This window comes from Pantoea sp. SJZ147 (assembly GCF_007828605.1).
In the GTDB taxonomy this organism is placed as follows: Bacteria; Pseudomonadota; Gammaproteobacteria; order Enterobacterales; family Enterobacteriaceae; genus Pantoea; species Pantoea allii.
Window position 1 is genome coordinate 93,155 of sequence record NZ_VIVB01000003.1, and the last position, 55,694, is coordinate 148,848.

The following is a 55,694-nucleotide window of genomic DNA, read 5'->3' on the forward strand; positions in this document are numbered from 1 at the left end:
ATGTTTTATGTTTTATGTTTTATGTTTTATGTTTTATGTTTTATGTTTTATGTTTTATGTTTTATGTTTTATGTTTTATGTTTTATGTTTTATGTTTTATGTTTTATGTTTTATGTTGGGTGTTTTTTTATCGCAGGTACCTTAATATTTTTTTTGACTACATCTTCGATAATAAAAAATATAAAACTATATTTTTTAGTTGGTTTTTTGTTTGCGTAGATGCGTAGCGTTAAGTTTTTTTATGCAAGGTTATTAAAGCTTTGGTGGTTTTGTTTCTTTTTATCATGTGAAAGTTTAAATTAATGGCATTTTTAATTTTTTTGTTAATAGGTAGTGAATTTTATTTTGGTGGTGGATTTAAATGAAAGGAGTAGGAAGATGGAGGTTGTGCAATATATCTTCAGTGTGCAATTTCCATCCATGCCGCTTAGCTTACTATACATTGAGTTTTCATATGGTTTAGATTCGGCTACAGTTTTTTATAATGATTTTTCCCTTATGATTTCGCTGTTTTAATATTCACTAAAGAAGGGGGGGTATGAAAATATTTCAAATAACAACCTTGAGTTGAATTATCTATAACCTCTTAAAAAAAACGCTTTAAGGAATGCTTATCAAAAACCATGTCCACGTTAAATGTTCAATACCATCTGGATTCAGCATGAACGCCGAAACTCCTCATTATACAGACATGCTTTTAAAACCTCCCCACCACCCGCTCCCTCAACCACCTATGCCCCAAATCCCGGTGCGATCGCTCATGCCACAGCATCACCAGCTCAAAGCCCGGAATCGCCATCGGCGGTAGCACGGTCATCAACCCCGGCATCATCGCCGCCACTCTCTCCGGCATCAACGCCACCAAATCGCTGGTGCTTAGCACGCTGCCCATCAACAGAAAGTGGGGCACAGAGAGCACCACTTTTCGGCTCAACCCTCTGGCTTCCAGCACGCTATCCGTCACCCCGCGAAAGCCGCCGCCGTCGGGCGATACCACTACATGCTCCAACGCGCAGAGCGCTTCGGCGGTGATATCAGGATGCAGGGCGGGATGACCCTGACGTCCTGCCACCACGTAGCGCTCCTGAAATAGCGGGCGGATATGCAGCCCGTCTGGCACGCCGTCACGCAAATGAAGCACCAGATCGACCGTGCCTTTTTCCAACTGCTGCGCGATCAACGCGGGTTTCATATCCAGAATGGCAAGCCGGGTGCCAGGTGCGTCCTGACGTAATGCAGCCATCAGGGGAACCAGTGCCGTCTGGGCACCGTAATCGGTGGCCGCTACGCGCCACTCCTGAACGGCGTCAGTAGGGATAAACGGGCCTGGCACAGCAACCACCTCATCGATCATGCCGCTCAGTTGCGCCAGCGAAAGGCGTAACGCCTCGGCGCGCGCGGTGGGGCGCATGCCGTGAGATACCGGAATCAGCAGGGGATCGTTAAACCACTCACGCAGGCGCTCAAGCCGGGCACTGACAGAAGGCTGAGAAAGATTAAGCCGCTGCGCAGTCCGGCTCACGCTGTTTTCCTGTAACAGCACATTCAGGGTCATTAACAGGTTGAGATCGGGTTTCATGGTATCAGTCTTGCCTATAGTGAATATCCATTCATTTACTTTTACTGATAGCACATTCGGATGCAGGCTACATCTCAGATTCCCATCAAAGCAGGTGATTTTATGAATGTGTTAATCGTTGTTGCCCATCCTGAACCCAATTCCCTTAACGGCGCGCTGGCGCGTTTCTCCGTCAGCCACCTGGAGCAGTTGGGTCATCAGGTGCGCGTTTCCGATCTCTATGCCATGAACTGGGAGGCGCGCGTATCGCCCGCTGATACGCAGCATCGCCAGAATGTCGAACGGTTTGATCCCTCTTTTGAATCCACCCAAGCTTTTGAAGGCGGCTTCCAGAGTGAAGATATTGTGCAGGAACAGGAAAAGCTGTTGTGGGCCGATGCGGTAATTTTACAGTTTCCGCTCTGGTGGTTTTCCATGCCGGCAATCATGAAAGGCTGGATCGATCGTGTTTACGCCTGCGGCTTTGCCTATGGCGTGGGGGAGCACTCAGATACGCACTGGGGCGACCGCTATGGCGAAGGTACGCTGGCAGGGAAGCGTGCGATGCTGGTTGTCACGATGGGCGGATGGGAGTCCCACTACAGCCCACGCGGCATCAACGGCCATATTGATGACATCCTGTTCCCTATTCAGCACGGCATCTTGTTTTATCCCGGTTTTGACGTCCTGCCGCCTTTCACGCTTTATCGCACCGGCCGCACCGACAGCGCGCGCTTTGCAGCAGTGTGTGCAGAACTTGGCGAGCGGCTGGATAATCTGTTTGTGACCGAACCTGTTGCCTATTATCGGCAAAACGACGGCGATTACACGATACCGTCTCTGACTTTACGTGACGATCTCGCCGCCGGTGAACAGGGGCACCAGGTTCATCTCCGCAAACAGTAACAGCAGACAGTAACAGACGATTGGGTCAGATTCCCGCACGCGGGGCTCGTCTGGCCCGCCTTCATTTTTTTAAAATAAGCCTTGCATGCATCAGCAGGATATGACCTAATGAATCGTCGGTTTGATTAACAGACACTATCAAAGTAAGTAACCAAAGCAGTTCTCATCTCTAAGCCTGTCGCGAGACATTCCTTCTTTTTGAGTCTTCTCTTACGTTCTGATTAAAATCTGTTCTCAGGCCATTACGCCGGAAGGCTCTATTATTAAGGAATTAAACATGTCTAACAAAATCCGCGGTACCGTTAAATGGTTCAACGCAGAGAAAGGCTTCGGTTTCATCTCTCCTCAGGACGGCAGCAAAGATGTATTCGTACATTTCTCTGCAATCCAGGGCACAGATTTCCGTTCATTAGATGAAGGTCAACAAGTTGAGTTTACAGTAGAAAATGGTGCCAAAGGCCCAGCTGCTGCGAACGTTGTTGGTCTCTAAGGACTGAAAATTACGAGTTTTAAATGTCCTCACTGTAGTGGCTCGCAGTACAGAAAATCACATTTCGATGTGACAAGAGCCAACCCGCATGGAGCGAAATGCATTTTTTGCAAAACGATCGTTGTTCAAATCAACACGACCAGGATTGCAGCTCAGAGTCAGCCACAGGCACTCTGAAAAGGCTAAAGAGCTCTATAGCGTTGTTGCATTTACCGTAATAAGAGGCTGCCATTGGCAGCCTTTTTTATTTCCCTTATAACCCCTTTCCCGCTGCTATTTACTAAACCATCAGGGCAAGAACGCCGCCCCAAAACAGCAGACAAAAAACAACAGCCGCAATCCAACTCAACTGACGTGCACGCCCGCGAAACAAGGGCTTACGAGCAACGGGTAGCGCTTCACTATGCATATTTATATTCTCAAGTGGTGGATATCAAGCCTCACTGGGCAGGGGTAAGCTGCCCGTTACGTCTTAGCTCGCGGCTTCCATTGCTTTAAAAATCACGTCAGACAGCTCATTCAGTTCAAACTTAGCGACATAGCCATCGGCACCCACTTTACGCACGTGATCTTCGTTCGCGCTGCCAGAAAGTGATGAGTGAATCACCACCGGAATATGGCGCAGTGTCGTATCGCGCTTGATGTTACGTGTCAGCGTAAAGCCGTCCATCTCCGGCATTTCCAGATCGGTTAACACCAACGCAATCTTGTCATGGATGGATTCGCCCTGCGCCTGAGCCTGCTGGTGCATCTCTTTAATTTTTTCCCATGCTTCAAGGCCGGTATTACACATGATGGCAGGAATGCCCATGCTCTTCAGGCCCTGCTCCAGCAACTGACGGGCAACTTTAGAATCTTCTGCCACAATCGCCACCGAACCCGGCTTCATTTTGAACTGACGCTCTTTAGGCGCTTCAGGCTCAACGCCGCGCACCGAGGGGATGATGTCATACAGAATTTGCTCAACATCCAGCACCATAGCCAGATTGCTTTTTTGTTCATCGTCATCAAGGCAGGCGATACTGGTGATATTACGACCACCGATCCCGGCTTCCGCCGTATGCACCTGGCTCCAGTTAAGGCGCACGATGTTTTCTACTGACTCAACGGCAAACGCCTGGGTGTTACGCGCGTACTCAGTCACCAGCAGCAGGTTCAGCCCCGTTTCTGGAACACAGCCTGCTACGGCAGGTAAATCAATCACCGGAATAAATTGCCCACGAATGCTGGCCATGCCGAGCAACGGTGAACGCATGCCTGCTGCTTTGGTAATCGGCGGCATCGGTACAATTTCACGCAATTTAAATACGTTGATACCAAACAGCTCTGATTTACCTTTTAACTGGTCAGAGCCCAGGCGAAACAGCAGCAGCTCAAATTTGTTCGATAGCGCGAGATTCGCTCTCTCGTCGATCTCTTTCTGAAAATTATCCATTGTTGCCTCAGCATCAGCGCAGCAGGTGAAAAGGGGTGTGATGAAGTTATCGGCAGCAAGTGAAAAAAGGTGAGAGGGGAAAATCCAACAGCAGCATATTATTCTTGTGCCAGGCTTAACAGTGATAACTAAACATGGACACCTTTCCCCTTAAAGGAGTACGAGATGAAGAAAGTGTTACTGGCAACGCTGTTAGTGATGGCCACTTCCGGCGCATATGCAGAACAAGGTGGCTTCAAAGCAGGCGATACGCCGCCGCCACAGAACAAGCAGGATGCGGGTTATAAAGGTTCGGAAGATACAGGGCAAACCCACATCGATCAGATCCGTGACTTCCGTCAGGGCGGTTATGTGACGCTGGAAGGCTATATCGTTAAAAAATTAAAGGGCGATAATTATCAGTTTCGTGACGAAACCGGCCATTTGACCATTATTGCGCCCAAGAAAACGTTCGATGGTAAAACTTATACCGCTGATGACAAGGTTCGAGTGAGCGGTAAGGTTCATGGGAAAGGCGATAAAACGACGCTGCACGTAACGCGGATTGATGAGCCATAAGTCAGAGTAAGGGCGAGAGTGACTCTCGCCCGTTTTTTTAGTCTTTTAACAGCACAGCCCGACAGGTTTTACCTTTAATTTTACCCTGCTTAAGCTTCACCAGCGCGTTTTTAGCCTGAGCCGCTTCTATCGCGACGTAAGCATGGGTAGGGGTGAGATCGATTTTACCGATTTGATCGGCACGATAACCGGCTTCACCCGTCAGCGCGCCGAGAATATCGCCGGGACGAATTTTCGCTTTACGCCCACCATCAATGCACAACGTCATCATGGCGGCGGGTAATGGCTGACTGCTTTTCTTCAGCGAACTGGCGGCAATCCAGGGCAGTTTCTGTTGCAGGAAGTCTTCAAGTGCGTGCGCGCGCGCCATTTCATCTGCGGCAACAAAACTCACGGCAGCGCCTTTTTCGCCAGCGCGTGCGGTGCGGCCGATACGATGCAAGTGCACTTCCGGGTCCCATGCCAGTTGATAGTTTACCACCAGCGACAGTGACTTAATGTCCAGCCCACGAGCTGCAACATCGGTGGCCACCAGTACGCGACCACTACCGTTGGCAAAACGAATCAGCACCCGTTCGCGATCGCGTTGCTCCAGATCGCCATGCAGGGGCAGGGCGCTGATATCGCGCGCATTCAGCGCAGCGGCAATATCGTCGCATTCACGTTTTGTGTTGCAGAACACGACGCAGGAAGAGGGCTGGCGTTCGCTCAGCAGACTGATCAGCAGCGAGAGTTTTTCACCGTGGCTGGCCTCAATAAACTGTTGTTCGATAGCCGGGAGTTCACTCACTTCTTCTGTGACCACGCTCAGCGCTTCACGCTGAAAGCGCTGGCTCAGGGCGGCAATCCCTTCCGGCCAGGTTGCCGAGAACAGCAGCGTCTGACGCGAAGCGGGCGTGGCAGCGATGATGGTTTCCATATCGTCGCGGAAGCCCATTTCCAGCATGCGATCGGCTTCGTCCAGTACAAGCGTACGCAGGCTGTCCAGCTTCAGCGTCTCACGCTTAATGTGGTCCAGAATGCGGCCTGGCGTTCCGACGACGATATGAGGCGCATGCACCAGCGAATCGCGCTGGGCGCTCATTGGCTGGCCGCCACATAAGGTTAAAATTTTAATGTTGCGTGTGAAGCGGGCTAACTGCCGCAGGACGTTACTGACCTGATCGGCCAGCTCCCGGGTGGGGCACAAAATTAACGCCTGCGTCTGAAAAAGAGCGCTGTCGATATGTTGCAGCAAGCCAATGCCAAAGGCGGCCGTTTTACCGCTGCCGGTTTTTGCCTGCGCGCGCACGTCGCGTCCGGCTAAAATAGCGGGCAGCGTTTCGGCCTGAACCGGTGTCATGCTGGTATAGCCCATCTCGCGCAGGTTATCGAGCTGGCTATCGGGAAGAGAATTAAGCGAGGAAAAAGCGGTCACGGGTGCGGCCTCTGCGGCTAAAAGTGGGGGCATCATTGCGTGCGCAAGTCTGTCAGAAAGCGAGCAGAACGGCAACGTTAACTGCCTGAATAAATACTATCCATTTCACCCAGCTTTTTTTTAGGAATAAACTGAAGATTACGTGCGTTAGGTGGATTATTTTAATGAATGGCTGCGGAAAAAAAAGCCAAAAGGGAAGCCTGATAAACGTCTGAGAACGTTAATAAATTCATAATCTTTTGTTTATAAGAGCGAATATTGAGGTTATCGGAGAAGCCCGTTTTTTTCGCATTGAAAATAGCATTAATAATGTAACAGTATGGGCTTAAACCCCTGTAAAAATCATTCATTAACTCCTTTATATTGAGCAACATAGATCGATATAACCACTGGCAGAGGGTTTTTCATTGAATAATATCCCGAAGATATTGCATGAAGACATACTTAAAATCGTTGGTCGTGCTGTCCTGACATTGCATCTTTATGGCGAAAGTTTATCGGCTGATAAGGTTGCCTCCATGATCGAATGTTATGCCGAAGACGATCCCGTTGCCCCTGACGGCGCGCATCTGTATGCGCTGGCCATGGAGTTGATGTCAAAGAAAAGTGAGGCAAGCCGGGTTTAACATCGCTGTGCCTCAGATGTCTGCGCCTCACTTTAGGCAATAGCGTTAAAGTGAGGCGTATCTGCGTTACACCTGCTGTTGCATAAACAGGGGTTTTCCCCGCGAGAAGGTCGCCGTAACGGGCGAAATCCGCGCTACCGCCTCCGCTGAACAACTGGCCTGAACCAGCATCATATCGGCACTGTCTCCGATGCGGGGCCATTGACGTTCGCCACTGGCAGAGAGAGGAAGCTCGTCATTGGTGGCAATCGCCAGGGCGCGACTCAATGAGAACTCATCAGAACCCCCGTACAACTGGGCATAGAGATTGGCCTTTTCCAGCATGCTGCCTGTGCCAAACGGCGACCAGTGATCGATCACGCTGTCGGTGCCGGTCATGACTTTTATCCCTGCCGCCTGCAACTGCGGCACGGGCATAGTCAGCTTGCCGATGGGCAGCGTGGAGGCAATGCTGAACTGCTGCTCCGCCAGGTCGGCAATCAGGTTATCCCGTTCAGCGCCCTGTAAGGTTGCCAGTGCAAAACCATGACTGAGAGTGACTTTACCGCGTAAGGCGGGATTCTCCCGCACGGTTTTAATCATGTAACGGATAGCCTGAACGCCAGCGGCAGAGGTTTCATGCAGGTGGATATCGACGCCACGCTGGTAGTCGAGCGCAATCTGGAACAGGGCATCCAGGGATTTCTCCATCGCACCATCCACATTCGTGGGATCAAGACCGCCGACATAGTGCACGCCACGTTGCATGGCTTCACGCATCAGCCCGTCGACCTGAGAATGCAGCAGTCCATGCTGGGGGAAGGCGACAATCTCACAGGGGAAATCGGGATGCAGTGCCAGCGCAGCCTGTAAATGTTCCAGGCTCTTGAGACCACTGACCGGGTCGATATTACAGTGGCTGCGCGCCCGGGTGGTGCCCCTGGAATTCAGCAGGGCAATAAGCCCTTCGGCCCGCGCCTGAGAAGTGGGCAGCAACTGTGGAATCAGCACCTGCTCACGGGCAATCATGTCCATAATCGTTTTGCCTTTACGCGGGCGAGGTGCCTGCCAGGGGCCCCCATAAAAGGTTTTGTCGAGATGGATGTGCATATCCTGCGTGGACGGCAGCAGCAGGGCACCCTGCGCATCCCAGAACGGCAATGAACGCGCACCTTGCCCGGCCGGGCTGAACTGGTGAAAGTGGCCATCGCGAAGGGTGATGTCGTAGCGCGCTGTTTTCGTTGCAACAATCTCGCTACCTTCGCGTGCGAAGCCTTCTTCGAGTAATACATTGCCTAAAACATAGTGGTTGCTCTGGGGCAGCGCGCCAGGTGAGAGGACGGGCGTTGCGTTAGCGTTGGCGGCAACACCGGAAGCCGCGATCCCGGCGATGATCATACTCATACTGCTGGCGGCGGTCAGGCGAACTCCCTGACGGAGAAAGCGGCGGCGGCTGGTGGAAGAGGCGGTCTGCATCAGCGATTCCTGCGAAAGTAAGTGAAGGCTTAATCTGACAAACCGCGGCTTTCTCTGCTGAGGAGTTTTTCACTGCCTGCTATTTAAAAACTCACTGCCAGCTCAGGCCGGCGAAATCGGCCAGAGCGTCGGCCAACTGGCGCTGAAGGCCATCTTCTGGCTGACGGCAAAACAGCGCCAGCTCAAAGGTATCGATTACCGGCAAGCCCTGTTGGCTGCCGAGCACCCGATGCGAAGGTAAGCGACAACTGGCCGGTAACAGCGTTATCCCTAAGCCCTGCGCGCTGGCGGCGGACAGCGCCACCAGGCTGGCGCTGCTGTAACCAATTCGCCAACTGCGGCCCAGTAAATCCAGTGTCTGGCAGATTTCCTCCCGATACAGCCCCAGTTGCGGAAACAGCACTAAGGGAATGGGGGACTGTTCGAAGCAGGGATGGGCAGCGCTGTCCAGCCACAGTAACGGCTCCGGTCGGGAAGCCAGCGGACGTTCCCCGTAGGGCTGTTTGATCAGCATGATATCCAGCTCTTCCCGTTGCCAGGCACGACGAAGTTCTACCTGTATCCCGCTCATCACATCCAGCCGCAGGTGGGGATGCTCGCGACTGAACAACGCCAGTAGCCCGGCGGTGGGTGCAGCGAAATCCTCCGGTACGCCCAGCCGCAGGACGCCATCGCGCCACTTATCGCTCAGCACATCGTGGGCTTCACCGTTCAGGGCAATAATCCGGCGAGCATAACCCAGCAATTTTTCCCCTTCTTCAGTGATCTGCACCTGATGGGACGAGCGGGCCAGCAAAGGCTTGCCGACCATCTCTTCCAGCCGCCGTACCTGTTGGCTCACGGTCGACTGTGACAGGTGAACCCGTTCAGCGGCGCGCGTAAAGCTGGCGGTTTCGCATACGGCGACAAAGCTCAGCAATTGCTGAGGCGTAAACATGGGCTGGCGATTCATTTTTCCACTGCCTGTCATCCTGATATTTCATTTCCAAATAGTAATGGCTGCTGTCAGGCTGACAATGTTTAATTCCAGGATTGCCCATGAAAAAAGATCACTTATTACTTATTGCCGCCCTGATACTGGCGGGACTGAACATGCGTCCTCTGATGACCTCCGTCAGTCCGCTGCTGGATCAACTGCGTGCAAACATTGGATTATCATCGCTCGCCGCCTCACTTCTGCCAGCTATTCCGATGATGATGATGGGAGCCATCGCATTAGTGAGCGCGCCGCTTCAGCAACGTATCCGGCTGCGTGGGCTGCTCTGTGGCGGGCTGGCGTTGCTGGTGCTGGCGCTGGCCAGCCGGTTTTTTATCTCGCAAGGCCAGTGGCTGGTATGGAGCACGGTCCCCGGTGGTATCGGCATCGGCATTGTACAAATGGCCATGCCGGGTTTGATTCGCCAGCGCTTTGCGCAGCGCAGTGCCACGATCACCGGGCTATGGGCGGCGGCATTAATGGGTGGCGGTGGACTGGGCGCTGCGCTGACGCCATGGATCAGCCTGCATCTGGGCTGGCACGGCGCGCTCAGCAGCTGGTCTGCGCCTGCGCTGCTGGCCGTTATGCTCTGGTGGTGGATTCCGGCGGCGTCTCCGCCACCGCAGACATCGACAGCCATGCCATCAGTCTGGCGCAATACGCGCGCATGGATGCTGGCGCTGAGTTTTGGTTTAGTAAACGGCGGTTATGCTATTTGTGTCGCCTGGTTGCCCGATTTTTATCATCAACTGGGCTGGAGCGCCCAGGCGGGCGGCAGCCTGCTTGGCGTGATGATTGCCTGTCAGGTTGCTGGTGCCCTGGTATTTCCCATGCTGGTAAAGGGAGCGGATCGGCGACCGCTGCTCGTGCTGACGCTGGTATTACAGCTTGGCGGTATGCTCGGTCTGCTGGTGGCACCGCTCTACCATCCCTGGCTGTGGGCAGGGATAGCGGGCATTGGCCTGGGTGGCGCATTCCCTCTGTCCCTGGTGCTGGCGCTGGATCACCTGGCGCATCCGCAGGCCGGTGCGCGTCTGGTGGCATTTATGCAGGGTGCGGGGTTTATCATCGCGGGCAGTATGCCTTTTCTTGCCGGACAACTGCATAACCTGACAGGCCATTTTTCCAGCATCTGGCTGCTACAGGGCAGCGTAACGGTGATCCTGATTGGCCTGAATCTGCGTTTTCACCCCCGAAGCTACCAACAAGCCTTTCCGCAACGCTAATTGGTCCTACCAACCCGGCAAAACGTTTTCAGCGGCTCACATAACGTTAAAAATAGTGCCGCAACTGTTGCCTAGAGTTAACAGCGGGTTAAGTATCTGTAACGAGCAAGCCCTGATCACCTGATTGGTAGGACCAATTGGTGCATCAGAGGTGACAGATGCGCCACCCGCCTTTGCCGATCGCGCATCGCTTTCATCATCCCATGGAGATAATGGCATGCAGGTCTGGCAACAACATTACGATCCGCTCAACAACATCTGGCTCTCCAGCCTGATTGCATTGCTTCCTGTTTTGTTTTTCTTCTTTGCGTTAATCAAGCTAAAGATGAAAGGCTATCAGGCCGCGACCATCACGGTCATCCTTGCGCTGCTTGTGGCGCTGTTGCTGTATAAAATGCCGCTACAGCAAGCGTTGGCATCAGCGGTTTACGGCTTTATGTACGGCCTGTGGCCCATCGCCTGGATCATCGTCGCGGCGGTTTTTGTCTACAGGATCTCGGTTAAGACCGGTCAGTTCGACATTATCCGCGCCTCAATTTTATCGATTACGCCCGATCAACGCTTACAGATGCTGATTGTAGGCTTCTCCTTTGGCGCCTTTTTAGAAGGTGCGGCAGGGTTTGGCGCGCCGGTGGCGATCACGGCCGCGCTACTGGTGGGGCTGGGTTTTAATCCGCTCTATGCCGCGGGCTTGTGTCTGATCGTGAATACCGCGCCAGTGGCGTTTGGCGCGATGGGAATCCCGATTATTGTGGCCGGGCAGGTGACCGGGCTGGACAGCTTCGCTATCGGTCAGATGGCAGGTCGACAGCTTCCGTTTCTGACAATCATCGTGCTGTTCTGGATCATGGCGATTATGGATGGCTGGCGCGGCGTGAAAGAGACCTGGCCCGCCGTGATGGTGGCGGGGGGATCGTTCGCGATCGCCCAGTTCCTCAGTTCGAATTTTCTTAGCCCAGATCTGCCCGATATCATCTCCTCGCTGGTCTCTTTAATGTCGCTGACGCTGTTTTTGCGCGTCTGGCAGCCGGTCCGCATCTTTCGCTTCAGCGAAGCAGAAAGCCAGCAGGACAATCAGCCGCTGACCCGACAAAAATACACTACCGGGCAGGTTGTGCGTGCCTGGATGCCGTTCCTCTTTTTGACCGCGACCGTCACGTTATGGAGCATTCCACCCTTTAAAGCGCTGTTTGCAAAAGGCGGTGCCTTCGCAAACTGGGTTTTCAGCCTTCCCGTGCCGGGGCTGGACGGAGGGATAACACGGATGCCGCCGGTGGTCGCGCAACCCAGCAACTGGCCAGCGATTTTCAAACTCGACCTGCTGTCGGCAACCGGCACGGCAATCCTGGTCGCCGCCATCGTCTCCATCGTTTTTCTGAAGATGAAACCCAAGGCTGCGGCAGTAACCTTTGCAGAAACCCTGAAAGAACTTATGCTTCCCATCTACTCGATCGGGATGGTGCTGGCGTTTGCCTTTATCTCTAACTACTCCGGCCTGTCTGCCACTCTGGCGCTGGCATTGGCGCATACCGGTCATGCGTTTACCTTTTTCTCGCCTTTCCTGGGATGGCTTGGCGTGTTTCTGACTGGCTCGGATACGTCATCCAATGCGCTGTTTGCCGCCTTACAGGCGACGACCGCGCAGCAGATTGGCGTTTCCGATATTCTGCTGGTGGCGGCAAATACCACCGGTGGCGTGACCGGCAAGATGATCTCGCCGCAATCGATAGCCATTGCCTGTGCCGCTGTTGGTCTGGTGGGCAAAGAGTCCGATCTGTTCCGCTTTACCGTCAAGCACAGCCTGATATTTACCTGCCTGGTGGGCATCATTACCACGCTTCAGGCTTACGTTTTCCCCTGGATGATCCCATGAAAACCAGTTTATCGCCGCATGCCGATCCGCTGCGGGTTCGGCTCGAACAGTATATTCGCGAGCATCAGATTGAACCCGGCATGCGTTTGCCTGCCGAGCGCCAGCTCGCCGCCGCGCTTGGCGTCTCCCGTTCATCGCTGCGCGAAGCCATTCAGCAGCTTATCAGCAGCGGGATATTGACGAGCCGACGCGGCGACGGCACCTGGCTGCGTCAACCTCAGGAACCCTGGTCTGAACAGCGCATTGTGGAACCGATTCGTCAGCTGCTGGCCAACGATCCGGATTACCGCTACGACATTCTGGAAGCGCGTTACGCCATTGAAGCCAGCACCGCATGGCATGCCGCACTGCGGGCGACAGAGTCCGATAAAGAACGTCTAAGGTACGCGTTTGACGCCACGCTGGCGTTAAAAGAGAGCGACGATCCCCATCTGGCCGGTCAGGCCGACCTGCGGTTTCACCTCGCTATCGCGGAAGCCTCACATAACGTGGTGCTGTTACAAACCATGCGCGGTTTTTTTGATTTGCTCCAGTCGTCGATGCTGCACAGCCGCAGGCTGATGTACACCAGCCCGATCATTTTTGACCAGCTGACAGATCAACACCGTGCCATGCTTGACGCCATTTTACTCGGCGATGCCGAGGCCGCGCGCTTAGCGACGATGGATCATCTTGGTTTTGTGCATACCACGATGAAAACGCGAGATGAAGACGAAGCCAGACAGGCGCGTATTACACGTTTACCTGGCCATGACCTGCACAATCACAAGGAGACACGCTGATGATTATTTCTGCTGCCAGTGACTACCGCGCCGCCGCGCAACGCATTTTGCCGCCTTTCCTGTTTCACTATCTGGATGGCGGGGCTTATGCGGAGCACACGCTACGCCGCAACGTGACCGATCTCTCGGACGTGGCGCTGCGCCAGCGCATCTTGCGTAATATGTCTGAACTCAGTCTGGAAACCACCCTGTTTAATGAAACGCTGTCGATGCCAGTGGCGCTGGCACCGGTAGGGCTGTGTGGCATGTATGCACGACGAGGCGAAGTGCAGGCCGCCCGCGCGGCGGCAGGGAAAGGCATTCCCTTTACGCTGTCCACCGTCTCCGTGTGCCCCATTGAGGAAGTTGCGCCGCAGATTAACCGCCCCATGTGGTTCCAGCTCTATGTTCTGCGCGATCGTGGCTTTATGCGTAATGCGCTGGAGCGCGCCAAAGCGGCGGGCTGCTCTACGCTGGTGTTTACTGTGGATATGCCTACGCCGGGCGCGCGTTATCGCGATGCGCATTCAGGCATGAGCGGGGAAAATGCGGCGCTGCGGCGCTACTGGCAGGCCATCACGCATCCCAGGTGGGCGCTGGATGTGGGGTTACAGGGAAGGCCGCACGATCTGGGGAATATCTCAACCTATCTCGGCAAGCCTACCGGGCTGGAAGACTATATCGGCTGGCTGGCCAATAATTTTGATCCTTCCATTTCCTGGAAGGATCTGGAGTGGATTCGCGATTTCTGGGATGGCCCGATGGTGATCAAAGGCATTCTGGACCCTGAGGATGCCCGTGACGCGGTGCGCTTTGGTGCTGACGGTATCGTGGTTTCTAACCATGGCGGTCGCCAGCTGGACGGTGTCCTGTCCTCGGCCCGTGCCTTACCTGCGATAGCGGATGCGGTCAAAGGCGATATCACGATCCTTGCTGATAGCGGCATTCGTAACGGACTGGATGTGGTGCGTATGATTGCGCTGGGCGCAGACAGCGTCCTGCTGGGGCGCGCCTTTATCTATGCGCTGGCAACACATGGACAGCGCGGCGTTGAGCATTTACTGACGTTGATTGAAAAAGAGATGAAAGTCGCGATGACCTTAACCGGCGCGAAGCGCATTGCCGATATCACACAGGATTCGCTGGTGCAGGCAAATGCCCTCTTGTAGGAAGCAAACCTGCGCCCGGCATAGTTGCCTGCGGCGAAATCAGAGGTGTTGTCTATACTTACCTTCTTTACCAACAGGAGGAATGACATGACCATTCATAAGAAAGGTTCGGCGCATTGGGAAGGCGACATCAAAGGCAAAGGCACAGTCAGCACCGAAAGTGGTGTACTGAACCAGCAGCCTTACGGCTTTAATACCCGTTTTGAAGGGCAAAAAGGCACTAACCCGGAAGAGCTGATTGGTGCGGCACATGCGGCCTGTTTCTCTATGGCACTGTCGCTAATGCTGGGCAATGCCGGTCATAAAGCGGAAAGCATTGATACCAGCGCAGATGTGTCGCTGGATAAAAAAGGTGAAGGCTTTGCGATCACCAAAATCGCCTTAACCAGCACCGTTTCTCTGCCAGGCATTGATAACGATACCTTTGATGAGATTATCAACAAAGCCAAAGCGGGCTGCCCGGTTTCTCAGGTGTTGAATGCTGAAATTACACTGGATTACACCCTGAACAACTGATTGCGGACCGGCATCACTTTTACGTGATGCTGACGCGAATCTTGCCGTACCCAGATGCGCCTTCGGGCGCATCTTTGCGTTGTGCAGAAGGACGCGGAGATGACAAACGCGTTTCGGCAAACACACACGGAAAATGCGGCTGGTCTTGCTGGAAATCTGTGGCGCACGCGTGCTAATCCGTCAGGCGGCGATGATATGGGCATGAGGTCGTGGCTTTCTCGCCATAAGCCTGGCGTACTGCTGATGGTGGTGTTACTGCGGGCGTTACTCTGTTTGCTGGTTACCGCTTCCTGGTTACCCTGGAACGCGTCTTAAACGTCAGGCGTAAATCTCTTCTGCGCGCTTAGCCCGCACGTCGCTGCGTGCAATCCGATAAGCCTTACCGGGATCGCCCGCCAGAAATTCAAAGGTAGGTGAATAGTAGAACGGGAGCCAGCCGCCATAAGCGCCTTCCCATTCCCAGCGTACCGGGCAGGGCCAGATAATGCCTTCATACAAAATGTAATAAACCCAACGCCCAGTTGGACGGCGGGGACGAGTAGTTTTCATGGGATTCACAACTATGTTGGTGTAAAACAGCTTATATTTTGAACGCTAACCTGCAACCTTGCAATGTTGTATGTGCATTTTTGTGTCCTTGACCTGTTCAGTTATCTGAACGATGCACTTCACCACACATCAGTACCACGTTGGGACGGACCTTGTGGATGCGGTTTGCCATCACTTCGCAGGCGGTTTTCGTTGGGTAAATGCGCTCTGATACCGGCAACGCTTCACAGGCATCATGTCCACAGGCGCTTACCAACAATACAAAACCAATTAACATAACCGACTCCTTCTCCCGTCGCGCACGTCACGAGAGGGGTGAATGTTCCTTTTTATAAAACCAGTATAGCTAATTGCCGGAAGGGACAATCATCACGCTGGGCGGTATCGGATTGCTCTGAGCGATTATACGCCTTCCGGACGCGTACAGCAGTGAAATCTTACCCATCGCTGCAATGGGCAACGCAGCGTTCGCGCTGCATTTCTGACCAGCTACAAGGGCGACTTTTCATTCCTGCCATAACGAATTTTAAAATCGGTAAATTTTCATACCCGTTGACTAGTTTGGCGGTAATCCCTTAAGGCAACGCGTTTTGATATTTCTCACACTTCTGACATGCAAATCTGAAACCGGTTGCAGAAAATCTTTCCCCTGTGTATTCGTTAATTATTCATCACACGGAGGAATGAACCATGCCCAAAATTTTACTGTGCTGTGCCGCCGGAATGTCCACCAGTATGGTGGTGCAAAAAATGGAAAAAGCTGCGAAAGAGCAGGGAATGGATGTAGAGATAAAAGCAGTAGGAATTGAAGAGTTTAGCGAGGCAATTGCCGACTATGACTGCTGCCTGTTGGGGCCGCAAATTAAATACAAGCTGGCCGATTTCGAGCCGATTGCTCAGCAGTACAGTAAATCCGTCGCGGTGATTAACAGCATGGATTACGGAATGATGAATGGCGAAAAGATATTAAGTGCCGCGCTCAAGCTTATTCCTGGCTGATCGCTAAAGAACTGAAAAATATAGCGCAAACCTGCATTCACTTTATGCAGGGTTATTCTCTTTTGCCTGAGCAAGGAGTGACGGGATGAGTCGCTTGAGCGAATCTTTATTCGGTGTCATCGAAAATCGTATTAGTCCGCTGGCTGGCCGCCTTTCCAGCCAGCGCCACGTCATCGCCATCCGTGATGGTTTTATTGCCTCAATGCCGTTCCTGATTGTCGGTTCATTTATGCTGCTGTTTGCCCATCCGCCTTTTTCGGCAGACAGTAGCTGGGCGTTCGCACAGTGGTGGCTCGGCATGATGAAGGCGCATGAAGAACAAATCATGATGCCTTACAACATGACGATGGGCATTATGGCGCTCTATATTGCCAGTGCTATCGCCTACAACCTGGCGAACAGCTACAAAATGAACGGCTTTATGGCCGCCAGCCTGTCGCTAATGGCGTTTCTGGTCGTGGCTGCGCCGCAAACGGGCAAAACGCTGCCGGTAGGTTCGCTGGGGGGGGAGGGGATTTTTACTGCCATCCTGGTGGCGTTATTTGCTACGGAGCTGATGCATTTTCTGCAGAAACACAATATCGGCTTCAAATTACCCGAACAGGTACCGCCGAAAATCCGTCAGTCGTTTGATCTGCTGATCCCGATTATCACCATTTTTATTACCCTGTTTCCGCTCAGTCTGTGGGTACAGGCACAGTTTGGTATGCTGCTGCCGCAGGCCATTATGGCGATCTTTTCCCCGATTATTTCTGCCTCAGATTCTCTGCCTGCCGTATTGATCGCGGTGCTGCTGTGTCATCTGCTGTGGTTCGCCGGTATTCACGGCGCCGTGATTGTCGGCGGCATTTTACAGGCATTCTGGTTGACCAACCTTGGGTTGAATCAGCAGGCGCTGAACGCAGGCGAGCCTGTCAGCCGAGTGTTTATCGAACCCTTTTGGCAATTTTTTATCGTGATTGGTGGCTCCGGTTCCACGATGGGGCTGGTGCTGCTCTATTTGCGGAGTCAGTCTGCCCATCTGCGCTCAATTGGTAAGCTCAGCATTGTGCCCAGCATGTTCAACATCAACGAACCGGTTATTTTTGGCTCGCCCGTGGTGATGAACCCCATTCTGTTTATTCCCTTCGTTCTTGCCCCGCTAGTCAATGCCGTCATTGCCTGGACCGCCACGAAAACCAATCTGATCAATCACGTGATCTCGCTGGCACCCTGGACGACGCCAGCGCCGATTGGGGCAGCCTGGTCAACCGGCTGGGACTGGCGCGTCATCGTGTTGATTGCCCTGCTGGTGACGATTGCCACATTGATTTACTACCCGTTTTTCAAAATGTACGAGCGTCAATTGCTGCAGCAGGAACTGGCCGCAGCGCAACCGGTAAAGGAGTAATGCATGGAAATTGATGAAAGCACGGTCATCGAACTGATTATCCAGGCGGGCGAAGCGCGATCCTGCTCAATGGAAGCCTTGCGCGCGGCCCGCCTGCAAAACTGGGAGCAGGCAGACAGCCTGCTCAGCGCCGCGACTGCGGCGGCAAAGGCGGCGCACCAGACGCAGACCCAGCTTATCGGTGCCGATGAGGGCAGCGGAAAGATCCCGGTCAACCTGATTATGGTACATGCCCAGGATCATCTGATGAACGCGATGCTCTGCCGCGAGCTGGCGGAAGAAATTATTCAACTGCGCCGGGAGTTAGCCGCACGCTAAAAAGGAGGTGTTATGCAACATTCGACAGTGACCGCGTTTCCAGAAGGCTTTCTCTGGGGCGCATCGACCTCGGCTTATCAGGTTGAGGGCGGATGGAATAGCGATGGCAAAGGGCCATCTGTTATCGACAAAGCAACGTTCCATCAGGACATCACGGATTTTACCGTTTGCAGCGACCACTATCACCGCTTCAAAGAAGACATCGCCTTGCTGGCGGAGATGGGACTTAAAACTTACCGCTTTTCCATTGCCTGGAGCCGCCTTTATCCCGACGGCGATGGCTCGGTAAATGAGGCGGGCGTGGCCTTTTATCAGCAGTTGATTGATGAGATCTGCCGACAGGGCATCACGCCACTGGTGACGCTTTATCACTTCGATCTGCCCTGGGCGCTGCAGCAGGCCGGTGGCTGGTCTTCTCGCCGTACGGTGGCGGCTTTTGAGCGTTTTGCCATCACCTGTTTTGAGCGCTATGGCAGCCAGGTCAACTACTGGCTGACCATCAATGAACAGAACATGATGATCCTGAAAGGGGACGTGATTGGTACCTTGCCGCCGGGCACCGCCGATCCGCAGAAAACCCTGTACCAGCAAAACCATCACATGATGCTGGCGCAGGCCAAGGCGATGATTGCCTGCCATGAACGGCTGCCGGAGGCGAAAATTGGCCCGGCACCCAATATCTCTTGCGTATATGCCGCGAGTTCCCGCCCAGAGGATGTGCTGGCAGCTGATAATTTCTCGGCAATCCGTAACTGGCTCTACCTCGATTTGGCCGTTCACGGGCGCTACAACCACGTGGTATGGGCTTTTCTGAAGCAGCGAGGTTGGCTACCCACCATTGAGGCGGAGGATATGGCCATCATCGCCGCCGGTAAGCCTGATTTTATCGCTTTTAACTATTATGCTTCCGCCACGGTAGGCGCTGAAGGAGAGCATAATACGCCCGACAGCAGGCCGCATGCCGATCAACAAATGGCCGGAATTGACCGGTCTGTGTATGTCGGTTGCGATAATCCGCATCTGAAACAAAACCAGTTTGGCTGGTATATCGATCCTGTCGGTTTCCGCATTACCGCACGACAGATTTATGCGCGTTATGCCTTACCGCTCATCGTGACCGAAAATGGTTTAGGGGCTTTTGACAGCCTGGATGCAGAGAATAAAGTGCATGATGATTACCGTATCGACTATTTGCGCGAGCATATCGCTCAGTTGCAGCTGGCGATTGCCGATGGCGTCGAGCTGTTCGGTTATTGCCCGTGGTCGGCAATTGATCTGGTGAGTACCCATCAGGGCATCAGCAAGCGTTACGGTTTTATTTATGTGAACCGCGATGAGAAAGATCTCAAGGATCTGGCGCGCTACCGCAAAAAAAGCTTCTTCTGGTACCAAAAGCTGATTCGCAGTAACGGAGCCACGCTGAACGCGTCAGTGGACTACTGAGGTCGCGCGGCAGGGAGGCCGCGTCTTACTGCTTATAAGGGCCGTCCGTCACCGATGCGCGCGCGATCAGGTGACCGCTAAATGGCGGCAGGGCCGTGACCGCTTCACCTTCCAGCATGGCAACCAGCTGCGCCAGCGTGTGCTGAATCATCTCCGCGACCGGCACATGCACTGTGGTGAGCGGCGGCAGGAAAAATTCAGCCATGCGAATATCATCAAAGCCCAGCAGTGAGACATCTTCTGGCAGCCGTTTTCCCGCCGCATTGAGAGCCAGCGCGGCACCAATCGCCATATCATCGTTACTGGCCATCAGCGCGCTAAAGGTCACTCCCGAATCCAGCAGCTGTTTTGCCGCCGCCATCCCACTGGCTGGCGTCCAGGCGCCCTGCACGATGCAGGCTTTATCTGCGATGCCATGCGCGACCAGCGCCTGCTGATAGCCCGCCAGACGCGCGTCAGCGGTCGGCGAACCGGCCAGTCCACGAATAAAGGCAATCTCGCGGTGGCCGCGTTCAATCAGATAACGCGTGGCGTCAAACGTATTCTGCTGATGCGTGGCCCAAACGCAGTGAGCAGGATGGCGCTTAAGCTGGCGGTTCACCACCATGATGGGAATATCATGCTGTTCAATAATGGCGTCCAGCGCCTCGGTATCCAGAAAGCGGGGATAGATGATGATGGCGTCACAGCGCAGGTCGAGCAAAAACTCAATCGCGGCCCGCTCATCATCAGCGCAGGTTTTGCCATCGGCCAGAATTAACTGCCGACCATAGTTATTGGTCAGCGTGGCCGCCTGAAACAGCAGTTCGCTGAAGTAGGGACCATTAAAGAGTGAATGGGTAACAATGAGGCCAATATTCTGGGATTTTTGGGTCGCCAGGCTTCGCGCCAGCAGATTTGGGCGATAACCGGTTTCGGCGATGGCCTGAAAGACCTTCTGTTGCGTACTCTTACTGACGTAACGATTTCCGGCCAGCACGCGTGAGACGGTGGCTTTAGAGACTCCGGCCTTACGGGCCACATCCAGCATGGTAATCATTGGCTTGCAGACCATCCATCCCTGTGGGTAAAAAACGATACTAGCTGATTTTTCGCAGGTTATTGCAGGACAGGTAATAAAAAAGTGAAGCCTGTCAGGCGAAATACCAGGCGGGCAGGATGGCAATCAGGTTGTTCAACGTATGCAGGAAGACCGGCAGGGCCAGCGTATTGCTGCGCAGGCGCGCGTAGCAGAGCAGCAAAGAGAAAAGCGTCAGCGCCACCACCGTTTCCCAGTGGACATACTGAGTATGCATCAACGCAAACAGCAGGGAAGTGAGTAGCATGCAGGCAAAGCGGCTGTTGGGGGCCCACAGCAGGAAGCCTTGCAACAAAAAGCCGCGAAACATCACTTCTTCAAATACGGGGGCCAGCAACACGGCGGTCAGTAACAGGATAAGCATTGAGCTGCGTCCCTGTTGTGATTGCGCCACCAGCCAGCCTTCGGGCTGTAAATACTGCGTTTGTGCCGCCATTAAAATAAACAGGGCGCCAATAAACAGTAAAGTCTGGCCGGAGCGTAAAAAACCCAGGGGAATATCCGTGCGACGCTGGCAGTAAAAACGATACAGCGGATAGATCACTGCAAACTCAAACAGGCAGAGCACGGGCACCAGCAAACCGTCATTACGCAGGATACCGTAATTAGGGAACAAGGTAATCAGCATGGTAACAAGGTAATAGACAACAAAGCTGCCGACATAAAACAGTGTCAGCGTCACTCTGTCGGAATTGGTGTTCATAGGCGACCCAGCCAGCAACGATAAGCGCATAGTAGCAACGCGTCGGATCGCTGTCGAGAGAACGGACGACACAATATTATGCGTTTATGATCGTTTCAGGTTTGTGCGAATTTTAAGTGAATAATATCAGTTTGTTAACTAATTGCCCTGCGGTGTTGCAACCGGGCGTCAGGCGCTTATTCGCCTGGCCTGAGAATAAGGCCCACAGTCAATCGGGCGTGATGACAGATTAGCGGACGCGGATCGCCGTCAGGGTAATTGACGCGGCAACGCCGATAAAAAAGAGCGGTTTTGTTATTCCCGCAGGAATAATCTGCCGACTGTCTCAGCGGCTTATTATCGTGATTTCAGCCAGCAGCTGTGATTCATCTACAAATAGCGTTATTAGCCAGCATTTAATGCTTAATATTGTGCGGTAAGTTTGATTTTAACGGTTCATACCTGCAGTCAGGCTTGTTACTCTTCGACGTCAGGTTTTACACGTCGATGAGGAGAAAACACGTGAATCACTATGGAAAAGCGCTGATGGCCACCGGTTTCTTACTGCTTACGGCCTGCCAGTCGGCCACGCAACCCGACCAGGCTGCCAGGCTGCCCGACGCGCAAGCGGACAGCTGTGGTGCGTCCCAGTATCAACATTTCGTCGGTAAGCCGCTGTCCGCCATCGATAATCAGCGTTTCACTCAGAAGGTGCGCGCCATCCCGTGGAATTCTGCGGTAACAATGGACTTTAATTTCACCCGCCTGAACTTTATGGCAGACAAAAACGGTAATATTAGCCGCGTCTATTGTGGGTAAGTGTCAAATAAACAACGCATTGTCATAGAGTTGTCATGGCGTCAGGCGAAGATAGCGCCTGTATCCTGTCGGGCCGCGCTAACCGTGATCGGTAGCGTTAAACCAGCAGGGTAAGGATTTCCTCGTCACTTCAATATGCAATGCTCGTCTTGTTTATTCCCGCTCAGGCGGGAATTTTTTTCTGGTTCAGGCCGAAAGAAGGAGCAATGCATGGTACCTCTCCAGCGGATTTCACTGTCAGTTTTACTTCTGGTCAGCCCGCTTGCGCTGGCGTCCAGCCCTGACGCATGGCAACAAAGCCAGCAGGTGATGCGCCAGGCGTGCATCAATGCCAGCACCTTAAGCAAGGTAAAGGTGTTGGGGCAGGCGGTTGAGTATGACGATAGCGTAGGCTATAGCGCGTTACTGCTCGAAGGGCATTATCCACCGCAACAGATGAAAAACCGGCGTGGACGAGAGCTTTGCCTGTTTCAGCGCAGCAGCGGTCGGGCCAGCGTAAGCGAAGCCAATCAGCTCCGATGGGTTAAGTAACCGGAATGCGGCTCACTCACGTGGCCGCGTTTCCATCAGCCGGTCCAGCAGGGCGCGATAGCGTTGCAGTCGCTGCTCATCCCCTTCAAATTCCAGCTTATTGATGACGCGCGCGATAACGGCCTTATTGGTGGTTGGCTGACCGGCTTCCATCAGTTCCCGCATTATCACGGCCAGCAGATCGGACTCGGGCGGAACATTCCAGTCCGGGCTGTTGAAGTAATCGGTGATAGCACGGCTGGCGCTGTTAGGTTGCACTCTCATTCTCCCTCTCCGCGAACAGACAGCCCGCCCGATGAAGAGATGCGCAGCAGGCAGAGTCAACTGAGTTAGTGGCTCCCAAAAAGAACGGTGGCAGTTTTATCGGGAGCATTACGCGGGTCAGAACAGCCCACGTACCGCACGAAACTGGCGGTTTTTTAAACATAGGTCGGTCATCAGGACTTGTCAGTAACAACCTGCAATATTTTTCAAATGTGATGAATGGTTTTTGAATAATGACGACATGTTATGAGAGCGTGTAGGATTTTATTCCTTTGAATAATAAGTTTTTTTAAGCTCATCATCGGTCGTCAAACGCGTGCGTTGAGACGCGCTTCAGGTCAGGTAAATCCGTGGCGGCAAAATGTGTTTTTCGCAATCTCCTGTGCATTGACGGCGTGAGCAGAGTGGGAGCAAGAGAGCATGAAAAGCTGAGGGAGGACTGGCCTCGCGGGGACGTATTATCTGTTTCCTGAAAAACGTTTCGATTATATTTTCGCGTAAAAAGAACCCTAATAGTTGAAGCGGAAATATTGCATCTTTCATATCGGTGTCATCAAAATAAAATAGTCATGCCTTGGGTTTCGAGTAGATAAGCGGTTTCGCGATTCAATAAATGAAATAACATAACATCGCAGCCGGCTGATTATTTTAACCGCCTGATAAACCCAATGAAAAATTCCTTTTTTTTTATTCCGACGGGTGATATTTTTTTCTGCACCTGGCTGAAGGGGCATCGGCATGAAAAATCTCATCGCTGAGTTACTGATTACTCTGGCAGAAAAAGAAGAAGCGTCTAAAGAGCAGGTGGCGCAGATTGAAGCGCTGGAGATCGTCATCACCGCCATGTTGCGCATGATGCCGCCTGAACAGCATCAGTCCATTGTTAATAACATTGAATCGGCCATGGTTCATGCCGGTGTGGATAACCATGAGCAAAATGGTGCCTTGCTAAAACATTATGTCAGTCGCTTACTTAAGCGCCCCTCTGCCTGAATCCCCTTTTTCTACCTGTAAAAGTGCGATCCCTGCCTTATTCCTGGGCAAAAGTGATCAACGTTGCCTGTCGCGTGCCAGACTGAATAGTGTCTTCATCACAATGGAGTAAAGACAATGAAAGGCAGTTTTATGATGATGGTGTTAGCGGGAATGCTGATGAGCAGCAATGTCAGTGCAGCCGATAAAACGCCGCAGCAGCAAAAAATGGCCATGTGTAATCAACATGCCAGTTCGCAAGCGCTAAAAGGCGATGTGCGTAAGCAATTTATGAGCGATTGCCTGAAAAAAGACAGCAAAGTGGCTGACATGTCGCCACAACAGATAAAAATGAAAACCTGTAACCTGCAGGCCGGTGATAAAAAGCTGGCTGGCGATGCGCGTAAAACCTTCATGAGTCAGTGCCTCAAGAAAAGCTAATACGATGTCGGCCATTTCGGTGGCCGCTTCATTCTGTTCCCCGCCCTACATGCCGGTCACACTTTTAATGGCTGATTAAACAGGCCGTTAGCCAAAAAAATCGACATCAGGACCTAAGCCTCTGCGATCCTTTGCCACACTTACTGTTTATAAGGGATTGCGTAGCCTGTGATTATGCGCTGCGCTTTCAACAGTGACGGTCGGAAAAGGAGCCATGTCGTGAACTATCAATTTGTTGTTGCTCTCAAGAATTTACCGCAACGTCAGCCAGTCAAAAAGAAGCTCGGTGAAACGGAGCTGTTACTGATCCGCGAGGGTGACAGCGTCCAGGCTTTTCAGGCCAAATGCCCTCACGCAGGTGCGCCGCTTGAGCAGGGTGCCATCTGTGGCGACAGGCTTATCTGCCCCTGGCATAAAGCGGCATTTGAACTGAGCAGCGGTAAAATGTGTGAGCCGTTGGCGTTGGCTGACCTGAAACAGTATCCCCTGCGAATCGAAAATGACAATGTTCTGGTTAACCCCAAAGCGATGTCACCGGCTTCTCCCATGGGCAGCGGTGCCACAGAACCGGTCTTTGTGGTGCTGGGCGGAGGCGCGGCCGGGAGCGCGGCGCTGTGGCGATTACGTCACGATGGTTTCAAAGGTCGCCTGGTGCTGGTGGAGCGTGAGCCGGAAGCCCCTTACGACCGTACGGCGCTGACGAAATTTGTGCCGTCTGGAAAAATGGATATTGACGATGTACCGTCGCTGCTTGGCAGTGACGTACTGGATCACGTCGAGCGTATTCAGAAGCGGGTTGAGCGGGTCGATAATCAACAGCATCGCCTGGTGTTTGCCGACGGCAATACATTGCAGTTCGACAAATTATTAATCGCCACGGGCGCAGAACCTGTGAAACCTGAACTGGCTGGCGCTGATTTAGCCGGCGTGCATATTCTGCGTAACAAGCAGCACACGGCAGCTTTGCTACAAGCGGTCGATCAAAGCCAGCAGATTGTCATTGTCGGCAACAGCTTTATTGGCATGGAACTGGCCTCATCACTGCGCAACCGTGATGTCGATGTGACCGTTATCGCCCGCAATCCATTACCCTTTGCAAAACAGTTTGGTGAGGCGGTCGGTCGTTATTTTTATGAATTGCATCAGGCGAATGGCGTGAAGTTTGTGGAAGGTGAAGCCGCGTCGCTTCAGGGTGAAAACCACGTCACCAGCGTTCGGCTGAAATCCGGTCAGCAGATTGCCGCCGACGTGGTGCTGTTCGCCACCGGCGTTAAACCGGCCACGTCGTTTATTCACGATCTGCCGTTAGTGGAGGATGGTAGCCTGCAAACCGACGAGCAACTGCGCGTAGCAGAAAACGTCTGGCTGGCGGGTGATATCGCGACCTATCCCTCCGCGCAGGGGCCGCTTCGCATCGAGCATTTCCGCGTAGCAGAGCAGCAGGGCCAGACCGCGGCGATGAACATGATGGGGAATGTTCATCACTATGACCGCGTTCCGTTTTTCTGGACCGCGCATTACGGTACCCGCTATGAATATTTAGGCCATGCTACCGACTGGGACGACTACCAGCAGGTGGGATCGCTGGAAGATAAGGTCTTTATGGCCTTTTATGGCAAAGAGGGGAAGCTGGCGGCGGTTTTCTCGTGCGGAATGTACACGCTGACGGCGGCGCTTGTTGAAAAGATGCAGCAACCGATGACAATAAAACAGGCACTTGAGCTGTATCAGGCCCAGCGTTCTGCAGAATAGCAGGCCAGCGAGACGGTCTGGCAAACGGCATGTTTGCCAGACGCGCCAGATTTAACTGCGGCTCAGCTTGTCCGACTTCGCCATGCACTGTTGCATGGCTTCTATCACGGCGGAACGAAAGCCTTTTTCTTCCAGCACTTTTACCGCTTCAATCGTGGTGCCACCGGGCGAACAGACCATATCTTTTAACTCGGCGGGATGTTTGCCCGTTTCCAGTACCATCTGCGCGGACCCTTTCACGGCCTGGGCGGCAAAGCGGTAAGCCTGCGCGCGTGGCATACCGCCCGCGACGGCAGCATCGGCCATGGCTTCGATAAACATAAACACGTAAGCCGGGGCGGAACCACTGACGCCCACCACCGAATGAATCAGGTATTCATCGACCACCGCCGCCTGACCAAAGCTCTCAAATATGGCGACCACTTCATCGGTTTCGTTCTGTTCAACCAGAACGTTGGGCGTGACTGAGGTCATGCCTTCGCCCACCAGAGAAGGTGTGTTCGGCATCGCCCGAATGATTTTACGATCGTGGCCCAGCACGGAGGCCAGATTATCCAGCGTGACGCCGGCGGCAATAGAAACGACCAATGCGTCTTTCTTCAGGCTGTTAGCCAGTTCTTTCAGGACTTTGAGGATGACATTCGGTTTAACCGCGCCAAACAGAATATCCACATGCTGGGCCAGTGCCTCTGCACTTTCCGCGGCATTAATACCGTACTGCTCGGCCATTTGCTGATTGGTGTCTGGTTTGCGATCGTAAATCCAGATAGCCGACGGTGTAATTTGTCCGCTGTTTATCAGCCCGCCAATGATGGCCTTTGCCATGTTGCCACCGCCAATAAATCCGATTGTCTTGTCCAGCATCACCGTCTCCTTAACTGTCACTGTTTCGCCTTTATCAACGATGTAGCTTACTGCAGACAGGATTAATAACAAGTTAGCGGTCACAGACAGGCACCGGCACCCGGCGGCGGGCGGGCAGGAAAGCCGAACGCTATCGCCGCGATCCTGCCCCGCACGCGGGGGTGCTATCAAGCGGCTACAGCATGGGGTTCCGCGAGTCAGGCCCGGCAAATGCAGCGTGTTTTGGTGGGCAGGGCAAGCGCTGGCAGCCTGGCTTACGCGCCAAAGCAGAGATAATCTCAACCCTGAGGGCGCGGGGAATTTTACTTAACCCCCTTTTGGAAACCAGGTTACCATCGTCGCTATTTTCCAGCAGAAGGAACAACCATGTTTATCTGGGTCGATGCGGACGCCTGCCCCAACGTCATTAAAGACGTGCTGTATCGGGCGGCGGACAGAACGCAAACCATGGTGACGTTTGTCGCGAATCAGTTTTTACGTGTGCCGCCGTCGCCCTGGCTGCGTACGCTACAGGTGCCGGCCGGGTTTGATGTCGCAGACAATGAAATTGTGAAACGTGTGCAGGTCGGAGATTTAGTGATTACGGCGGATATTCCGTTGGCCGCAGAGGTGATTGAAAAAGGCGCGGCGGCGCTCAATCCACGCGGTGAGCGTTACTCTCCCGCGACCATACGCGAGCGGCTGACAATGCGTGATTTTATGGACACCATGCGTGCCAGCGGCGTACAGACAGGCGGTCCCGCCGCCATGAGCCCGCGGGACCGCCAGCAGTTTGCCAATGAACTCGACAGCTGGCTCAGACAACGGCAACGCTGAATCAGACGAAACTGTCGTCATCGTCGTAATCATTGCCGCCAAAATCATTCAGGTCGCCGTTATCGGCATAGGTATCACTCCAGCCGTTACTTTGATCAAGGAATGACTGATTATCGGCGCCGGTGCCCTGATCGAGAAACGACTGATCGTTGCCGCCGTTAAAGGTATTGAGGCTGTCGTCTACCTGGGGCAGCGGCGGCTGCTCATTAATGATGTTGACGATTTCCTGCGGCTGCGACTGATGGAACATGCTGGTCAGCATGTCGGCCATGACCACGCCACCTGCCACGCCCACTGCGGTTTGCAGGGCACCACCCAGGAAACCACTGCCGCGTGGCGCAGGTGCGCTGGCATAAGGCTGCTGCGGTTGAGGTGGCTGCTGCGGCGCGCTGTTCCACTGAGGCTGCTGCTGAGCCGGTTGGGGCTGCTGGCTGCCTCCGCCAAACAGGCTGGATAAAAATCCACCGCTGCTCTTGGGCTGCTGCTGCTGTTGCGCCTGTTGCTGAGCAAGACGATTTTCCAGCTCCTGAACCCGCTCATTCAGTTTTTTAAGTGCCGCTTCCTGAATCAAAATGGCCTGAGCCATATAGTAGGGCGCACCTGGTTGCTCCTGCAGGTGTTGTTTGATCAGTTGTTCGGCTGCAGCATCGCGTGCCGCAGTCTGGCTTTCAGCTTGTTTCAAACGGCTAAACAGATTTTCAATCAGTTGTTGTTCTTCGCGTTGCATGATGACTCTCCGGTTGCGACTGTTAACAGTATATGGGGGCGATGAGCCGCAATGTAAATTCGTGGCGGTAAGCAAATGTTGCTGACGTAAACTTTTTTGCCTGATGCACAAAATGTGCATGGGTAACTGCCTGTATTTCATTGTGTTGTCGGAGAGCAGGGCGCAATCATGCGTAAAATACGCTCAATGAGTAGAGCGCGAAATAAATTCCCGCTATGATGCGTCCTATTATTGAGCCTAACCAGCAGCTGTGATGGGCTGCGCGGCGGAGGAACTGCCCTGATGTCTTTGTCCATTTTTTTGATCGGTGCGCGCGGATGCGGAAAAACCACCATTGGTGAAGCCCTGTCTCAGGCCTTGGGTTACGCGTTTCGTGATACCGATCATCACCTGCAATTCACGACCCAACGTACCGTGGCGGAAATTGTGGCGGCGGAAGGATGGGAAAGTTTTCGTGCACGTGAAACCGACTCGCTTAAAGCCGTGACTGCGCCCTCAACCATTATCGCCACGGGCGGCGGAATGGTACTGGCAGAAGGTAACCGGCGGTATATGCGTGAGCACGGTCAGGTGATCTGGTTAAGTGCACCGCCTGATATTCTGGCCCGGCGTCTGGAAAGCCAGCCGGAAGCCGCTCAGCGACCGACCTTAACCGGGCGTCCCATCGCTGAAGAAATGAGTGAAGTGCTGCGCGCCCGTGCCCATCTGTATCAGGCTGCCGCCCATCATGAGGTGAATGCCATGCAAGCGCCAGAACGCGTTGTTGAGCAGATACTGCAGTCGTTATCCCTGGCGCGTGCCAGCTAACCCTCAGATTTATCCCCCTTTGGCCGCCATTTCCGCCGTTTTGACTATACTTAACCCATGACAGGCGGTCGCCTGTCGTGTGGAATGTCATTCAGCCAAGAGGGACACATTATGCCGACAAGACCTCCTTACCCCCGAGAAGCGCGCGTTGTGACTGTCGAAAAAGGCCCCGAAGGCAAAAAAGTCATGTCCTGGCAACTGCGGGCCGATCATCCTAAGCCTGACTCGTTAATCAGTGAGCACGACTCTGAGCAGGAAGCGCATGACGCAAAAGCGCGTTATGAAGACGTCGAAAAAGAGTAAGCCGTTGCTCTGGCAAGGATGCCATCGGTCCTGCTTTTTTTCTTCTGCCAGCCTTCGCCGCGTGAGGATCACAATCACTCACTATTTCACGTGACAGATCAGCAAGTTCCCTTCTACACTGCCAGACACCTTAATGTGCTGTGAGGAAGTATTATGCTCAATGTTAGTGAGTATTTTGACGGAAAAGTTAAATCCATCGGTTTTGACAGTGCGAGCACCGGTCGTGCCAGCATTGGTGTCATGGCTGAAGGCGAATACACGTTTGGAACGGCCCAGCCGGAAGAGATGACCGTGGTCAGCGGCTCGATGAAAGTGTTGCTGCCGGGTGAAACACAGTGGGCATGGTTTGAGGCGGGGTCGGTGTTTAACGTACCGGGTCACAGCGAGTTTCATCTGCAGATAGGCGAGCCAAGCGCTTATCTTTGCCGCTATCTGAAAGACTAATAAAACGGCCGCATGTTTCCTGCGGCCGATTGTTTTAACGCTGGGCTTCGCCACCTAAGGCTTCAACCAGATTGCTGGTCAGGGCGGCCAGTTCGCTGGTCATCAGGATAAAGTCTGCATCAAAACGCTGCGCAAAATCTTCCCGGTCAATATCATCGTTCTGGTCGCGCAAGGTATCGCTGAACTTCAGGCGTTTCACCGAACCGTCGTCGGATAACACGAACTGAATACGCTCCTGCCAGTCGAGCGCCAGTTTGGTCACCAGCTTGCCGGCTTCAATGTGGTTGGCAATTTCATCGCACACCAGATCCTGTTTCTTGCAGCGAATCACACCACCATCTTCCAGAATGGCCTTAAGCTCGGCTTCATCCATCAGGGCAAAACCGGCAGGCACATCACCAGAACGCACCCATTCGGTCAGGGTAAGTTCAATCGGGCTTTCCAGCGTCAAGGGCACAACCGGTAACGATCCCAGGCTTTTACGCAGCAGGGCCAGCGTATCTTCCGCTTTTTTCGCACTGGCGCAGTCCACCATGATCAGGTTGTTGACGGTGTCGATCCACAGATACGTCTGACTAAAACGACTGAATGCGCGCGGTAACAGGCTGTGCAGCACTTCATCTTTTAGCGAATCTTTTTCCGTCTTTTTCAGCTTGCGGCTCTGTTCTGCTTCGAGCTTGTCGATTTTGGCTTCCAGCGCCTGCTTCACTACCGGGGAAGGCAGGATTTTTTCTTCTTTGCGCGCGCAAATGACAATTTGACCGTTGTTCACATGGGTCAGTGCATCGCTGCGATTGCCCATCGGGGACACCCAACCGGTCTTGCTCATGTCCTGACTGCCGCAGGGAGAGAAGGTGAACGCATCCAGCTGTTTTTCCATTTCGTCTGCGGACAAAGGAATGTCACGATTCAGACGATAAACCATCATATTTTTAAACCACAACATCGGGATTCCTTACCGTGGCGCGATCGGGCGCACAAATCTCACTAAGTGTGCGCATGATAGCGAAACATCGGAGCGGTTTCATTGCCTTTCAGGCAATCGCCTTTTAGTGTAGAAAACACCTTAACGAATAATGAGGAATAAACTGTGCGTATAGGCATTGATTTGGGCGGCACCAAAACGGAAGTCATTGCGCTGTCCAGCGAGGGGAACGCGCTGTTTCGTCATCGAATTTCCACGCCTCGCAACGACTACCCGGCGACCGTACAGGCTATCGTTGATTTGGTGCGTCTGGCCGAAGAAAAGACCGGGCAAACCGGGACGGTAGGCTTGGGTATTCCGGGGACGATCTCGCCTTACACGCAGCGGGTGAAAAATGCCAACTCCACCTGGCTTAACGGGCAGCCGCTGGACAAAGATTTGGCGCAGGCGCTGAATCGTGACATCCGCATCGCCAATGACGCGAATTGCCTGGCCGTGTCCGAAGCGGTCGATGGTGCCGGCGCAGGGCAGGCGCTGGTGTTTGGCGTCATCATCGGGACAGGATCGGGCGCGGGCGTGGCGATAAACGGCGCGTCGCGCATTGGCGGCAACGGCAATGCAGGCGAGTGGGGCCATAATCCTCTGCCGTGGATGGATGAAGATGAACTGCGTTACCGCGCTGAAGTGCCTTGCTATTGCGGACAGCAGGGTTGCATTGAAACCTTTGTTTCCGGTACCGGTTTTGCCATCGACTATCAGCGTTTAAGCGGTGTAGCGCGCAAAGGCGCAGAGATTATTACCCTGCTGGAACAGCAGGACCCTGTGGCAGCACTGGCGATGAGCCGCTATGAAATACGGCTGGCAAAATCCCTGGCTCAGGTTGTTAACCTGATTGATCCGGACGTGATCGTGCTGGGAGGTGGCATGAGCAACGTGGACCGTCTTTACCAGACGGTGCCAACGCTGATGAAAAAATGGGTTTTCGGCGGTGAGTGTGAAACCCCGGTACTGAAAGCGATGCACGGGGATTCAAGTGGTGTGCGCGGGGCTGCCTGGCTGTGGCCGGAGTAAACACATCAGGCAAGCGGTGAACTTATGCAATTGACAGAGGAATGCCCAGGGGCACTCTCTGCTGGCTTAGCGAGCCGGGGCGAACGCAAACACGATTTGCTGCGGTGCGCCCTGCGGGGGTAAAGGCATATCGCGTGCGCTACTGACGCTCTGCCAGGCTTTCAGACACAGCGACTCGTTTCCTTCCGTGCGCATCACGTTATAGCGTCCGTCCGGTCGACGCTGTGCCGTCACCAGGCAGCGCTGGCCCGCATATTTTGGCGCATCGTGAAAATTGCGCATGACCAACGCATTGATCTGATGAATATAACGGTTCACGTCCTGGCACTGTGCCTGAGACAGATCGGTCGTGCAGCGCGCTTCTTTCGCCTCAGGATGATGACTGCATCCTGCTAACAGCAGCATCGTCGCCGCAATAAATCCTGTACATCTCAACATGCATTACCTCTTACAGACCGGGCAATTCCAGCTTGCTGTAACCCAGTCCATTCATTTTACGTACTTTAATTTGCACGGGAATACGCTCTTTCATCGCCTCAACATGGCTGATGACGCCAATGGTTTTTCCACTGGCGTTGAGTGCATCCAGTGCATCCAGCGCGGTATCCAGCGTTTCCGCATCCAGCGTACCGAAGCCCTCATCAAGAAATAACGATTCGATACGCGTTTTATGACTAACCAGATCGGATAGCGCGAGTGCCAGCGCCAGGCTCACCAGAAAGCTTTCTCCACCCGACAGCGTACGCGTATCCCGCGCGCTGTCCGCCTGCCAGGTATCCACCACGTCCAGCTCCAGCGCATCGATAGCACGGCGCTGTAAAAGATAGCGCCCATGCAGGCGATCCAGCTGACGATTAGCCAGGGCTACCAGGTGATCAAGCGTTAATCCCTGCGCAAAGCGTCGGAATTTATCGCCGGTTGCCGAGCCGATCAACTCGTTAAGCAAGGCCCACTGCGCCAGCTCGGTTTCATCCTGAGCAATCTGCGCCAGTAAGGTTTGCTGTTGCGTCCGCAGGCTGGCATCGCTTTGTAACTGCTGCTGCAACTGCCCCTGCTGACTGGCGTTATCCCTGAGCGACAGCCGTAAGTTTTCCAGCTGTGCAGCCAGCGCATCGGCTGAGTCGGGCATATTATCGGGTTTCGCCTGCTGGTGGGCAGCCAGCCGCTGTTGCAACTCTGCCAGACGTGACTGTTGATGGAGCAGATGCTGATCAATCTGCTGCAGTCGCTGGCGCAGTTGGTGCGCTTCCTGCTCGTCCAGCAGTGCGGCCCGCAGGCTCACCTCGTCCGGGAAGTCGGCCGCCGCCAGTGCGGCACTAAAGCGCTGCTCAGCCTCGGTTAACCGTGTGCTCAACGTATGCAGTTGGCTTTCCAGTAGCGTCAGTTGGCCGGTAAGACGGCTGACCTCTGCCTGAGACTGCTGCAGCCGCTCACGTTGCTGCGTCAACAGCATCTCGTGACCATCGACACATTCCTGCATTTGCTGACGGGCCTGGGTAACCTCGCGATCGCCAAACAGCGCCGTGCGCTGCTGACATTTTTCCTGGTACTGCTGATTCAGTGAGGCGAGCTGCTGCTGTAGCTGAGTCAGGCGTTGCTGCTCAAGCAGCAACTGTTGTTGCAGGGCTTCTGCCTGGCTTTCCGCACGTGCCAACTGAGGCTGTAAGTTAGCAAGCAACCGCTCACTTTCCTGCCAGCGCCGCCAGCGCTGTTGCTGCTCCGCCAGCCAGCTTTCGCGCTGGGCACTGTCAGGCAACGCCAGGTGATAGTCTTTGAACTGCTGATTCAGCGTTTCCTGAAGCTGCTGAGCGCTCGCCTGGGTCTGCTGTTGGTGCTGCTGTAAGCGTAGCAATGCCTGTTGCTCATTCTCCAGCTGCTGTTGGGTCAACTGGATCGTTTGCTGATGCTTCTGTAACGCTTGCTGCTGCTGCAGATGCCGCTCTTTTGCCTCCTGATAAGCCCGTTCTGCGCTTTCCAGCGTCTCGACCTGTGCGGTTAATGCCTGTTCCTGATGGCGCTGAGCCTGCTGCCAGTGAGCGAGTTCTTCAGCATCGTTCAGCGTGAAGGTAAGCGCAAGCTCACTGCTCAAGGCCTGCCAGCGCTGGGCTAACCCATCAAGTTGCTGCGTCAGACTGGCGATTTCGTCCTGCAGAGACTGCTGCTGCACCTTCAGGTGTTTTATCTGCTCTTTTTTTGCCGTGCCGGTTTCACTCAGTGCCTCTACCTGCTTCTGCAGGTCAGCTTTTCGCTGTTGGTTGGCACTGACTTCCAGAGCACGGTAGGTTTCAACCGCAGGATGTTCGCAGGAGCCGCACAGAGGGCAGGGTTGTCCGGCCTCCAGCCGCGCCCGATGCTCCTCCAGGTCGGCAATGTGGCTTTCGAGCTGGCAAATTTTCTCCACGTCGGTGAGCTGCTGTTTCTCCCGTTTCCATGTTTCCCGCAGCGTTAGTAATTCTGCCTCAGCCTGCAGGCTGGCTTTTTCAAGATCCTGGCGTCGTTTTTCATACTGACCGCGCTGTTGATGCAGCGGCTGCCACTGGGTAGCCAGTAACGTCAGCGTCTGACGTGCGTCACGCTGCTGATTTAACTGCTTTAACGCCTGACGTATTGCTTCGGGAGGATGGGCTTTCTGTAGCGAAGTTAGCGCTTGCTCAGCTTCAGATAATGCGTGCTGAGCCTGCTGCCCGGCCTGATTCAGGGGCGCCAGTTGCTGCCCGAGCTGTTCGATCTGCTGTTGGCACCGATGAATTTGCTGTTGCTGTTGCTGCACCTGTTGCGCTGACGCCGCCTGTTCGGTTTCATACCGTGCCAGTTGAGCAAAGCGGTCCTGCCACAGTGGCAGGTTTTCGCCCCACAACGCCAGCTCTGCAAGCTGCTGCCGAAGAGTCTGCTGCTGGGTCATCGCCTGTTGCAGATCGCTCACCTGGCGTCGCTCGGCTTGCATCGCCTGTTCGCGCTGCGCGCAGCCTGCCTGCTGCTGACCCGTTTCATGCTGCAACTGCTGGATTTGCTGTGCTAAGGCGGAAAGCGCCTGATCGAGCGGGATAACCTGTTCGGTCAACAGGGTTTCCTGCTGCCGCTGTTGCTGACGCGCCTGCTCGCGGGCCGTTTCCATTTCCTGATAGCGCTGCTGCAACTGCTGCTGCTCATGGGCCGTGGCCTGCATCTGCTGATTGACCTGCTGCTGACGCTGTTGCACCTCATGACGTTCAGCCTGCAGGCTGTCGCGCTGCTGCAGCGCACCGCGCAGTTTTTCTGCCGGTTCACTTCGGGCCAGGCGCTGGCGATCGGCTTCTGCCGCCTGACTTGCCGTTTCTGCTGCCTGACGGGCGGCATTCACCTGCTCACTGTCCGCGCTTAGCTGTTGTGCCAGCTGCAGCCAGTGCTGCTGGCGCTGAGCGGTGTCAAGCTGGCGGCTGAGTTGCTGCTCGGCTTCCGTCAGTGCAGCTTGCTGCTGTTGCAGCCCGGTTCGGGTCGCCTCATCAAGCAGTGCCATCCCGCCCGCCCGGCTGCGCAGCAACTCCAGCGCATTTTTCGCTTCTTTATGGCGCTCGAACGCGGCCATAGAAACCAGACCGTAAATCTCCGTGCCGGTCAGCTCTTCCAGCAACTCCGCGCGCTCGTTGGCTTTGGCATTGAGAAACGCGGCGAACTGGCCCTGTGACAGCATCATTGAGCGGGTAAAGCGCGCAAAATCCAGACCACTGAGCGTTTCGGTGAGCTTGAGTTTGTCGCCCACTTTATCTGCAACAATCTGGTTATCCGCACAGCGTGCCAGCTCGACGCGCGGTGCCTGCAGTTTGCCGTCTGCCGTACCCCGGGCGCGGTTCTGGCTCCAGAATGCCCGCCAGGCTTCACCTTTAATTTCAAATTCGACTTCAGCCAGGCATTCTGCGCAGTCACGCGTCATCAGCGGATTGTGCCCCTGAGAGAGCACGCCCAGGCGCGGCGTCTGGTGATACAGCGCCAGACAGATCGCATCCAGCAGGGTGGTTTTACCCGCGCCCGTCGCCCCGGTAATGGCAAACAGACCATTGCTGGCGAAAGGCTCGGTGCGAAAGTCGATAAACCATTCCCCTTTCAGCGCATTAAGGTTTTTGAATCGCAGCGTGAGGATCTTCATGGGTTCTCCTCCAGCTCGGCCAGCGTCTGCCTGAACAGCGTTGTCACCTGGGCAATCTGCTCATCGTCAAGCGCATCGTTTAGTGCCAGGCGTCGGGCAAAAACCTCTTCAACATTCAGTTCGCTCAGGGTTTCATTGTCCGTTTGCGTCAGGCTGTGCTGACGCTGTTCACGACTGCGCCGTAACAGCAGCACTTCCACCGGTAAATCTGCGGTCAGGGCTTCCACCTGGCGCTGCAGGTCACTTAAGTACTCCTGAGTCGTGACTTCAATATCCAGCCAGACCGGTTTTTCGCCGCTCGGATGGGAAAAGTCGGCTAGCTGCTGGCTGATTTGCGCCAGTGAACCTTTGAGCATTTTCATCGGCTGGAACAGCGGAATGGGCAAGGCATCGATCTCCAGGCCTGCGGAGCCGAACGTCAGCAGATACACACTCTTTTCGCTGCCCAGCTCGTCAAAGCTCAGTGGAATAGGGGAACCGCTGTAGCGAATATGGTCGCTGTTAGCCACACGCTGAGCACGATGAATATGCCCAAGGGCGATGTAATCCGCTGGCGGAAATGCCGAGGCAGGGAAGGCGTCCAGCGTACCGATGTAGATATCACGTACCGAATCACTTTTGCTGACGCCAAGGGCCGTAAGGTGGCCGGTCGCCACGATCGGCAGGTCCATATTCAGCGCCTGCGCCGCCGCGAAACTGCGCTGATAATGCGCGGCAATCGCTTCCAGTAGACTGATCTGTTTGTCCCGCCCCGACTGACCGGCCCGGCTGCGCATGATGTCGCGCGGACGCAGGTAAGGAATCGCGCACAGTAACGCGCCGGGCTCGCCCTGGCGGGTGGTCAGCACCATGACATCGTCATCGTTCTGTGGTGTGGCAACCACCCGGGTATTCAGACAGGCCAGCAGTTCACGCGACTCGTTTAACGTCGCCACCGAGTCATGATTACCTGCCAGCACCACCAGCTGACAGCCGCTGGGCTGTAATGCCACCACGAAGCGGTTAAACATTTCACGCGCATAACTGGGCGGCGTACCGGTATCGAATAAGTCGCCCGCCACAATCAGGGCATCAACCTGGTGCTGCTCAATCTGGATTAACAGCCAGTCAAGAAAGGCCTGGTGTTCAGCGCCACGGCTCTTGTTATAAAAGAACTGCCCCAGGTGCCAGTCCGCGGTGTGGATAATGCGCATAACACTCCCTGCCATAACAATTTGCCCGGCAATTATACTGGCTCTATCACTAAAGCCACAAAACATGTCGTCATGTTGTCATAAATGGTTGTTGCAAGCCGACTTTTATGGCTAACTTTTTCATAAAAGTGTCACAAAACTGACGCATAATGACGCCGCAAATATCAGTGAAAGCCGTCCTACCTGCAGGAGTAATAATGGCTAAGCGCATTTTAGTTGTGGAAGATGAAGCTCCAATCCGTGAGATGTTATGTTTTGTTCTGGAACAAAACGATTATCAGCCGATTGAGGCCGAAGATTATGACAGTGCTGTCAGCAAGCTGATTGAACCCTGGCCTGATCTGATCCTGCTGGACTGGATGTTACCCGGCGGTAGCGGCATACAATTTATTAAACATCTTAAGCGTGAAGCCATGACGCGCGATATTCCGGTTATGATGCTGACCGCGCGCGGCGAGGAAGAAGATCGGGTTCGTGGGCTGGAAGTCGGGGCTGATGATTACATCACTAAACCCTTTTCGCCTAAAGAGCTGATGGCACGCATCAAAGCGGTTATGCGTCGTATTTCGCCGATGGCGGTTGAAGACGTGATTGAAATGCAGGGCCTGAGCCTGGACCCGTCATCGCACCGCGTGATGTCAGAAACCACACCGCTGGAAATGGGGCCGACAGAGTACAAGCTGCTGCATTTCTTTATGACCCATCCTGAGCGTGTTTACAGCCGTGAGCAGCTACTCAATCACGTCTGGGGCACCAACGTCTATGTTGAAGATCGCACCGTTGACGTTCATATTCGTCGTTTACGTAAGGCGCTGGAACTGACCGGCCACGATCGCATGGTACAAACCGTACGCGGAACAGGCTATCGTTTCTCTGCCCGCTTTTAAACGGAGCTTTAACCGTGCTGGAACGCCTCTCCTGGAAGAGATTATTGTCCGAACTGGTGCTGGCGTGTCTGCCTGCGCTGGTGCTTGGCCTGCTGTTTGGCTATTTGCCGTGGCTCTTGTTACTTAGCGTCGTCGGCATGTTATTGTGGCATTTTTACAACCTGATGCGCCTTTCTCACTGGCTATGGCTCGATCGCACGATGACGCCGCCTTCAGGCCAGGCTAGCTGGGAGCCACTGTTTTACGGGTTGTATCAAATGCAACTGCGCAACCGGCGGCGGCGGCGCGAGTTAGGTAATCTGATTAAGCGCTTTCGTAGCGGCGCGGAGTCGCTGCCTGACGCCGTAATCCTGACCACGGAAGAGGGCACTATTTTCTGGTGCAACGGCCTGGCACAGCAACACCTGGGGCTGCGCTGGCCAGAGGATAACGGGCAAAATATCCTTAACCTGCTGCGTTATCCTGAGTTTTCACGCTACCTTCGCCAGCGGGATTTCGACAAGCCACTGACGCTGGTGCTGAATAACCAGCACCATATGGAATTCCGTGTCATGCCTTACAGCGAAGGCCAGTGGTTAATGGTGGCGCGCGATGTTACCCAGATGCATCAGCTTGAGGGAGCACGACGTAACTTCTTCGCCAACGTCAGCCACGAACTGCGCACGCCTTTAACGGTGCTTCAGGGCTATCTGGAAATGATGAACGACTCTGTGATGAATCAGCGCTCACGGGACAAAGCGTTGCACACGATGTCGGAGCAAACCCGACGGATGGATAGCCTGGTCAAACAGCTCCTGACGCTGTCGCGTATTGAGGCTGCCCCGGTCATCAACATGAAAGAAAAGGTTGATGTGCCCGTCATGCTAAAACTGCTGCAGCATGAGGCTGAAACCCTGAGCGGCGGACGTCACGCTATCCATTTTCATACCGATCCCCATCTGAAAGTGTTTGGCAATGATGAGCAATTACGCAGTGCCATTTCCAACCTCGTTTACAACGCGGTTAACCATACGCCAGAGGGCACGCGCATCGATATCAGCTGGCTACGCAGCAAGCAGGGCGCGGTATTCAAGGTGTGCGATAACGGCCCCGGCATTGCTTCTGAGCATATTCCACGTCTGACAGAACGTTTTTACCGCGTGGACAAAGCGCGTTCACGCGCCACCGGCGGCAGCGGGCTTGGGCTGGCCATCGTGAAGCATGCGCTGAGCCATCATAATGCGCGGCTGGAGATCACCAGCATCCCGCATCAGGAAACCTGTTTTACGTTTACCCTGGCACCACGGTTGATTGTTACTAACGGGATGCAGGAGAATGCCGTCCATTAACTGCTGACGGACCGGAACAATGCGCGCGCTTTTTTTGCTGTTCTTCTCTCTGTTGCCTGCCGTGGTGCAGGCGCAGCCTGTTATGCTTTCAGGCAATCTGAGCAGCGCAGGCTCGGACACGCTCGGCTACCTGATGACCTTATGGGGCGATGACTTTAGCCGTCAGTCGCCTGGCGTAAACGTCCAGGTCCAGGCATCGGGCTCGTCAACCGCGCCCACCGCGCTCACCGCCGGTAGCGTGCAGATTGGGGCCATGAGCCGGCCTATGCAGGCGGATGAGCGCCAGGCATTTGAGGCGCGATATGGTTATCCTCCGCTGGCAGTACCGGTTGCGATGGACGCGCTGGTGGTGGTGGTGAATCAGCGCAATCCGCTGCAGTCTGTCGGTCCCCGCCAGCTTGATGCTCTGTTCTCTGTCACCCGTCTCTGTGGCGCACAGCAGGTACCTGAACACTGGGGCGATCTGGGCCTGCATCAGGCAGAGTGGCAGCAGCGCGCTATCCAGCGTTATGGCCGCAACTCGGCCTCCGGAACATGGGGATTCTTCAAACAGCAGGCACTGTGCCAGGGCGATTTTCGCAACGACGTGGCGGAATTTCCCGGATCGGCGGCGGTGGTTCAGGCCGTCGCCGGCGATCTGCGCAGCATTGGCTATGCCAGTTTTGGTTTTCACCTGAGCGGAGTAAAACTGCTGCCGGTGATGACAAAAAACGGTGAGGCGGTTGCACCCGATCCGGATTCTATCCGCAGTGGTCGCTATCCCTGGGCGCGCCCGCTCTATCTGTATGTGAACAAAGCCCCCGGTAAGCCCTTGCCGCCGCTGTTAGCCGCTTTTTTACAACAGGTGCTGTCTAAAGCGGGCCAGCAGCGCGTGAGTGAAGCGGGTTATCTGCCGCTGTCTGAGACGCAAATGGCCGGGGCGCGTAAGGCTCTCCAGTAGGCTTCCCTGACTGTGCAGAACCCAAGGATCACCAGGCATCCTTGATAAAGAACGTTCTCCGCTTTAGCCGCGCGCTCTGTGTGCGGGCTACATCCTGGCTATGCTGTTCAACGTCCACAGCGTCCACAGCGTCCACAGCGTCCACAGCGTCCACAGCGTCCACAGCGTCCACAGCGTCCACAGCGTCCACAGCGTACACAGCGTCCATAGCGTCAGTTGCGCTGGGTAAGAATGCTGATGCGTAAAAGGACGACCGCGAGATCCGCTCTTCGCGCTGCAACATGAATCTTTTTCATCCCCAGTGAATTTTTTTCGTTTGCGCAGAAGCAGGTCACATGACAATCTGCATTCAGACGTTTAGCCATCTGGAGGGCTAAAATTACATTGTGTAACTATTCCCGCCCGAAATTATCTACTGATCTGGCGGGTGATCAGGAGTCATTATGCAAAGACAAACCGCCCCGTTTCGCGCCGATACCGTTGGCAGCTTCCTTCGTCCCGTCGCCATTAAGCAGGCTCGTGAAAAATTTCATGCGGGCGAGATCAGCGCTGACGAACTGCGTGATGTTGAAAATGAAGCGATTCGTGACGTGGTGGCGAAGCAGCGTGAAAATGGCCTTCAGGTTGTTACCGACGGTGAATTTCGTCGTGGCTGGTGGCACTTTGACTTTTTCTACGGCCTGAAAGGTGTTGAACATTATGAAGCGGATCAGGGCATTCAGTTCAACGGCGTTCAGACCAAAGCGCACGGCGTAAAAATTACCGGCAAGCTGGGTTTTGATGGGCATCCAATGCTGGCGCATTTCCGCTTCCTGCAGAGCGTAGCGGGGGATGCGGTGGCAAAAATGACCATCCCCAGCCCAAGCGTGCTGCATTTTCGCGGCGGACGTAAAGTGATCGACGCAAAGGTTTACCCCGATCTGGATGTGTACTTTGACGATCTGGCGCAGACCTACAAAGAGGCGATTAAAGCCTTTTACGATGCAGGCTGTCGCTATTTACAACTGGACGATACCGTCTGGGCTTATCTCTGTTCAGAGGATCAAAAGCGTGAGATTCGTGAGCGCGGCGACGATCCCGAGCAGTTGGCCCGCACCTATGCGCGTGTACTGAACAAGGCGTTAGAAGGCAAACCGGCCGACCTGACCGTCGGTCTGCATGTGTGCCGTGGCAATTTCCGCTCGACCTGGATTTCTGAAGGGGGCTACGAGCCGGTGGCTGAAATCCTGTTCGGCTCTGTGAATGTGGATGCGTTTTTCCTTGAATATGACAATCACCGTTCTGGCGGCTTCGAACCGCTGCGTTTCATCAAGCCTGGCCACCAGAAGGCGGTGCTGGGTTTAATTACCACCAAGGTCGGTGAACTGGAAGACGCCGCGCAGGTAAAAGCGCGTTTACAGGAAGCGACGCAGTACATCAGCCTCGACCAGATTTGCCTCAGCCCGCAGTGTGGATTTGCCTCAACGGAAGAGGGCAACAGCCTGACCGAAGAGCAACAGTGGCAGAAGATTCGTCTGGTAGTGGATGTCGCCAGCCAGGTGTGGTAAGCGCTGAATCTGTGCAACGTGGCGCAATACATGCGCCACTTGTGCACAAAAACCCGCATGTATGCTGATATTTCCCATCGCCTGTTTATTTTTAAAGCACATCATCTGACGCACTTTCTGCGAATATTGATGTGATCCTCTGATATTGGTTTAAATTGCGAAATAAGCCTCTGGTTTTCCGATCCTGTATTGCCTTTCTCCGCTATAAACGTTTTACTTACCGCCGTTGTCGATTTATCCCTCTGTGAACAGAAAAAAAGCAGCTCAAATCACCTGCGCTAAACCAGACGCTACGCATAATGCGCTGTTATTGTCTGGCAAGTCGTCGTATTAACGCAGCGAGGGGACAACGCAAACTTATCTTTCATCGCAACATCAGTGACAGGCCGTATGACACATCGTTTAACCGTTAAAGACATTCTCGCGCTGGGCTTCATGACGTTTGCCCTGTTTGTTGGCGCGGGTAACATCATCTTTCCTCCCATGGTCGGTATTCAGTCAGGCGAACATGTCTGGGTGGCCGCTGTGGGCTTTCTGCTTACTGCCGTGGGCTTACCTGTTATCACCGTTATCGCCCTGGCGCGCGTCGGCGGCGGTATTGATGCGCTGAGCACGCCCATTGGCAAAGTTGCTGGCGTGGTGCTGGCAACGGTCTGCTACCTTGCGGTCGGGCCGCTTTTTGCCACGCCGCGCACCGCCACGGTCTCATTTGAGGTGGGCATTGCACCGATCGCTGGCGATGGCCCGCTGCCGCTGTTTATCTACAGCCTGATTTACTTTGCGCTGGTGATGGTGATTTCCCTCTATCCGGGTAAATTGCTGGATACGGTCGGCCATTTTCTCGCCCCGCTGAAAATTGCAGCACTGACGCTGCTGGGCGTCGCGGCTTTGCTGTGGCCGGCGGGCGGAACGATTCCCGCGACGGCGGACTATCAGCGCGCCGCATTTTCCAGTGGTTTTGTGAACGGCTATCTCACCATGGATACGCTGGGCGCGATGGTCTTCGGCATTGTCATCGTCAACGCGGCACGTTCGCGCGGCATTGATAACGCGGCGCTGTTAACCCGCTACACGGTTTTAGCTGGGGTGATCGCTGGCGTCGGTTTGACGCTGGTCTATCTCAGCCTGTTTAAACTGGGCGCGGGCAGCGGTGCGTTAGTGGATCAGAATGCCAACGGTGCGGCGATTCTGCATGCTTACGTCCAGCAGACCTTCGGTGACATGGGCAGCTTCTTCCTGGCCGCACTGATTTTCATTGCCTGTATGGTGACGGCTGTGGGCCTGACCTGTGCCTGCGCAGAGTTTTTTGCGCAATATCTGCCCTGGTCTTACAAAACGCTGGTCTTTGTACTGGGCCTGTTCTCGATGGTGGTGTCTAATCTGGGGCTGAGCCATCTGATTCAGATTTCCATTCCGGTGCTGACGGCCATTTATCCGCCGTGTATCGTGCTGGTCGTACTGAGTTTTACGCTGAACTGGTGGAACAAAAGCAGCCGTATCATCGCACCGACTATGCTGGTCAGCCTGCTATTTGGTATCCTTGACGCCATCAAAACCACCGGGTTTAAAGAGGCGTTACCCGCATTTAGCCAGCATCTGCCGCTAGCCGACCAGGGCCTTGCCTGGTTGCCGCCATCGCTGGTGATGTTGCTGGCTGTGGCGCTGGTCGATCGGTTGAAAGGGCCAGAACAGGTGTCGGTTCACTCGTAAAGGCTAAGATTGATTCTTCTTTAACCACGGGCTTGCCCGTGGTTTTTTCATTTCACAGGTACAGGTTGTTATGCAAGAAACCAACAAGCTCAAACGCGGACTGAGCACGCGCCACATCCGTTTTATGGCGCTGGGATCGGCGATTGGCACCGGGCTGTTTTACGGCTCGGCGGACGCCATCAAGATGGCAGGACCGAGCGTACTGCTTGCCTATATCATTGGCGGCGCGGTGGCGTACATCATCATGCGCGCGCTGGGTGAGATGTCGGTCAACAACCCGCAGGCCAGCTCGTTTTCCCGCTATGCGCAGGATTATCTTGGTCCGCTGGCGGGCTACATCACCGGCTGGACCTACTGCTTTGAAATTCTGATCGTGGCTATCGCGGACGTAACGGCGTTCGGTATCTATATGGGCGTCTGGTTTCCGGAGGTCCCGCACTGGATCTGGGTGCTCAGCGTGGTGCTGATCATCGGCGCGGTCAATTTAATGAGCGTGAAGGTGTTTGGTGAAGTGGAGTTTTGGTTCTCCTTCTTCAAGGTCGCCACCATCGTTGTGATGATCCTGGCCGGGTTTGGCATGATCATCTGGGGGATCGGCAACGGTGGCCAGCCCACCGGCATTCATAACCTGTGGACCAATGGCGGCTTTTTTGCGCACGGTCTCGTGGGAATGCTGCTGTCGCTGCAGATGGTGATGTTTGCCTACGGTGGCATTGAAATCATCGGTATCACGGCGGGTGAAGCCAACGATCCGGCCACCTCTATCCCGCGCGCCATCAACTCCGTCCCGATGCGTATTCTGGTTTTTTATGTGGGTACGCTGTTTGTCATTATGTCGATTTATCCCTGGAATCAGGTGGGCACCAACGGCAGCCCGTTTGTTCTGACATTCCAGCATATGGGGATTGCGGCGGCAGCGTCTATCCTGAACTTTGTGGTGCTGACCGCCTCGCTGTCGGCGATCAACAGCGATGTGTTTGGCGTCGGACGTATGCTGCATGGCATGGCACAGCAGGGCCATGCACCCAAAATGTTTATGAAGGTCTCTTCGCGCGGTATTCCCTGGGTGACAGTGGTGGTGATGATGTTTGCCATGCTGATTGCGGTGTACCTCAACTACCTGATGCCAGAAAAAGTCTTCCTGGTTATCGCCTCGCTGGCGACTTTTGCCACCGTCTGGGTTTGGATCATGATTCTGCTGTCACAGATGGCGTTTCGACGCAAGATCGGCAAAGCCGCCGCCCGTGGGTTAACCTTTGCGTTGCCTGGCGGAAGCTGGACAGCAGGCTTTGGCGTGGCATTTCTGTGTTTTATTATTGGCCTGATCGGCTACTTTCCGGACACCCGCATTTCACTGTATGTCGGTATGGTATGGATTGTGGTACTGCTGCTGGGTTATAAGCTGGTGCGTAAATAACGCGGTTGATTTGTCCCAGCCCGGATATCAACGGGTTGGGACAACACAGGATTGGCAGTTAAGCAAAATAAAATCGGCGAAATGACTCGCCGAAAACAGATATGGCAAATGAAAAAAATAGAGGGATGATTGACGAAATCATGCTAATGCAAAACGCGCCGCCATTAAATAAGTTGCCGTAAAATAAGACAAAGGCCAGCGCTACGCCCGGCGAAACCGTCCGGGCCACGTGCGTTATCCGTTCGAAGACGGCAATATCATGCTGACCGGAACGCGCGCGCTGTTATCTGTCTGCTTACCCAACTGCGTAATGGCCGCCTGTAACGGGCAAAGCGTTCCGACTGCCGTGATTTTGCATCCGGGTTGCCGCCATTCCTGACGCAACAGGGGATGGCTGTCGCTCACCGGTTGCAACTGACGCAGACCATCCAGACTTTGTGCCTGAAAATAGAGGCGCAGGTAGCGCTGATGCGTATTTCGGTCCCGCCAGCGTTCCAGCACCAGGCTGCTTCCCGGTGGAATATTACCGCGCGTATAGCCGGGCAGTTGCCATTCAAATCCCATTAAGCGGCGCACCATCGCAATGTTGGTGTCATGTGCCACCAGAAGCAGCCAGCGCACGTCCGGATCATTACCTTCAATAGCCTCAAGCATCTGGGACAGCAGCAGGGAACCGTGACGTTGTGCCAGGTAGAGCACATCATTGCTGAGATCATAATTGGCTGTCAGCAGCGGGAGCAGGGCGGTGATCTGTTGGGCGGACGTAATGTGCCCCCAGGCCAGCTTCGCGAACGGTAAGTTTTCGCTGTAACCCAGCCGCAGCGTCTCGACCATGGCGGCCATTGCGCTTAAGCCTTCAACATAAACGCTGCCGCTTTTTGTCTGTTTGAACTGCCAGGGGCGATCGAAAAACGGACAATCGCTGCTGGCCGGACATACCGACTGTTTAAGCAGCGCAATCGCAGGCTGAAGCTGCTGCTGGCGTTGGGCTAAATCGCCCGCCACGCGCTGTTTTGCCGCCAGTTCGCGCTGCGGATCGGTCTGGGCAAAGGGGAGCTTCTCCGTCTGAAACAGCGGATCGACATCGCCCTTAACGGTATGAACGGTAACGCCACAGCCAGGAAAGGCACCGTCCACCAGTGCCTCGGCGGTAGCGCGCGTTCGCTGCAGCGGGCTGGCGCGCACGTAGAGCGCTGTCGCATCAGGGCAACCCGCGTTGAGTAAACCCAACTGGCGATAGTGTTCCCCTTCCCAGCGTGCTTTATTCACCACCGCGCTGTAGCCATGGCCCGTCAGTTCACCGTCTGCCGTGCTCCAGACGTACCATGGCTGCTGGCTTGCCGCTTCAATCTCTTTACGATTACCGGGCGTCGGCGGACGTACCCCGTGTCGGCTCAGTTCTACCACTTTCTCAAGTTGGTATTCCGGGGCCGCGTGCAGCGGCCCCGCCAACAACCACAACGCGCAGAGCGCAATCAAGCGCCGGGGGACATGGGCAGGCATCATCAATCCTCAATTTCATGCGTCGCAAGCAGCGCTTTAATTTGCGGATAGATTACCGCATTCGCCAGCAAAACAGGATTGCCCTTTTTCAGACCGTCGTTGCGCAGATAATCGTTGGTGACGCCGCCGGCCTCACGCATTAACACGATGCCGGGCAGGCTGTCCCAGGGATGCATATGTGCTTCATAATAGCCAATCAGACGGCCTGCGGCGGCCCAGGCACTGGTTAAAGCCCCGGAGCCGATGCGAATAAACATCCCACCTTCCCTGAGCAGGGCATCGATGAGCTGCGTCACTTTTTCACCGGGAACACGGCTGGAGTTACTGATCCCCAGCAGGCCTTCATTGAGGTGCCGGGCTTTATGCACTTCGAGCCGGGTCTCGTTGAGCCAGGCGCCATTCCCTTTGCGGGCGTGAAACAGCTCGTGATGATTGGGATCGCAAATCACGCCAACGACCGGTTCGCCATCGCACACAATCGCCAGCGAGACGCACCAGTTATGCAGGCCGTTAACAAAGCAGGCTGTGCCATCAATGGGATCGATCACCCATACAATACGGGCACCTTGCGTGTCACCGCCGCTCTCCTCGCCTAAAACGGCATCATCTGGATAACGTTCTGAGATCAATGATTTAATTAATTCTTCAACGTTGCGGTCAGCTTCACTGACCACATCCTGAAGATCCCTTTTATGTTCCACCACCAGTTTTTGACGCTGTTGATACCATGACCAGGCGCGGCTTGCCGCCGCACGGGCGATTTCGCAGGCGTAATGATAGCGCGCGTCAATTTCAGAATGCGAAGCGGATGACATGTTTCCCTCTTATGATTTTAAACCATATCGGATAAAGGAAGCGCCTGAACAGGCGGTCTGACAGTGAGAGCAACGTAAATCATAGTTAAGCAAGGCTTATTAAGCCGCAGACCGGAAGTAATGGCAATACGGCTGTATGACTGACTGCGCGCTTTTTCAGCGTTACAGGTTGATGGTGCAATGAAAAGCGCTCACAAACCCGATGTAAAAAGGAGGGGAGGTTATAGCTGCTGCTCGACAGCCAGGGTCATCAGGCGCGGATAGAACTGGAAAAAGCAGGCTTCAAACGCAGCATAATGCGCCCTAAAGTCGTGATAAGAGTCGCGCAGAGCGGCCAGTTTTGGCCGACGGCTCGCCATCCCGTTCAGCACCCGTTCAAGACGCTGTGGATCAGCGTAATGCTCGAACCAGCGTTCACGCCACATCACCGCATTGAGGGCTTTAAATTCGTCAGGCGTGGCCGCCAGTTGCGGAACAATTTCACTTTCGGCTTTGGCGGTAAATTGTTGCAACGTGTGTGCCTGATGAAAGCGATCCCAGTGGCGCGCCAGAAAATGGTCCCAGATAACATCCAGGGTAATGGGTGCGACACGGTAGGTTTCAGCCCGAAACAGCTGACGCGCCTCTCGCACTTCCGGCAAGGCATCGGTCATAACATCCAGGCGACGATGCATCAGAATGCCGTCGGCCACCGGTTTGGGCCAGTGTTGATGCGGCGCACCGCGAACGAAATCCGCCATCAGATTGCCGAGTAGCGAGCTGTCTGCAAGATGGGCTAAATGAAGATGAGCAAGAAAATTCATGCGCTATTATAAGCGCAACTCGCTTTGCGCAGCCAGTTGTTCAGAATTGAGCGATTTTCCGCTAAACTGTGCCGCCTGTTTTTCTGAGTAAGAAGTCTGTCATGCGTGTCGCCGATTTTGCTTTTGAATTGCCCGAATCCCTTATCGCCCATTATCCCCAGGCGCAGCGTAGCGGTTGCCGCTTACTGTCGCTGGACGGGTCAAGTGGTGCACTGAGCCATGGCGTGTTTACCGATGTGCTGGACAAGCTGCAACCTGGCGATCTGCTGGTGTTTAACAACACGCGCGTGATCCCGGCCCGGGTGTTTGGTCGCAAGGCAAGCGGCGGTAAAATCGAAATGCTGGTTGAGCGCATGCTTGATGACAAGCGCGTGCTGGCACACGTGAGGGCGTCCAAAGCGCCAAAGCCTGGCGCAGCGTTGCTGCTGGGCGACGATGAAAGCGTTAACGCCACGATGGTCGCGCGCCACGATGCCCTGTTTGAGATTGCGTTTGAGGACGATCGTGCCATTCTGGACATCCTCAACAGCGTAGGCCATATGCCGCTGCCGCCGTATATTGATCGTCCCGATGAAGAGGCCGATCGCGAGCTTTACCAGACGGTATACAGCGCCCGCCCGGGGGCCGTCGCGGCCCCGACCGCCGGTTTGCACTTTGATGAACCCCTGATTCAGGCGCTGAAAGACAAAGGCGTTGAAATGGCCTTTGTTACCCTGCACGTCGGGGCAGGGACGTTCCAGCCGGTGCGCGTAGAAACGATTGAAGAACACCACATGCATGCCGAATATGCGGAAGTTCCGCAGGAGGTTGTGGATGCGGTGCTGGCCTGTAAAGCCCGTGGCAACAAGGTCGTCGCGGTGGGGACAACCTCAGTACGCTCGCTGGAAAGTGCAGCCAAAGCCAGCCAGGATGCGCTGATTGCGCCGTTCTTCGATGACACCCAAATCTTTATCTATCCGGGCTATGAGTATCAGGTGATTGATGCGTTGATCACCAATTTCCATCTGCCCGAATCGACGTTGATCATGCTGGTATCGGCCTTTGCCGGTTATCAGCACACGATGGCTGCTTATCGTGCGGCGGTGGCGGAAGAATACCGTTTCTTCAGCTACGGCGACGCGATGTTTATCAGCAAAAACCCACAGGCTCCGCGGGAAAAAGTGGGTGCCTGATCTGTTTTAATTTAAACATTGGACTGTTTCTCCAATGGAGGTTTTGTGAAATTTGAACTTGATACCACAGACGGTCGCGCGCGTCGCGGTCGTCTGATTTTTGATCGTGGCGTGGTGGAAACCCCGGCGTTTATGCCCGTGGGTACCTATGGCACCGTGAAGGGCATGACGCCGGAAGAAGTGCAGGAAACCGGCGCGCAAATTATTCTGGGCAACACTTTCCACCTCTGGCTGCGTCCCGGCCAGGAAATCATGAAGTTGCACGGCGATTTGCATGATTTTATGCAGTGGAAAGGCCCCATTCTGACCGATTCTGGCGGCTTCCAGGTGTTTAGCCTGGGCGACATTCGTAAGATCACCGAAGCCGGTGTCCATTTCCGCAATCCGATCAACGGCGACGCGATTTTCCTCGATCCGGAAAAATCGATGGAGATCCAGTACGACCTGGGATCGGACATCGTGATGATCTTCGATGAGTGCACGCCGTACCCGGCAGACTGGGATTATGCCAAGCGCTCTATGGAGATGTCTCTGCGCTGGGCGCAACGCAGTCGTGACCGTTTTGACAGCCTGGGGAACAAAAATGCGCTGTTTGGCATTATTCAGGGCTCGGTTTACGAAGATTTACGTGATGTCTCTGTGAAAGGTCTGGTAGAGATTGGCTTTGATGGGTACGCTGTGGGCGGCCTGGCGGTCGGTGAGCCTAAAGAGGATATGCACCGTATCCTTGAGCATGTTTGCCCGCAGATTCCCGAGGACAAACCCCGTTACCTGATGGGCGTCGGTAAACCTGAAGATCTGGTTGAAGGCGTGCGTCGCGGCGTGGATATGTTTGACTGCGTCATGCCAACGCGTAATGCGCGTAATGGCCACTTATTTGTGACCGATGGCGTGGTAAAAATTCGCAATGCGAAGCATAAAGACGATGTTTCGCCGCTGGATGCGGAGTGTGATTGTTACACCTGTCGCAATTACAGCCGTGCGTACTTGCATCATCTTGATCGCTGTAACGAAATACTGGGCGCACGTCTGAACACGATTCATAACCTGCGCTATTACCAGCGTTTGATGGCGGGTTTACGCCAGGCTATCGAAGAGGGTAAATTAGAGCGCTTTGTTAGCGAGTTCTACCAACGGACGGGCAAAGCGGTTCCGCCTTTAACGTCTGATAATTCATCAATGAGGGAAATTTAATGAGCTTTTTCATTTCTGACGCTGTGGCTGCAGCAGGCGCACCGTCTCAGGGAAGTCCGTATTCTCTGGTGATCATGCTGGTCGTCTTTGGCCTGATCTTTTACTTCATGATCCTGCGCCCGCAGCAGAAGCGTGCAAAAGAGCACAAGAAGCTGATGGATTCTATCTCCAAGGGTGATGAAGTCCTGACGAACGGTGGCCTGGTGGGTCGCGTAACAAAAGTGGCAGAAACCGGCTACATTGCTATTGCGCTGAACGACACTACTGAAGTGGTTATCAAACGTGATTTCGTGGCTGCCGTCCTGCCGAAAGGTTCTATGAAGGCGCTGTAATTTTTACTTCCCTAAGGGAACTGCCGTGTTAAATCGTTATCCTTTGTGGAAGTACATAATGCTGGTCGTGGTGCTTGTCATTGGCCTGGTGTATGCACTTCCCAACCTTTATGGTGAGGATCCGGCTGTTCAGATCACTGGCGCGCGCGGAAGCGCCGCCAGTGAGCAAACGTTGGATCAAATTCAGAACGTATTAAAACAAGACAATATTCAAACTAAGTCTGTTGCCCTGGAAAATGGCGCGATCACTGCGCGTTTTGCCAATACGGATGTGCAACTGCGCGCCCGTGAAGCGATCATGAAAGCGCTGGGCGAAAACTATGTGGTTGCCCTGAACCTCGCACCGGCAACGCCGCGCTGGCTGGCTCTGCTGGCGGCACAGCCAATGAAGCTTGGCCTCGATCTGCGTGGTGGTGTGCACTTCCTGATGGAAGTGGATATGGATACTGCCCTGAGCAAACTGCAAGAGCAGAATGCTGACAGCCTGCGCAGCGACCTGCGCGAAAAAAATATTCCCTATACCAACGTCAACAAGATTGCTAACTACGGCGTGGAAATTCGTTTCCGTGATGCTGCCAGCCGCGATGCTGCGGTGAAGTGGTTGTCATCCCGTCATCAGGACCTGGTCATCAACAGCAGCGGCGATGATTCGCTGCGTGCCACCATGACCGATGCGCGTCTCAGCGAAGCACGTGAATACGCTGTTCAACAGAACATCACTATTCTGCGTAACCGTGTCAACCAGCTGGGCGTTGCTGAACCCCTGGTACAGCGTCAGGGTTCTGACCGCATCGTGGTTGAACTGCCAGGTATTCAGGACACCGCACGTGCCAAAGAGATTTTGGGCGCGACAGCGACGCTGGAATTCCGTCTGGTTAACACCAGCGTGGACCCAAGCGCCGCCGCCAGTGGCCGCGTACCGGGCGACTCGGAAGTGAAAGACACGCGCGACGGACGCCCTGTGGTGCTCTATAAGCGTGTCATCCTGACGGGGGACCATATTACCGACTCCACATCCAGCATGGATGAGTACAACCAGCCTCAGGTGAACATTTCACTGGACGGCGCGGGCGGTAATATTATGTCTAACTTCACCAAGGACAACATCGGTAAGCCGATGGCGACCCTGTTTGTGGAGTACAAAGACAGCGGTAAGAAAGATGCTAACGGTCGAGCCATTCTGGTGAAACAGGAAGAGGTGATTAACGTCGCCAATATCCAGTCGCGCCTTGGCAACAGCTTCCGTATTACCGGTATCGGCAACCCGAACGAAGCACGTCAGCTGTCGCTGCTGCTGCGCGCCGGTGCGCTGATTGCGCCTATCCAGATTGTGGAAGAGCGTACCATCGGTCCAACCATGGGTCAGCAGAACATTACTCAGGGTCTGGAAGCCTGCCTGTGGGGCCTGGTCGCCTCTATCCTGTTTATGGTGCTGTACTACAAGAAAGTGGGCCTGATTGCCACCAGCGCGCTGCTGGCAAACCTGGTGCTGATTGTCGGTATTATGTCCCTGTTACCGGGTGCGACGCTGACGATGCCAGGCATTGCCGGTATCGTCCTGACGCTGGCGGTGGCAGTCGATGCTAACGTACTGATTAACGAACGTATTAAAGAAGAACTGCGCAACGGGCGTTCCGTACAGCAGGCAATCCACGAGGGCTATAAAGGCGCCTTCTCCAGTATTGTCGATGCTAACGTAACCACCCTGATCAAAGTGGTGATTCTGTATGCGGTGGGTACGGGGTCCATTAAGGGCTTTGCGATTACAACGGCTATTGGTATCGCGACCTCAATGTTCACATCGATTGTCGGTACCCGCGCCATCATTAACCTGATGTACGGTGGCAAGCGCGTCAAAAAGCTGTCTATCTGAGGAGTGCGTTGTGGCACAGGAATATAACATTGAGCAGTTAAACCACGGCCGTAAAGTCGTCGACTTTATGCGCTGGGATACGCTGGCATTTATTATTTCGGGATTGTTAATCATCATCTCGATTGCCATTGTTGGCGTACGTGGCTTTAACTGGGGTCTCGATTTCACCGGCGGTACGGTGATTGAGATCAACCTGGAGAAACCTGCCGATCTCGACACGATTCGTGGCGAGCTGGTTAAGGCCGGTTTCCAGGAGCCGCTGATCCAGAACTTTGGCAGCAGCCGTGACGTGATGGTGCGTATGCCACCAGTTACCGGCCCTGCAGGTACCGAGTTAGGTAATAAAGTGGTGACGGTAATTAACCAGACCACGCAGCAAAACGCGACGGTAAAACGTATCGAGTTTGTTGGACCCAGCGTGGGCAGCGATCTGGCGCAGGCCGGTGCGTTAGCCTTAATGTCGGCACTGATTGCGATTCTGATCTATATCGGTATTCGCTTTGAGTGGCGTCTGGCGCTGGGTACGGTGCTGGCACTGGCACATGACGTGATCATCACCTGTGGCCTGCTGTCGCTGTTCCGGGTGGAGATCGACCTCACCATTGTGGCCTCGCTGATGTCAGTTATCGGTTATTCACTTAACGATAAAATCGTGGTGTCGGACCGTATTCGTGAGAATTTCCGCAAGATCCGCCGCGGGTCCTCTTACGATATTACCAACGTGTCCCTGACCCAGACCTTGAGCCGTACCTTGATCACCTCGCTGACGACGTTGGCGATGATCCTGATTCTGTTCATCTTTGGTGGTGCGCTGCTGAAAGGCTTCTCGCTGACCATGCTGATCGGTGTCACTATTGGTACGATTTCATCGATTTACGTCTCTTCAGCGCTGGCGCTGAAGCTGGGCATGAAACGCGAACACATGCTGGTGCAGAAAGTCGAGAAAGAGGGCGCAGACCAGCCTTCCATCCTGCCGTAATCTGTGCATCATGGAAAAGCCGCCAGCGCAATCTGGCGGCTTTTTTTTGTCGTTAAGACCTGGGCGCAGCCGTTTTGGCCAGCACCTGATGAACCCGGACATAGCCGAGCTGCTCTGGCGTAATACCGCTCAAACGTAACGGAACCGTGACCGAACTGCGCGGCGTCAGCGCGGTCGGCACCGTGATGGTCTGTGTCAGGCTGTCGGCTTCAAGCGGCTTGCCCGTTGCGGGATCAAGCTGGCCCCATACCACGGTGGCCTCCAGCGCAGGCAGCGGCTGATTATCGCGTGTCTGCAGAGTCAGGTTAGCGCGTGATCCGCCAGCTTCTGCCTCAACCTGTGATAACGATAAGCGCAACGTACCGGCCTGGGTTTGCAATTCAACAGGCGTATTGGCCTGCGGTAATAGCCATGCGCCCTGCTGCGAGTGCGCGTTAAGCTGTCCCTGAATCTCCACCGCGCCGGCCTGGCTGGTGAGCTGCTGCATCTGCTGATTGAGTTGGCTGACTTCCTGATGGAGCTGTTTCACCTGCGGCTGTTGCGTTGTGCTGCAACCACTCAACAGAACCAGCGACAGGGCCGCAGGTGCCCAAACCGTCCTGATCATCATTTATCCTTTTCCGTTATAGAGAAATACCTAAAAACCGCCCCGGCACAGGTTGTCCGTGGGGCTGCAATGATTTATCGAAATCAATGGCGTTCACGTATCCGGTCGTGCCTTTTAACCTGACCGTTGCCGACATCACGTTATCTTCTACGTGAGCGATGGCGTCAAGACTGCCTTTAGCGACCAGGCGTTTCTTTTTCCGTTAACGGAATAGTCTGACGACCTGAGGTTCACCCTTGACGTCCCCATCCAGATTCTTTCTGTCGGGTAATCCGGCCGTGTAAACCCACTGCCGCGTTGCGTCCGGGTTATCGCCAGCAAGCAAGCCGCACCGGCGTTTGTGCCAGCTTCTTTGCAAAGATAACGCCCGCTGCCGGGGATAACATTTAGCGCATGACGCGGTAAGCGGCCTGCTTTTTGTCTTCGTGAGCGTTTTGCTCCCTCAGGCTGTAAGGACGACAGGGTAAAGCACGGGAATCGATTTTGTTGACCTGCAGTTCGCGCTACACTGTATGACCTATTTATCTCGTGTCAGGAAACGTCATGCATTGCCCATTCTGCTCCGCTGTAGACACTAAAGTGATTGATTCTCGTCTGGTTAGTGAGGGTTCATCAGTGCGGCGCCGTCGTCAATGTCTGGTGTGCCATGAGCGTTTTACGACGTTTGAAGTGGCTGAGCTGGTGATGCCGCGCGTGGTGAAAAGCAACGATGTGCGTGAACCTTTCAATGAAGACAAACTCGCCAGCGGCATGATGAAAGCGCTGGAAAAGCGTCCGGTCAGTGCGGATGCGGTAGAGAGTGCGGTAAGCCATATTAAAACCCAGTTGCGCGCGACCGGTGAACGTGAAATCCCCAGCAAGCTGATTGGGAACCTGGTCATGGATGAACTGAAAAAGCTCGATAAGGTGGCCTATATTCGCTTTGCTTCCGTTTATCGCAGCTTCGAAGATGTGCGTGATTTTGGCGAAGAGATTGCCAGATTACAGGATTAAATCATGACTGATGAACACGCTATGGCGCGCGCGCTGGAACTGGCGCGGCGCGGCCGTTTTACGACCACGCCCAATCCGAATGTTGGCTGCGTGATTGTACGCGACGGCCAGATTGTT

At 54.3% G+C, this 55,694-nt stretch carries 58 protein-coding genes (1 of these 58 cut by a window edge); 37 read left to right on the plus strand and 21 right to left on the minus strand.

Going from position 1 to position 55,694, the window contains the following annotated elements; translation table 11 throughout:
- Positions 1-697: 697 nt before the first annotated feature.
- Positions 698-1,579: a LysR family transcriptional regulator gene (locus FBY13_RS05665; protein WP_145393706.1), complete on the minus strand. Its 882-nt coding sequence runs from the start codon at positions 1,577-1,579 to the stop codon at positions 698-700.
- 102 nt (positions 1,580-1,681) lie between these two features.
- On the opposite strand from FBY13_RS05665, the gene FBY13_RS05670 reads away from it, so the two are divergent.
- The 3 genes from FBY13_RS05670 to FBY13_RS23665 all read left to right on the plus strand — a co-directional run bounded on the left by FBY13_RS05670 (position 1,682) and on the right by FBY13_RS23665 (position 3,131).
- Entirely contained in the window at positions 1,682-2,464 is a 783-nt protein-coding gene (locus FBY13_RS05670; RefSeq protein WP_186440788.1) for an NAD(P)H-dependent oxidoreductase, read from the plus strand.
- A gap of 277 nt (positions 2,465-2,741) precedes the next feature.
- Positions 2,742-2,954 (plus strand): RNA chaperone/antiterminator CspA, encoded by a 213-nt coding sequence (gene cspA, locus FBY13_RS05675; RefSeq protein ID WP_009091867.1) that lies wholly within the window; start codon positions 2,742-2,744, stop codon positions 2,952-2,954.
- A 3-nt stretch (positions 2,955-2,957) separates the two neighbouring features.
- Positions 2,958-3,131, plus strand: a complete 174-nt coding sequence (locus FBY13_RS23665) for a cold-shock protein (RefSeq protein WP_096012037.1) — start codon at positions 2,958-2,960, stop codon at positions 3,129-3,131.
- Positions 3,132-3,426: 295 nt separating this feature from the next.
- On the opposite strand, the gene FBY13_RS05685 is transcribed toward FBY13_RS23665, so the two are convergent.
- Positions 3,427-4,389 (minus strand): chemotaxis protein, encoded by a 963-nt coding sequence (locus FBY13_RS05685; RefSeq protein WP_013024807.1) that lies wholly within the window; start codon positions 4,387-4,389, stop codon positions 3,427-3,429.
- 165 nt (positions 4,390-4,554) lie between these two features.
- On the opposite strand from FBY13_RS05685, the gene FBY13_RS05690 reads away from it, so the two are divergent.
- Positions 4,555-4,947, plus strand: a complete 393-nt coding sequence (locus tag FBY13_RS05690; protein ID WP_063878577.1) for a YgiW/YdeI family stress tolerance OB fold protein — start codon at positions 4,555-4,557, stop codon at positions 4,945-4,947.
- Between the two features lie 37 nt (positions 4,948-4,984).
- Here FBY13_RS05690 and dbpA read toward each other — a convergent pair whose 3' ends face one another.
- The 3 genes from dbpA to FBY13_RS05710 all read right to left on the minus strand — a co-directional run bounded on the left by dbpA (position 4,985) and on the right by FBY13_RS05710 (position 9,397).
- Positions 4,985-6,364, minus strand: coding sequence for an ATP-dependent RNA helicase DbpA (gene dbpA / locus FBY13_RS05695; protein ID WP_145393815.1), 1,380 nt, complete (start codon positions 6,362-6,364; stop codon positions 4,985-4,987).
- A gap of 692 nt (positions 6,365-7,056) precedes the next feature.
- Positions 7,057-8,445: an amidohydrolase gene (locus FBY13_RS05705; protein WP_145393708.1), complete on the minus strand. Its 1,389-nt coding sequence runs from the start codon at positions 8,443-8,445 to the stop codon at positions 7,057-7,059.
- 91 nt (positions 8,446-8,536) lie between these two features.
- Positions 8,537-9,397 (minus strand): LysR family transcriptional regulator, encoded by an 861-nt coding sequence (locus tag FBY13_RS05710; RefSeq protein ID WP_145393709.1) that lies wholly within the window; start codon positions 9,395-9,397, stop codon positions 8,537-8,539.
- An 86-nt stretch (positions 9,398-9,483) separates the two neighbouring features.
- Here FBY13_RS05710 and FBY13_RS05715 point away from each other — a divergent pair, with 86 nt between their 5' ends.
- From FBY13_RS05715 to FBY13_RS23670, 6 genes are all read left to right on the plus strand, one after another.
- Positions 9,484-10,647 (plus strand): cyanate transporter, encoded by a 1,164-nt coding sequence (locus FBY13_RS05715; protein ID WP_145393710.1) that lies wholly within the window; start codon positions 9,484-9,486, stop codon positions 10,645-10,647.
- A gap of 217 nt (positions 10,648-10,864) precedes the next feature.
- Positions 10,865-12,520, plus strand: a complete 1,656-nt coding sequence (lldP, locus tag FBY13_RS05720) for an L-lactate permease (RefSeq protein WP_145393711.1) — start codon at positions 10,865-10,867, stop codon at positions 12,518-12,520.
- On the plus strand, positions 12,517-13,302 hold the full coding sequence (gene lldR, locus FBY13_RS05725; RefSeq protein ID WP_145393712.1) for a transcriptional regulator LldR: 786 nt from the start codon (positions 12,517-12,519) through the stop codon (positions 13,300-13,302). Before lldP ends, lldR begins: the two co-directional genes overlap by 4 nt.
- On the plus strand, positions 13,302-14,450 hold the full coding sequence (lldD, locus tag FBY13_RS05730) for an FMN-dependent L-lactate dehydrogenase LldD (RefSeq protein ID WP_145393713.1): 1,149 nt from the start codon (positions 13,302-13,304) through the stop codon (positions 14,448-14,450). The genes lldR and lldD overlap by 1 nt, the downstream gene beginning before the upstream one ends.
- A gap of 87 nt (positions 14,451-14,537) precedes the next feature.
- Positions 14,538-14,966 (plus strand): OsmC family protein, encoded by a 429-nt coding sequence (locus FBY13_RS05735; protein WP_063878586.1) that lies wholly within the window; start codon positions 14,538-14,540, stop codon positions 14,964-14,966.
- Positions 14,967-15,099: 133 nt separating this feature from the next.
- Positions 15,100-15,171: a hypothetical protein gene (locus FBY13_RS23670; RefSeq protein ID WP_370513138.1), complete on the plus strand. Its 72-nt coding sequence runs from the start codon at positions 15,100-15,102 to the stop codon at positions 15,169-15,171.
- Positions 15,172-15,284: 113 nt separating this feature from the next.
- On the opposite strand, the gene FBY13_RS05745 is transcribed toward FBY13_RS23670, so the two are convergent.
- A complete protein-coding gene (locus tag FBY13_RS05745; RefSeq protein WP_145393715.1) occupies positions 15,285-15,515 on the minus strand; it encodes a hypothetical protein in 231 nt (76 codons plus the stop codon).
- Between the two features lie 97 nt (positions 15,516-15,612).
- Positions 15,613-15,792, minus strand: a complete 180-nt coding sequence (locus FBY13_RS05750) for a hypothetical protein (RefSeq protein WP_063878589.1) — start codon at positions 15,790-15,792, stop codon at positions 15,613-15,615.
- 413 nt (positions 15,793-16,205) lie between these two features.
- On the opposite strand from FBY13_RS05750, the gene FBY13_RS05755 reads away from it, so the two are divergent.
- The 4 genes from FBY13_RS05755 (at position 16,206) to FBY13_RS05770 (ending at position 19,665) form a co-directional block, all read left to right on the plus strand.
- Positions 16,206-16,514, plus strand: a complete 309-nt coding sequence (locus tag FBY13_RS05755) for a PTS sugar transporter subunit IIB (protein WP_063878590.1) — start codon at positions 16,206-16,208, stop codon at positions 16,512-16,514.
- An 85-nt stretch (positions 16,515-16,599) separates the two neighbouring features.
- Complete coding sequence (locus FBY13_RS05760; protein ID WP_145393716.1) at positions 16,600-17,904, plus strand: PTS sugar transporter subunit IIC; 1,305 nt, start codon at positions 16,600-16,602, stop codon at positions 17,902-17,904.
- A 3-nt stretch (positions 17,905-17,907) separates the two neighbouring features.
- The gene (locus FBY13_RS05765) at positions 17,908-18,222 is read left to right on the plus strand and encodes a PTS lactose/cellobiose transporter subunit IIA (RefSeq protein ID WP_063878592.1); all 315 of its coding nucleotides are present in this window, start codon (positions 17,908-17,910) and stop codon (positions 18,220-18,222) included.
- A 12-nt stretch (positions 18,223-18,234) separates the two neighbouring features.
- Complete coding sequence (locus tag FBY13_RS05770; RefSeq protein ID WP_145393717.1) at positions 18,235-19,665, plus strand: glycoside hydrolase family 1 protein; 1,431 nt, start codon at positions 18,235-18,237, stop codon at positions 19,663-19,665.
- A gap of 25 nt (positions 19,666-19,690) precedes the next feature.
- On the opposite strand, the gene FBY13_RS05775 is transcribed toward FBY13_RS05770, so the two are convergent.
- Together FBY13_RS05775 and FBY13_RS05780 are read right to left on the minus strand one after the other, a co-directional pair.
- Positions 19,691-20,704, minus strand: coding sequence for a LacI family DNA-binding transcriptional regulator (locus tag FBY13_RS05775; RefSeq protein WP_145393816.1), 1,014 nt, complete (start codon positions 20,702-20,704; stop codon positions 19,691-19,693).
- 94 nt (positions 20,705-20,798) lie between these two features.
- The gene (locus FBY13_RS05780) at positions 20,799-21,446 is read right to left on the minus strand and encodes a CPBP family intramembrane glutamic endopeptidase (protein ID WP_063878595.1); all 648 of its coding nucleotides are present in this window, start codon (positions 21,444-21,446) and stop codon (positions 20,799-20,801) included.
- A gap of 501 nt (positions 21,447-21,947) precedes the next feature.
- Here FBY13_RS05780 and FBY13_RS05785 point away from each other — a divergent pair.
- Positions 21,948-22,244 carry an I78 family peptidase inhibitor gene (locus tag FBY13_RS05785; protein WP_063878596.1) on the plus strand — a complete coding sequence of 99 codons (297 nt, stop codon included), beginning with the start codon at positions 21,948-21,950 and terminating at the stop codon, positions 22,242-22,244.
- A gap of 210 nt (positions 22,245-22,454) precedes the next feature.
- Positions 22,455-22,775 carry a hypothetical protein gene (locus FBY13_RS05790; RefSeq protein WP_145393718.1) on the plus strand — a complete coding sequence of 107 codons (321 nt, stop codon included), beginning with the start codon at positions 22,455-22,457 and terminating at the stop codon, positions 22,773-22,775.
- Between the two features lie 12 nt (positions 22,776-22,787).
- Here FBY13_RS05790 and FBY13_RS05795 read toward each other — a convergent pair whose 3' ends face one another.
- Positions 22,788-23,039: a biofilm development regulator YmgB/AriR family protein gene (locus FBY13_RS05795; RefSeq protein WP_063878598.1), complete on the minus strand. Its 252-nt coding sequence runs from the start codon at positions 23,037-23,039 to the stop codon at positions 22,788-22,790.
- Positions 23,040-23,777: 738 nt separating this feature from the next.
- Here FBY13_RS05795 and iraP point away from each other — a divergent pair.
- The 3 genes from iraP to FBY13_RS05815 all read left to right on the plus strand — a co-directional run bounded on the left by iraP (position 23,778) and on the right by FBY13_RS05815 (position 26,204).
- Complete coding sequence (iraP, locus tag FBY13_RS05805) at positions 23,778-24,032, plus strand: anti-adapter protein IraP (protein WP_063878599.1); 255 nt, start codon at positions 23,778-23,780, stop codon at positions 24,030-24,032.
- 117 nt (positions 24,033-24,149) lie between these two features.
- Positions 24,150-24,452: a PsiF family protein gene (locus FBY13_RS05810; RefSeq protein ID WP_063878600.1), complete on the plus strand. Its 303-nt coding sequence runs from the start codon at positions 24,150-24,152 to the stop codon at positions 24,450-24,452.
- 219 nt (positions 24,453-24,671) lie between these two features.
- Positions 24,672-26,204 (plus strand): FAD-dependent oxidoreductase, encoded by a 1,533-nt coding sequence (locus FBY13_RS05815; RefSeq protein ID WP_145393719.1) that lies wholly within the window; start codon positions 24,672-24,674, stop codon positions 26,202-26,204.
- Positions 26,205-26,255: 51 nt separating this feature from the next.
- Here FBY13_RS05815 and proC read toward each other — a convergent pair whose 3' ends face one another.
- Positions 26,256-27,068, minus strand: a complete 813-nt coding sequence (gene proC / locus FBY13_RS05820; protein ID WP_063878602.1) for a pyrroline-5-carboxylate reductase — start codon at positions 27,066-27,068, stop codon at positions 26,256-26,258.
- Positions 27,069-27,434: 366 nt separating this feature from the next.
- Between proC and FBY13_RS05825 the strand changes: the two genes are divergently transcribed.
- Complete coding sequence (locus FBY13_RS05825; RefSeq protein WP_096012022.1) at positions 27,435-27,884, plus strand: YaiI/YqxD family protein; 450 nt, start codon at positions 27,435-27,437, stop codon at positions 27,882-27,884.
- A 1-nt stretch (position 27,885) separates the two neighbouring features.
- Here the strand turns inward: FBY13_RS05825 and FBY13_RS05830 are convergent, their stop codons facing one another.
- A complete protein-coding gene (locus FBY13_RS05830) occupies positions 27,886-28,611 on the minus strand; it encodes a DUF2076 domain-containing protein (RefSeq protein ID WP_063878604.1) in 726 nt (241 codons plus the stop codon).
- A 282-nt stretch (positions 28,612-28,893) separates the two neighbouring features.
- Between FBY13_RS05830 and aroL the strand changes: the two genes are divergently transcribed.
- The 3 genes from aroL to ppnP all read left to right on the plus strand — a co-directional run bounded on the left by aroL (position 28,894) and on the right by ppnP (position 30,165).
- Complete coding sequence (gene aroL / locus FBY13_RS05835; protein ID WP_063878605.1) at positions 28,894-29,418, plus strand: shikimate kinase AroL; 525 nt, start codon at positions 28,894-28,896, stop codon at positions 29,416-29,418.
- 111 nt (positions 29,419-29,529) lie between these two features.
- On the plus strand, positions 29,530-29,721 hold the full coding sequence (locus FBY13_RS05840; protein WP_063878606.1) for a YaiA family protein: 192 nt from the start codon (positions 29,530-29,532) through the stop codon (positions 29,719-29,721).
- Between the two features lie 153 nt (positions 29,722-29,874).
- Positions 29,875-30,165, plus strand: coding sequence for a pyrimidine/purine nucleoside phosphorylase (gene ppnP / locus FBY13_RS05845; protein WP_063878607.1), 291 nt, complete (start codon positions 29,875-29,877; stop codon positions 30,163-30,165).
- 34 nt (positions 30,166-30,199) lie between these two features.
- Here ppnP and rdgC read toward each other — a convergent pair whose 3' ends face one another.
- Positions 30,200-31,111, minus strand: a complete 912-nt coding sequence (gene rdgC, locus FBY13_RS05850; RefSeq protein ID WP_109717083.1) for a recombination-associated protein RdgC — start codon at positions 31,109-31,111, stop codon at positions 30,200-30,202.
- Between the two features lie 144 nt (positions 31,112-31,255).
- On the opposite strand from rdgC, the gene mak reads away from it, so the two are divergent.
- Positions 31,256-32,161, plus strand: a complete 906-nt coding sequence (gene mak, locus FBY13_RS05855) for a fructokinase (protein WP_145393720.1) — start codon at positions 31,256-31,258, stop codon at positions 32,159-32,161.
- Between the two features lie 66 nt (positions 32,162-32,227).
- Here mak and FBY13_RS05860 read toward each other — a convergent pair whose 3' ends face one another.
- From FBY13_RS05860 to sbcD, 3 genes are read right to left on the minus strand one after another with little or no spacing between them, the layout of a single operon-like run.
- The gene (locus FBY13_RS05860; RefSeq protein WP_145393721.1) at positions 32,228-32,599 is read right to left on the minus strand and encodes a cell envelope integrity TolA C-terminal domain-containing protein; all 372 of its coding nucleotides are present in this window, start codon (positions 32,597-32,599) and stop codon (positions 32,228-32,230) included.
- A 10-nt stretch (positions 32,600-32,609) separates the two neighbouring features.
- Positions 32,610-36,284: an AAA family ATPase gene (locus FBY13_RS05865; protein ID WP_145393722.1), complete on the minus strand. Its 3,675-nt coding sequence runs from the start codon at positions 36,282-36,284 to the stop codon at positions 32,610-32,612.
- Positions 36,281-37,477, minus strand: coding sequence for an exonuclease subunit SbcD (gene sbcD / locus FBY13_RS05870; protein ID WP_145393723.1), 1,197 nt, complete (start codon positions 37,475-37,477; stop codon positions 36,281-36,283). Before sbcD ends, FBY13_RS05865 begins: the two co-directional genes overlap by 4 nt.
- A 197-nt stretch (positions 37,478-37,674) precedes the next feature.
- Here sbcD and phoB point away from each other — a divergent pair, with 197 nt between their 5' ends.
- From phoB to FBY13_RS05885, 3 genes are read left to right on the plus strand one after another with little or no spacing between them, the layout of a single operon-like run.
- Positions 37,675-38,364, plus strand: coding sequence for a phosphate response regulator transcription factor PhoB (gene phoB, locus FBY13_RS05875; protein ID WP_014606457.1), 690 nt, complete (start codon positions 37,675-37,677; stop codon positions 38,362-38,364).
- Positions 38,365-38,378: 14 nt separating this feature from the next.
- Positions 38,379-39,692, plus strand: a complete 1,314-nt coding sequence (gene phoR / locus FBY13_RS05880) for a phosphate regulon sensor histidine kinase PhoR (RefSeq protein ID WP_063878613.1) — start codon at positions 38,379-38,381, stop codon at positions 39,690-39,692.
- A 19-nt stretch (positions 39,693-39,711) separates the two neighbouring features.
- On the plus strand, positions 39,712-40,632 hold the full coding sequence (locus tag FBY13_RS05885) for a PstS family phosphate ABC transporter substrate-binding protein (RefSeq protein ID WP_145393724.1): 921 nt from the start codon (positions 39,712-39,714) through the stop codon (positions 40,630-40,632).
- A gap of 87 nt (positions 40,633-40,719) precedes the next feature.
- On the opposite strand, the gene FBY13_RS23380 is transcribed toward FBY13_RS05885, so the two are convergent.
- Complete coding sequence (locus tag FBY13_RS23380) at positions 40,720-40,974, minus strand: hypothetical protein (protein WP_186440789.1); 255 nt, start codon at positions 40,972-40,974, stop codon at positions 40,720-40,722.
- A 101-nt stretch (positions 40,975-41,075) separates the two neighbouring features.
- Between FBY13_RS23380 and FBY13_RS05895 the strand changes: the two genes are divergently transcribed.
- From FBY13_RS05895 to proY, 3 genes are all read left to right on the plus strand, one after another.
- Positions 41,076-42,179: a cobalamin-independent methionine synthase II family protein gene (locus tag FBY13_RS05895; RefSeq protein WP_145393726.1), complete on the plus strand. Its 1,104-nt coding sequence runs from the start codon at positions 41,076-41,078 to the stop codon at positions 42,177-42,179.
- Between the two features lie 390 nt (positions 42,180-42,569).
- Positions 42,570-43,889, plus strand: a complete 1,320-nt coding sequence (gene brnQ / locus FBY13_RS05900; RefSeq protein WP_145393727.1) for a branched-chain amino acid transport system II carrier protein — start codon at positions 42,570-42,572, stop codon at positions 43,887-43,889.
- A gap of 70 nt (positions 43,890-43,959) precedes the next feature.
- Positions 43,960-45,306 (plus strand): proline-specific permease ProY, encoded by a 1,347-nt coding sequence (proY, locus tag FBY13_RS05905; protein WP_063878617.1) that lies wholly within the window; start codon positions 43,960-43,962, stop codon positions 45,304-45,306.
- 234 nt (positions 45,307-45,540) lie between these two features.
- On the opposite strand, the gene FBY13_RS05915 is transcribed toward proY, so the two are convergent.
- The 3 genes from FBY13_RS05915 to FBY13_RS05925 form a co-directional block, all read right to left on the minus strand.
- Entirely contained in the window at positions 45,541-46,812 is a 1,272-nt protein-coding gene (locus tag FBY13_RS05915; protein WP_145393728.1) for a histidine-type phosphatase, read from the minus strand.
- Entirely contained in the window at positions 46,812-47,624 is an 813-nt protein-coding gene (locus FBY13_RS05920) for an inositol monophosphatase (RefSeq protein WP_063878619.1), read from the minus strand. Before FBY13_RS05920 ends, FBY13_RS05915 begins: the two co-directional genes overlap by 1 nt.
- Before the next feature lie 221 nt (positions 47,625-47,845).
- Positions 47,846-48,427 (minus strand): ACP phosphodiesterase, encoded by a 582-nt coding sequence (locus tag FBY13_RS05925; RefSeq protein ID WP_109717094.1) that lies wholly within the window; start codon positions 48,425-48,427, stop codon positions 47,846-47,848.
- Between the two features lie 101 nt (positions 48,428-48,528).
- Between FBY13_RS05925 and queA the strand changes: the two genes are divergently transcribed.
- Genes queA through secF form a run of 5 tightly spaced genes read left to right on the plus strand, consistent with a single transcriptional unit; the run spans position 48,529 to position 53,977 of the window.
- Positions 48,529-49,599, plus strand: a complete 1,071-nt coding sequence (gene queA / locus FBY13_RS05930) for a tRNA preQ1(34) S-adenosylmethionine ribosyltransferase-isomerase QueA (RefSeq protein ID WP_145393729.1) — start codon at positions 48,529-48,531, stop codon at positions 49,597-49,599.
- 45 nt (positions 49,600-49,644) lie between these two features.
- Positions 49,645-50,793, plus strand: coding sequence for a tRNA guanosine(34) transglycosylase Tgt (tgt, locus tag FBY13_RS05935; RefSeq protein WP_063878622.1), 1,149 nt, complete (start codon positions 49,645-49,647; stop codon positions 50,791-50,793).
- Positions 50,793-51,125 (plus strand): preprotein translocase subunit YajC, encoded by a 333-nt coding sequence (yajC, locus tag FBY13_RS05940; protein WP_006117993.1) that lies wholly within the window; start codon positions 50,793-50,795, stop codon positions 51,123-51,125. Before tgt ends, yajC begins: the two co-directional genes overlap by 1 nt.
- A 25-nt stretch (positions 51,126-51,150) precedes the next feature.
- Positions 51,151-52,998 (plus strand): protein translocase subunit SecD, encoded by a 1,848-nt coding sequence (gene secD, locus FBY13_RS05945; protein ID WP_096012006.1) that lies wholly within the window; start codon positions 51,151-51,153, stop codon positions 52,996-52,998.
- A gap of 10 nt (positions 52,999-53,008) precedes the next feature.
- Positions 53,009-53,977, plus strand: coding sequence for a protein translocase subunit SecF (gene secF / locus FBY13_RS05950; protein WP_063878624.1), 969 nt, complete (start codon positions 53,009-53,011; stop codon positions 53,975-53,977).
- 52 nt (positions 53,978-54,029) lie between these two features.
- Here secF and FBY13_RS05955 read toward each other — a convergent pair whose 3' ends face one another.
- Complete coding sequence (locus FBY13_RS05955) at positions 54,030-54,584, minus strand: DUF3251 domain-containing protein (protein WP_063878625.1); 555 nt, start codon at positions 54,582-54,584, stop codon at positions 54,030-54,032.
- A 543-nt stretch (positions 54,585-55,127) separates the two neighbouring features.
- Here FBY13_RS05955 and nrdR point away from each other — a divergent pair.
- Positions 55,128-55,577: a transcriptional regulator NrdR gene (gene nrdR / locus FBY13_RS05960; RefSeq protein WP_006117986.1), complete on the plus strand. Its 450-nt coding sequence runs from the start codon at positions 55,128-55,130 to the stop codon at positions 55,575-55,577.
- 3 nt (positions 55,578-55,580) lie between these two features.
- On the plus strand, positions 55,581-55,694 hold the 5' end (the start) of the coding sequence (gene ribD, locus FBY13_RS05965; RefSeq protein WP_063878626.1) for a bifunctional diaminohydroxyphosphoribosylaminopyrimidine deaminase/5-amino-6-(5-phosphoribosylamino)uracil reductase RibD. 990 nt of this gene lie beyond the right edge of the window; the window shows 114 of its 1,104 coding nt (coding positions 1-114); its start codon is at positions 55,581-55,583; its stop codon lies off the right edge, out of view.

Coding starts and splice junctions, on each gene's coding strand:
- FBY13_RS05665 (WP_145393706.1), bottom strand. CDS start 1,579: ATGAAACCCGATCTCAACCTGTTAATGACCCTGAATGTGCTGTTACAG.
- FBY13_RS05670 (WP_186440788.1), top strand. CDS start 1,682: ATGAATGTGTTAATCGTTGTTGCCCATCCTGAACCCAATTCCCTTAAC.
- cspA (WP_009091867.1), top strand. CDS start 2,742: ATGTCTAACAAAATCCGCGGTACCGTTAAATGGTTCAACGCAGAGAAA.
- FBY13_RS05685 (WP_013024807.1), bottom strand. CDS start 4,389: ATGGATAATTTTCAGAAAGAGATCGACGAGAGAGCGAATCTCGCGCTA.
- FBY13_RS05690 (WP_063878577.1), top strand. CDS start 4,555: ATGAAGAAAGTGTTACTGGCAACGCTGTTAGTGATGGCCACTTCCGGC.
- FBY13_RS05705 (WP_145393708.1), bottom strand. CDS start 8,445: ATGCAGACCGCCTCTTCCACCAGCCGCCGCCGCTTTCTCCGTCAGGGA.
- FBY13_RS05710 (WP_145393709.1), bottom strand. CDS start 9,397: ATGAATCGCCAGCCCATGTTTACGCCTCAGCAATTGCTGAGCTTTGTC.
- FBY13_RS05715 (WP_145393710.1), top strand. CDS start 9,484: ATGAAAAAAGATCACTTATTACTTATTGCCGCCCTGATACTGGCGGGA.
- lldP (WP_145393711.1), top strand. CDS start 10,865: ATGCAGGTCTGGCAACAACATTACGATCCGCTCAACAACATCTGGCTC.
- lldR (WP_145393712.1), top strand. CDS start 12,517: ATGAAAACCAGTTTATCGCCGCATGCCGATCCGCTGCGGGTTCGGCTC.
- lldD (WP_145393713.1), top strand. CDS start 13,302: ATGATTATTTCTGCTGCCAGTGACTACCGCGCCGCCGCGCAACGCATT.
- FBY13_RS05735 (WP_063878586.1), top strand. CDS start 14,538: ATGACCATTCATAAGAAAGGTTCGGCGCATTGGGAAGGCGACATCAAA.
- FBY13_RS05745 (WP_145393715.1), bottom strand. CDS start 15,515: ATGAAAACTACTCGTCCCCGCCGTCCAACTGGGCGTTGGGTTTATTAC.
- FBY13_RS05750 (WP_063878589.1), bottom strand. CDS start 15,792: ATGTTAATTGGTTTTGTATTGTTGGTAAGCGCCTGTGGACATGATGCC.
- FBY13_RS05755 (WP_063878590.1), top strand. CDS start 16,206: ATGCCCAAAATTTTACTGTGCTGTGCCGCCGGAATGTCCACCAGTATG.
- FBY13_RS05760 (WP_145393716.1), top strand. CDS start 16,600: ATGAGTCGCTTGAGCGAATCTTTATTCGGTGTCATCGAAAATCGTATT.
- FBY13_RS05765 (WP_063878592.1), top strand. CDS start 17,908: ATGGAAATTGATGAAAGCACGGTCATCGAACTGATTATCCAGGCGGGC.
- FBY13_RS05770 (WP_145393717.1), top strand. CDS start 18,235: ATGCAACATTCGACAGTGACCGCGTTTCCAGAAGGCTTTCTCTGGGGC.
- FBY13_RS05775 (WP_145393816.1), bottom strand. CDS start 20,704: ATGATTACCATGCTGGATGTGGCCCGTAAGGCCGGAGTCTCTAAAGCC.
- FBY13_RS05780 (WP_063878595.1), bottom strand. CDS start 21,446: ATGAACACCAATTCCGACAGAGTGACGCTGACACTGTTTTATGTCGGC.
- FBY13_RS05790 (WP_145393718.1), top strand. CDS start 22,455: ATGGTACCTCTCCAGCGGATTTCACTGTCAGTTTTACTTCTGGTCAGC.
- FBY13_RS05795 (WP_063878598.1), bottom strand. CDS start 23,039: ATGAGAGTGCAACCTAACAGCGCCAGCCGTGCTATCACCGATTACTTC.
- iraP (WP_063878599.1), top strand. CDS start 23,778: ATGAAAAATCTCATCGCTGAGTTACTGATTACTCTGGCAGAAAAAGAA.
- FBY13_RS05810 (WP_063878600.1), top strand. CDS start 24,150: ATGAAAGGCAGTTTTATGATGATGGTGTTAGCGGGAATGCTGATGAGC.
- proC (WP_063878602.1), bottom strand. CDS start 27,068: ATGCTGGACAAGACAATCGGATTTATTGGCGGTGGCAACATGGCAAAG.
- FBY13_RS05825 (WP_096012022.1), top strand. CDS start 27,435: ATGTTTATCTGGGTCGATGCGGACGCCTGCCCCAACGTCATTAAAGAC.
- FBY13_RS05830 (WP_063878604.1), bottom strand. CDS start 28,611: ATGCAACGCGAAGAACAACAACTGATTGAAAATCTGTTTAGCCGTTTG.
- aroL (WP_063878605.1), top strand. CDS start 28,894: ATGTCTTTGTCCATTTTTTTGATCGGTGCGCGCGGATGCGGAAAAACC.
- FBY13_RS05840 (WP_063878606.1), top strand. CDS start 29,530: ATGCCGACAAGACCTCCTTACCCCCGAGAAGCGCGCGTTGTGACTGTC.
- ppnP (WP_063878607.1), top strand. CDS start 29,875: ATGCTCAATGTTAGTGAGTATTTTGACGGAAAAGTTAAATCCATCGGT.
- rdgC (WP_109717083.1), bottom strand. CDS start 31,111: ATGTTGTGGTTTAAAAATATGATGGTTTATCGTCTGAATCGTGACATT.
- FBY13_RS05860 (WP_145393721.1), bottom strand. CDS start 32,599: ATGTTGAGATGTACAGGATTTATTGCGGCGACGATGCTGCTGTTAGCA.
- FBY13_RS05865 (WP_145393722.1), bottom strand. CDS start 36,284: ATGAAGATCCTCACGCTGCGATTCAAAAACCTTAATGCGCTGAAAGGG.
- sbcD (WP_145393723.1), bottom strand. CDS start 37,477: ATGCGCATTATCCACACCGCGGACTGGCACCTGGGGCAGTTCTTTTAT.
- phoB (WP_014606457.1), top strand. CDS start 37,675: ATGGCTAAGCGCATTTTAGTTGTGGAAGATGAAGCTCCAATCCGTGAG.
- FBY13_RS05885 (WP_145393724.1), top strand. CDS start 39,712: ATGCGCGCGCTTTTTTTGCTGTTCTTCTCTCTGTTGCCTGCCGTGGTG.
- FBY13_RS05895 (WP_145393726.1), top strand. CDS start 41,076: ATGCAAAGACAAACCGCCCCGTTTCGCGCCGATACCGTTGGCAGCTTC.
- brnQ (WP_145393727.1), top strand. CDS start 42,570: ATGACACATCGTTTAACCGTTAAAGACATTCTCGCGCTGGGCTTCATG.
- proY (WP_063878617.1), top strand. CDS start 43,960: ATGCAAGAAACCAACAAGCTCAAACGCGGACTGAGCACGCGCCACATC.
- FBY13_RS05915 (WP_145393728.1), bottom strand. CDS start 46,812: ATGATGCCTGCCCATGTCCCCCGGCGCTTGATTGCGCTCTGCGCGTTG.
- FBY13_RS05920 (WP_063878619.1), bottom strand. CDS start 47,624: ATGTCATCCGCTTCGCATTCTGAAATTGACGCGCGCTATCATTACGCC.
- FBY13_RS05925 (WP_109717094.1), bottom strand. CDS start 48,427: ATGAATTTTCTTGCTCATCTTCATTTAGCCCATCTTGCAGACAGCTCG.
- queA (WP_145393729.1), top strand. CDS start 48,529: ATGCGTGTCGCCGATTTTGCTTTTGAATTGCCCGAATCCCTTATCGCC.
- yajC (WP_006117993.1), top strand. CDS start 50,793: ATGAGCTTTTTCATTTCTGACGCTGTGGCTGCAGCAGGCGCACCGTCT.
- FBY13_RS05955 (WP_063878625.1), bottom strand. CDS start 54,584: ATGATCAGGACGGTTTGGGCACCTGCGGCCCTGTCGCTGGTTCTGTTG.
- nrdR (WP_006117986.1), top strand. CDS start 55,128: ATGCATTGCCCATTCTGCTCCGCTGTAGACACTAAAGTGATTGATTCT.